45 protein-coding genes (2 of these 45 cut by a window edge) are annotated in these 56,186 nt (G+C 70.3%); 26 read left to right on the top strand and 19 right to left on the bottom strand.

Annotation, left to right across the window (positions count from 1 at the left end; genetic code table 11):
- From EV684_RS08085 to EV684_RS08095, 3 genes are all read left to right on the top strand, one after another.
- Nucleotides 1-1,284 carry the 3' portion of a sensor histidine kinase gene (locus EV684_RS08085; protein WP_132645986.1) on the top strand. The gene continues 177 nt to the left of window position 1, outside the view, so 1,284 of the gene's 1,461 nt are visible here — the last part of the coding sequence; its start codon lies beyond the left edge, outside the window; the stop codon is at nucleotides 1,282-1,284.
- Nucleotides 1,285-1,428: 144 nt separating this feature from the next.
- Nucleotides 1,429-1,740, top strand: a complete 312-nt coding sequence (locus EV684_RS08090; RefSeq protein ID WP_132645988.1) for a hypothetical protein — start codon at nucleotides 1,429-1,431, stop codon at nucleotides 1,738-1,740.
- A gap of 98 nt (nucleotides 1,741-1,838) precedes the next feature.
- Complete coding sequence (locus EV684_RS08095) at nucleotides 1,839-3,248, top strand: hypothetical protein (RefSeq protein WP_132645990.1); 1,410 nt, start codon at nucleotides 1,839-1,841, stop codon at nucleotides 3,246-3,248.
- Nucleotides 3,249-3,433: 185 nt separating this feature from the next.
- Here the strand turns inward: EV684_RS08095 and EV684_RS08100 are convergent, their stop codons facing one another.
- On the bottom strand, nucleotides 3,434-3,658 hold the full coding sequence (locus tag EV684_RS08100; protein ID WP_132645992.1) for a helix-turn-helix transcriptional regulator: 225 nt from the start codon (nucleotides 3,656-3,658) through the stop codon (nucleotides 3,434-3,436).
- Nucleotides 3,659-3,760: 102 nt separating this feature from the next.
- On the bottom strand, nucleotides 3,761-4,945 hold the full coding sequence (locus tag EV684_RS08105) for a tyrosine-type recombinase/integrase (protein ID WP_132645994.1): 1,185 nt from the start codon (nucleotides 4,943-4,945) through the stop codon (nucleotides 3,761-3,763).
- Between the two features lie 420 nt (nucleotides 4,946-5,365).
- On the opposite strand from EV684_RS08105, the gene EV684_RS08115 reads away from it, so the two are divergent.
- Nucleotides 5,366-5,659: a DUF1840 family protein gene (locus EV684_RS08115; RefSeq protein ID WP_132645998.1), complete on the top strand. Its 294-nt coding sequence runs from the start codon at nucleotides 5,366-5,368 to the stop codon at nucleotides 5,657-5,659.
- Nucleotides 5,660-5,736: 77 nt separating this feature from the next.
- Here EV684_RS08115 and EV684_RS08120 read toward each other — a convergent pair whose 3' ends face one another.
- Nucleotides 5,737-7,182 (bottom strand): hybrid sensor histidine kinase/response regulator, encoded by a 1,446-nt coding sequence (locus EV684_RS08120; protein WP_165908429.1) that lies wholly within the window; start codon nucleotides 7,180-7,182, stop codon nucleotides 5,737-5,739.
- A 186-nt stretch (nucleotides 7,183-7,368) separates the two neighbouring features.
- On the opposite strand from EV684_RS08120, the gene EV684_RS08125 reads away from it, so the two are divergent.
- From EV684_RS08125 to EV684_RS08140, 4 genes are all read left to right on the top strand, one after another.
- Nucleotides 7,369-9,912 carry a chemotaxis protein CheB gene (locus EV684_RS08125; protein ID WP_132646002.1) on the top strand — a complete coding sequence of 848 codons (2,544 nt, stop codon included), beginning with the start codon at nucleotides 7,369-7,371 and terminating at the stop codon, nucleotides 9,910-9,912.
- Nucleotides 9,913-9,948: 36 nt separating this feature from the next.
- The gene (locus EV684_RS08130) at nucleotides 9,949-10,575 is read left to right on the top strand and encodes a hypothetical protein (RefSeq protein ID WP_132646004.1); all 627 of its coding nucleotides are present in this window, start codon (nucleotides 9,949-9,951) and stop codon (nucleotides 10,573-10,575) included.
- 310 nt (nucleotides 10,576-10,885) lie between these two features.
- Nucleotides 10,886-11,839 (top strand): transglutaminase-like domain-containing protein, encoded by a 954-nt coding sequence (locus EV684_RS08135; protein WP_132646006.1) that lies wholly within the window; start codon nucleotides 10,886-10,888, stop codon nucleotides 11,837-11,839.
- Between the two features lie 131 nt (nucleotides 11,840-11,970).
- Entirely contained in the window at nucleotides 11,971-12,690 is a 720-nt protein-coding gene (locus EV684_RS08140) for a Crp/Fnr family transcriptional regulator (RefSeq protein ID WP_200222340.1), read from the top strand.
- A 119-nt stretch (nucleotides 12,691-12,809) separates the two neighbouring features.
- Here EV684_RS08140 and EV684_RS08145 read toward each other — a convergent pair whose 3' ends face one another.
- Nucleotides 12,810-21,320: a GH36-type glycosyl hydrolase domain-containing protein gene (locus tag EV684_RS08145; RefSeq protein ID WP_242478521.1), complete on the bottom strand. Its 8,511-nt coding sequence runs from the start codon at nucleotides 21,318-21,320 to the stop codon at nucleotides 12,810-12,812.
- A 344-nt stretch (nucleotides 21,321-21,664) separates the two neighbouring features.
- Between EV684_RS08145 and cobA the strand changes: the two genes are divergently transcribed.
- From cobA to cobJ, 5 genes are all read left to right on the top strand, one after another.
- Nucleotides 21,665-22,450, top strand: a complete 786-nt coding sequence (gene cobA, locus EV684_RS08150) for a uroporphyrinogen-III C-methyltransferase (protein WP_132646008.1) — start codon at nucleotides 21,665-21,667, stop codon at nucleotides 22,448-22,450.
- 114 nt (nucleotides 22,451-22,564) lie between these two features.
- Nucleotides 22,565-23,791, top strand: a complete 1,227-nt coding sequence (locus EV684_RS08155) for an NnrS family protein (RefSeq protein ID WP_132646010.1) — start codon at nucleotides 22,565-22,567, stop codon at nucleotides 23,789-23,791.
- A gap of 13 nt (nucleotides 23,792-23,804) precedes the next feature.
- Nucleotides 23,805-24,434, top strand: coding sequence for a precorrin-8X methylmutase (locus EV684_RS08160; protein ID WP_132646012.1), 630 nt, complete (start codon nucleotides 23,805-23,807; stop codon nucleotides 24,432-24,434).
- A 4-nt stretch (nucleotides 24,435-24,438) separates the two neighbouring features.
- Entirely contained in the window at nucleotides 24,439-25,164 is a 726-nt protein-coding gene (gene cobI, locus EV684_RS08165) for a precorrin-2 C(20)-methyltransferase (protein WP_132646014.1), read from the top strand.
- Nucleotides 25,161-25,892 carry a precorrin-3B C(17)-methyltransferase gene (cobJ, locus tag EV684_RS08170; RefSeq protein ID WP_132646016.1) on the top strand — a complete coding sequence of 244 codons (732 nt, stop codon included), beginning with the start codon at nucleotides 25,161-25,163 and terminating at the stop codon, nucleotides 25,890-25,892. Before cobI ends, cobJ begins: the two co-directional genes overlap by 4 nt.
- On the opposite strand, the gene EV684_RS08175 is transcribed toward cobJ, so the two are convergent.
- Complete coding sequence (locus EV684_RS08175; RefSeq protein ID WP_132646018.1) at nucleotides 25,871-26,614, bottom strand: cobalt-precorrin-6A reductase; 744 nt, start codon at nucleotides 26,612-26,614, stop codon at nucleotides 25,871-25,873. The two genes, cobJ and EV684_RS08175, sit on opposite strands and share 22 nt — an antisense overlap.
- Here EV684_RS08175 and cbiE point away from each other — a divergent pair.
- From cbiE to EV684_RS08200, 5 genes are all read left to right on the top strand, one after another.
- Complete coding sequence (cbiE, locus tag EV684_RS08180; RefSeq protein WP_132646020.1) at nucleotides 26,613-27,794, top strand: precorrin-6y C5,15-methyltransferase (decarboxylating) subunit CbiE; 1,182 nt, start codon at nucleotides 26,613-26,615, stop codon at nucleotides 27,792-27,794. The genes EV684_RS08175 and cbiE overlap by 2 nt on opposite strands.
- Nucleotides 27,791-28,162, top strand: coding sequence for a cobalamin biosynthesis protein (locus EV684_RS08185; RefSeq protein ID WP_132646323.1), 372 nt, complete (start codon nucleotides 27,791-27,793; stop codon nucleotides 28,160-28,162). Before cbiE ends, EV684_RS08185 begins: the two co-directional genes overlap by 4 nt.
- The gene (cobM, locus tag EV684_RS08190; RefSeq protein WP_132646022.1) at nucleotides 28,159-28,941 is read left to right on the top strand and encodes a precorrin-4 C(11)-methyltransferase; all 783 of its coding nucleotides are present in this window, start codon (nucleotides 28,159-28,161) and stop codon (nucleotides 28,939-28,941) included. The genes EV684_RS08185 and cobM overlap by 4 nt, the downstream gene beginning before the upstream one ends.
- Complete coding sequence (locus EV684_RS08195) at nucleotides 28,938-30,263, top strand: cobyrinate a,c-diamide synthase (protein WP_132646024.1); 1,326 nt, start codon at nucleotides 28,938-28,940, stop codon at nucleotides 30,261-30,263. The genes cobM and EV684_RS08195 overlap by 4 nt, the downstream gene beginning before the upstream one ends.
- 182 nt (nucleotides 30,264-30,445) lie before the next feature.
- A complete protein-coding gene (locus EV684_RS08200; RefSeq protein WP_165908430.1) occupies nucleotides 30,446-32,701 on the top strand; it encodes a CHASE3 domain-containing protein in 2,256 nt (751 codons plus the stop codon).
- A gap of 71 nt (nucleotides 32,702-32,772) precedes the next feature.
- On the opposite strand, the gene EV684_RS08205 is transcribed toward EV684_RS08200, so the two are convergent.
- Entirely contained in the window at nucleotides 32,773-33,270 is a 498-nt protein-coding gene (locus EV684_RS08205) for an RNA polymerase sigma factor (protein WP_132646028.1), read from the bottom strand.
- A gap of 9 nt (nucleotides 33,271-33,279) precedes the next feature.
- Entirely contained in the window at nucleotides 33,280-33,879 is a 600-nt protein-coding gene (locus EV684_RS23965) for a transposase (RefSeq protein WP_165908431.1), read from the bottom strand.
- A 139-nt stretch (nucleotides 33,880-34,018) separates the two neighbouring features.
- Here EV684_RS23965 and EV684_RS08220 point away from each other — a divergent pair, with 139 nt between their 5' ends.
- Both EV684_RS08220 and EV684_RS08225 read left to right on the top strand, forming a co-directional pair.
- The gene (locus EV684_RS08220; RefSeq protein ID WP_132646032.1) at nucleotides 34,019-34,318 is read left to right on the top strand and encodes a helix-turn-helix domain-containing protein; all 300 of its coding nucleotides are present in this window, start codon (nucleotides 34,019-34,021) and stop codon (nucleotides 34,316-34,318) included.
- A 430-nt stretch (nucleotides 34,319-34,748) separates the two neighbouring features.
- Nucleotides 34,749-35,744 carry a DUF4365 domain-containing protein gene (locus EV684_RS08225; RefSeq protein WP_165908432.1) on the top strand — a complete coding sequence of 332 codons (996 nt, stop codon included), beginning with the start codon at nucleotides 34,749-34,751 and terminating at the stop codon, nucleotides 35,742-35,744.
- A 590-nt stretch (nucleotides 35,745-36,334) separates the two neighbouring features.
- On the opposite strand, the gene EV684_RS08235 is transcribed toward EV684_RS08225, so the two are convergent.
- Nucleotides 36,335-37,324 carry a S1 family peptidase gene (locus EV684_RS08235; RefSeq protein WP_132646038.1) on the bottom strand — a complete coding sequence of 330 codons (990 nt, stop codon included), beginning with the start codon at nucleotides 37,322-37,324 and terminating at the stop codon, nucleotides 36,335-36,337.
- Between the two features lie 135 nt (nucleotides 37,325-37,459).
- Nucleotides 37,460-39,268, bottom strand: coding sequence for an alpha-amylase family glycosyl hydrolase (locus EV684_RS08240; protein ID WP_132646040.1), 1,809 nt, complete (start codon nucleotides 39,266-39,268; stop codon nucleotides 37,460-37,462).
- 385 nt (nucleotides 39,269-39,653) lie between these two features.
- Between EV684_RS08240 and EV684_RS08245 the strand changes: the two genes are divergently transcribed.
- From EV684_RS08245 to EV684_RS08255, 3 genes are read left to right on the top strand one after another with little or no spacing between them, the layout of a single operon-like run.
- Nucleotides 39,654-41,090: an ABC-three component system protein gene (locus EV684_RS08245; RefSeq protein ID WP_132646042.1), complete on the top strand. Its 1,437-nt coding sequence runs from the start codon at nucleotides 39,654-39,656 to the stop codon at nucleotides 41,088-41,090.
- Entirely contained in the window at nucleotides 41,087-41,566 is a 480-nt protein-coding gene (locus EV684_RS08250; protein ID WP_132646044.1) for a three component ABC system middle component, read from the top strand. The genes EV684_RS08245 and EV684_RS08250 overlap by 4 nt, the downstream gene beginning before the upstream one ends.
- Nucleotides 41,563-43,593 carry a DUF3732 domain-containing protein gene (locus tag EV684_RS08255; RefSeq protein WP_132646046.1) on the top strand — a complete coding sequence of 677 codons (2,031 nt, stop codon included), beginning with the start codon at nucleotides 41,563-41,565 and terminating at the stop codon, nucleotides 43,591-43,593. The genes EV684_RS08250 and EV684_RS08255 overlap by 4 nt, the downstream gene beginning before the upstream one ends.
- Before the next feature lie 336 nt (nucleotides 43,594-43,929).
- Here the strand turns inward: EV684_RS08255 and EV684_RS08260 are convergent, their stop codons facing one another.
- The 7 genes from EV684_RS08260 to EV684_RS08290 form a co-directional block, all read right to left on the bottom strand.
- Nucleotides 43,930-45,084 carry a PIN domain-containing protein gene (locus tag EV684_RS08260; RefSeq protein ID WP_132646048.1) on the bottom strand — a complete coding sequence of 385 codons (1,155 nt, stop codon included), beginning with the start codon at nucleotides 45,082-45,084 and terminating at the stop codon, nucleotides 43,930-43,932.
- Between the two features lie 689 nt (nucleotides 45,085-45,773).
- On the bottom strand, nucleotides 45,774-46,169 hold the full coding sequence (gene rbsD / locus EV684_RS08265; RefSeq protein ID WP_132646050.1) for a D-ribose pyranase: 396 nt from the start codon (nucleotides 46,167-46,169) through the stop codon (nucleotides 45,774-45,776).
- Nucleotides 46,166-47,176, bottom strand: a complete 1,011-nt coding sequence (rbsK, locus tag EV684_RS08270) for a ribokinase (RefSeq protein WP_132646052.1) — start codon at nucleotides 47,174-47,176, stop codon at nucleotides 46,166-46,168. Before rbsK ends, rbsD begins: the two co-directional genes overlap by 4 nt.
- Before the next feature lie 9 nt (nucleotides 47,177-47,185).
- Complete coding sequence (locus EV684_RS08275) at nucleotides 47,186-48,229, bottom strand: LacI family DNA-binding transcriptional regulator (protein ID WP_132646054.1); 1,044 nt, start codon at nucleotides 48,227-48,229, stop codon at nucleotides 47,186-47,188.
- Nucleotides 48,230-48,271: 42 nt separating this feature from the next.
- Entirely contained in the window at nucleotides 48,272-49,264 is a 993-nt protein-coding gene (locus EV684_RS08280; protein WP_132646056.1) for an ABC transporter permease, read from the bottom strand.
- Nucleotides 49,265-49,292: 28 nt separating this feature from the next.
- Nucleotides 49,293-50,846, bottom strand: coding sequence for a sugar ABC transporter ATP-binding protein (locus EV684_RS08285; RefSeq protein ID WP_132646058.1), 1,554 nt, complete (start codon nucleotides 50,844-50,846; stop codon nucleotides 49,293-49,295).
- Between the two features lie 79 nt (nucleotides 50,847-50,925).
- Complete coding sequence (locus tag EV684_RS08290) at nucleotides 50,926-51,882, bottom strand: sugar ABC transporter substrate-binding protein (protein ID WP_132646060.1); 957 nt, start codon at nucleotides 51,880-51,882, stop codon at nucleotides 50,926-50,928.
- An 879-nt stretch (nucleotides 51,883-52,761) separates the two neighbouring features.
- Between EV684_RS08290 and EV684_RS08295 the strand changes: the two genes are divergently transcribed.
- The 3 genes from EV684_RS08295 to EV684_RS08305 are packed head-to-tail and all read left to right on the top strand — an operon-like array spanning nucleotide 52,762 to nucleotide 54,477.
- Nucleotides 52,762-53,319 carry a GNAT family N-acetyltransferase gene (locus EV684_RS08295; RefSeq protein ID WP_132646062.1) on the top strand — a complete coding sequence of 186 codons (558 nt, stop codon included), beginning with the start codon at nucleotides 52,762-52,764 and terminating at the stop codon, nucleotides 53,317-53,319.
- Nucleotides 53,320-53,326: 7 nt separating this feature from the next.
- Nucleotides 53,327-53,863: a GNAT family N-acetyltransferase gene (locus EV684_RS08300; RefSeq protein ID WP_132646064.1), complete on the top strand. Its 537-nt coding sequence runs from the start codon at nucleotides 53,327-53,329 to the stop codon at nucleotides 53,861-53,863.
- Nucleotides 53,860-54,477 carry a pyridoxamine 5'-phosphate oxidase family protein gene (locus tag EV684_RS08305; RefSeq protein WP_132646066.1) on the top strand — a complete coding sequence of 206 codons (618 nt, stop codon included), beginning with the start codon at nucleotides 53,860-53,862 and terminating at the stop codon, nucleotides 54,475-54,477. Before EV684_RS08300 ends, EV684_RS08305 begins: the two co-directional genes overlap by 4 nt.
- 37 nt (nucleotides 54,478-54,514) lie before the next feature.
- Here the strand turns inward: EV684_RS08305 and EV684_RS08310 are convergent, their stop codons facing one another.
- From EV684_RS08310 to EV684_RS08320, 3 genes are all read right to left on the bottom strand, one after another.
- The gene (locus EV684_RS08310) at nucleotides 54,515-54,901 is read right to left on the bottom strand and encodes a hypothetical protein (RefSeq protein WP_132646068.1); all 387 of its coding nucleotides are present in this window, start codon (nucleotides 54,899-54,901) and stop codon (nucleotides 54,515-54,517) included.
- A 123-nt stretch (nucleotides 54,902-55,024) separates the two neighbouring features.
- Nucleotides 55,025-55,564, bottom strand: a complete 540-nt coding sequence (locus EV684_RS08315) for a hypothetical protein (RefSeq protein WP_132646070.1) — start codon at nucleotides 55,562-55,564, stop codon at nucleotides 55,025-55,027.
- A gap of 204 nt (nucleotides 55,565-55,768) precedes the next feature.
- Nucleotides 55,769-56,186 carry the 3' portion of a GNAT family N-acetyltransferase gene (locus tag EV684_RS08320; protein WP_132646072.1) on the bottom strand. 134 nt of this gene lie beyond the right edge of the window, so the window shows 418 of its 552 coding nt (coding positions 135-552); its start codon lies off the right edge, out of view; it ends in the stop codon at nucleotides 55,769-55,771.

The raw sequence follows: 56,186 nt of genomic DNA on the forward strand, positions 1-56,186 counted from the left end.
GAGGCGGTGCAGTACGGCGTCGTCTCGGGGAACACCTCAGCGGTCGAGGCCACGCTGCACGGTGTCGCCGAAGCGGATCCGGTGGTCGCGGCGGCCCGAGTGCTCGACGCGGACCGCCGTCCGGTCGTCGAAGTTCGTTCGCGCGCGGGCCAGGCGGCCGAGTGGCGGTTCGAGGCGCCCATCTCGCTGAAGCCGCTCGACGTGGACCTGTACGACACGGCACCGGGCGCGCGGGGTACGGCCCATTGGCTGGGATGGGTTCAGGTGGACCTGTCGCCACAACCGCTGCTGGCCGGCTCTCGACGTCGCCTGCTGCTGGGCGTCGCCCTCGTGCTGGTGGCGGCGGCCCTGGGGGCTGCGGCCGGGCTGCTGATGGCACGCCGCCTGCGGAGGCCGCTGGAGAACGCCATGGGTGCGCTGCGCTCGATCCGCGATGGCGACTACGCCGTTACCCTGGCACCGCGTGTGTCCGGTGAACTGGGTGAGCTGCAGGACTCGATCGCGACGATGGCCCGCGCCGTGAAGCTCAGCCGCCAGTATCTGGAAGAGCAGGTGAGAGAACGCACCCGGGAACTGCAGCAGGCCGTCGAGCGGCTCACGGCCGCTGACGCCGAGAAGCGCCGCCTGATCGCCCGCGGCAACCGGCTGGTCGAGGAGGAGCGTCGCCGCATCGCAGTGGAGATCCATGACGAACTGAACGCCGCGTTGGTGTCGATTCGCCTCATCGCCTCGTCGTTGGCGGACGACACGCGGGGGCAGGGCATGCACACGGCCGCGGATGCCGCGGAGCGGATCGCCCGCCTCACCGATGACCTGTACGGCAGGGCGCGGGCGATGGTGAAGCAGCTACGACCCGAGGTGCTGGATGCGCTCGGCCTGGCGGGCGCAGTCGAGGAGATGGTCCGGCAGTACGACGAGATCCATCCGCGCTGCGGCTTCCGTCTCAAGGTCGACCGCGACATCGGCCCGCTGTCGTACGACCAGGCCATCGGCGTCTACCGGCTGATCCAGGAGGCGCTCACTAACGTGGTCAAGCATGCCGAGGCGACGCAATGCTCGGTGACGCTTGCGCGGACACAGCAAGGGGCCGGGTTGCGCGTCGTCATCGAGGACAACGGGGTTGGGATGCCGGCGGCTGTCGCTGCGAATTCGGGTCTGGGACTCGTCGGGATGCGAGAGCGTGTCGCCGCGTATTCCGGGGAACTGACGATCGAGCGGGTGCCCGGTGGAGGAACGCGGGTCGAGGCGGTGCTGCCGATAGCCAGCGCGGATGACCACGCGTAGCCGCTCGCAGCTTGGTGACGGCGAGGTGCTTCCTATCGCCCGCGACGCTGGATTTACGTCGGAATCCAGCGCGTCGCCTTGCCGGGTGGTGCCGCAGACTGTTCGTCGGCGGCGCCGACGCGTCGTTCAGAACGGAGCGATGCCATGTGGTTCTTCTTCGTGCGCGGCCCCCGACCCGATCTGCATGTCTGGCCAGGCCGCCGCTGGATCTCGGCCGCCGACGCGCTGGCTTGGCCGATTGCAGCGATGGTGGCAGTCGTCGGAATGGCCGGTGCCGGCGGCCGTTCGTCCGGTCTCATCGTGGCGGCACTCTGCGTGCTGGCGGCCCGGCGTCTCCTGCGGGCCGTCTTGTTCAACCAGCGCTACCGGATGACCACAGTCTGGCTCGCCAAGATCGCCGCCGTTCCGCTCCTGTTGGGAGTTCTGACGAAGCTCACGCAAGGGTTCACGGTGTGAGGTGGGAGCCGGCGTGGTGATCCGCCGGCTCGTGAGTGCGGTAGGCAAAAATGAACCCTTTTCAGCAGCACCGCTGCACTCCGTGTGGCGCCCAACAGATGTACGACGATCAACGACGGCTTGACGACCAGCGACGTCTTGACGAGCAGCGCAGGCAAGACCAGAAGCGTCTTGACGATCAGCGGCGCGAGGCCCAGCGCCGCGACGAAGAGCGCCGTGAGCAGCAGCGCCGTGATGATCAACGCCGAGCAGATGAAAGTCGCGCAGCAGAACGATTGGCCGACGACAGGCGCAAGCAGGACGAGGCGCGCCGCGCCGCAGATGCGGCGGCAGAGAAGCGTCGGCGGGACGAGAAGGCCCACTACGACCAACGCGACCGAGACATCAAAGCCAGCTACGACAAGAAGGACCAGGTTAAACGCGACCACTTCGATCGCCTGGACCAGCAGCGTCAACAAGGCGCAGACGCGGCTGCACGCCAGGAGGCAGCGCAAGCGGTGCGCAGACGAGGGCCTGAGGGCGGATGGCCGTCTGAGCTGACGTCCGGTGTCAGCACCCTGCCCGCCGCCAACAGCGCGAGCGGAGGTAGTGCCCGCCAGTCGCCGATAGCGTCCGCGCTTGCTGGTGCTGGCCGGACTTCCGCAGAGGAAGGAACTCCACCAATTCAACCTCGAGCCCATGTGGGTCCGTTTGGCGCGAGTTCGCCTACCCAGGGAACCTCTAGTACGCGCCATGCAGCGGCAGCACCAGGCAGCTCTGGGGGCGCCACGCCAACCGGCAAGAATCCTCGCACGCGTACACGCATCGCGTATGGATTGATGTGGGTGGGCTTTGCTGTAGGAGTTTGCGTTGTCGGGTACATCGCGTCCGGCGCCCCAACGGAAGCGAGGCTCAGTGCGGTTTCGCAGCCTTCGACACTCGTCGGCGAGGATCAGAGGCGCACCCCGTCGAGCGCCGCGCCCAAGTCAAGCTCCACCGACACGCACATCTCAATGCGCCAGTCGGCCCTTCAACAGGCAGCATTGACTGCGGAGGAACTACGCTCCCGAGGCCCAACGCCCACTGAGATCGAGGCGCTTCCTCGGGCACTGCAGGCAGGCGCACGAACGGCAGCAACGCTGTATACGCTTTTCCCGAAGGGGTCCGAGAAGCCGTTCGACCGCATCGTTGAGATGCTCAATGAAAAGAGGTATATCGACGCCGGCTCGGCGATGACCCGAGACGACACGATGAAGTTGCTGAGGGAGTTGAACGCCCCCGCTTCAACGCAGCGGCTGACGCCCGACCAAGTGGCCGACAGGCTGGCGCAGAACAGAGCGGTGTTTGTCTTCAATCGCGATGGAATTCTGATGCGAATCGTTGCCGCCAATCGAGATGAGGCGGGAGCGGTGGCCACTTTCGACCTCTACGACCCAACAGGCAATACTCCAAGGATCGATGTCGCCAGTGACCGTTCGCAGCAACTGCTTACATCTGGTTTTGTCGTGACTGACGGCGCGCGGAACTGATGCCCGGATTACTGGTCGGTTCGCCTGGGACTTGAACTCGGCGCAGTGCACGCGCCGCGAGTAAATGGGTTGCATGGGCGCCGACCTGTCGGAATTGGTGGGCACCATCGTCACGCGCCTATAGGGGCGGGGACAGATGGTGCGGCTGGACGCTCACGAACGACGCGTGCGGCCGCGCAGCAGCGTCAGCCGTTCACGCTGGGGCGCTCGTTGCTCCAGCGCTCCAGGTCTGCCCGTCGCCAGGCGATGGCGCGCGGGCCCAGGCGGACAGGCTGCGGAAAGCACTGCTCGTCCACCATTCTGTAGATCGTCGTCCGACCGAGTCCGGTGAACCTCACCACCGAAGCCATCCTCATGAAGGCGGGTTCGGTCGCGGCGGCGCTGTTGGGGATCTTGGAGTCTCGGCGCATGGTTTGCTCCTTCGTGGCACGGATGAAGCCACTCTAGGAGGCCGGCGGACGAGGTCGGTTGCTGGATTCCGGCGAAATTCCTGCGTGACAGCCATCTGGCGTTCAGAGCGCCAGGTGGCCCAACGCTGTCTTCGCATGCTCCCGGAGCAGGTGCCCGTAGTTGCGTTCGATCATCAGCAGGCTCGTGCCGGCGAGCTGCGCGACGGTCATCGTGTCGAGCCGGTGCAGCGCGATCAGGTCGGTGATGGCCGAATGGCGCAGCGCGTAGGCGACCGTTCCGGCGGGCAGCTGGGCATCGGCCGCTGCCTGCTTCAACGGCTTCTTCCAGGCGTCCTTGTTCCACGCACTGCCGTCGGCACGCGACACGAGGGGATCGTCCGGCTGCTTGCCCTTTGCCTGCTCCGCGAAGAAGCTCGCGGTGGCCTCGGGGAGGGCGATCTTGCGGTCGCGTCCCGCCTTGTCCTTGCCGATGGTCAACGTTCCGAGGCGAACATCGAAGGCGCCAGCCGTCAGCGCTGCCACGGCACCCGGACGCAGCGGCAGCACGGCAAGCGCGTGCAGAAGCGCCGCCAGGTCCGCGGGCGCCTTGGCGATCAGTGCCTTGCGCTGCGCCGCGTCGAGGTACACGTCACGGCGCCCGTCTGCGTTCCTCGCCGGCCGCAGCGCCACGCGCCAGGCCTGGTCGGTCGCCACGTGTCCGTGCAGCCGCGCCAGGTTCAGCGCCGCGCGCAGGCTGCTCATGTCGCGATTCAGCGCGCTGAGCGACCGGGGCTTCGGTTCCTTGGGCGTTGCCCCCGAAGGGCGGCGAACGGGCGTCTCGGCCAGCCGGGCCCGCCAAGCGGAGAGCGCCCTCGACGAGAGCTTCATGAGGTCGGTCTCGGCCAGCTTCTTGTCCGGATAGATCCAGCGCTTGAATCTCGCCATCGCGTCGTCGGCGGAATCAGGTCGCCGGGTCGCCTTCAGGTGCTTGACGTAGTCGTCGCAGGCATCGGTGACGGTCACGGTCTTCGCGCTGGCGCCGGCGCCGCGGTGCGCAAACCACTTCTCGGCCGCCGCGCAGGCCGCGTCGAACCGGGCCGCCGGCAGCGTGTCGTCGAGGGCACCGAGGCTGTGGACGGCCTGCTTGCCGTGTTCCTCGTCCCGGAAGCGTGCCAGCCAGGCGCCTGCCCCCGTCGCCGAGACCTTGCGGTAGCCCACGTAGCAGCCCTTGCGGACCCGGTGCCAGTACGCGGTGTGTCGCGGCTTCAGACTGTCCCGGCCGCGAACGGTGTCGATCTTGCTGGGCATGGTGGTGTCCAAAAAGTGTCCAAAACCTGATGGCAAATTTTGGTTCCTCTTGGTGCCTCTCACCTATGAAGAAGTGGTCCGGAGATGCCCCAAAAGGGCTGGCAAACCGGCCTTCACACGGCAGGGGTCGCAGGTTCGAACCCTGCACCGCCCACCAAGATTTCCAAGAAAATCAACGACTTGCGCCACCTTCGGGTGGCGTTTTCGTTTGGGGTGTGCCCAAAGTGTCCAGAAGCGGGGCCGCAAAGGTCCGCTCCTTCGCCTCAGGGTGCCCAGGCCCCAGCCCAGCCGCCCAGCCGCAGTACCGCGCAAGCGTCCGATGCCGCATCAGGCCTGCATGCTCATGGCGCCAGGTGTGTTCGCCAGCGTACAGACAGCACCGGCTGAGCTGCCCACGCTGGCGCCCAGGAGGATGCTGCGATGCTGGTTCGTTTCCGCTGCAAGGTCCGGGGTGACGTCGCGATGCTGCCGGCAGACGTTGATCGCCTGCTGGGCGCGATGGGTGTCGCGCCGGCTCCCCAGGGCATCCTGAAGCCCGAAGCCATGGCGGCCGCCCGCCGGAGCATCGAGGCCGCGATCGTGCAGGACGAGGCGGCCCCGGCCGCCGCGCCGGCGGACGACGATGCCGTGTCGCTGCGCCAGCGCGCATGGCCCCTGCTCGAGATGATGAAGGCGGCGCAACAGGAGGGCGAGGCGATCGTCTGGGGTGGCTGATCCTCCTCGCCACCGGCCGCGTCTGTTGGTGCCGGCCGGCGCCGCACGGCGCTGTCCAGCCGGGCCGCGGGCATCCGCTACGCGCTGATCGCGGCCGTCAGTTCGGCCAGGCCTGCAGGCTTGCTCAGGCAGTGATCGAAACCAGCCGCCCGCATCGCCCCGCGGTCGACCTCGCAGGACCCCGACAACGCGATCAGGCGCGGGCACGGCCTCGCCGCGTCGCCTCGGATGCTGCGCGCCACCTCGCGGCCGTCGAGATCGGGCAGCTCGAGGTCCAGGATCACGGTGTCCGGCTGCCAGCGTGCCGACTGCCGCAGCGCGCTGCGGCCGTCGAAGGCGACCGCCACCGCGTGGCCGTCCAGCTGCAGCAGTTGCTGCAGCCCGGCGGCCATGTCGGCGTTGTCCTCGACGACGAGGATGCGTCGCGCCCGCGTCGCCTCCGGCGCCAGCGTGAGCGGGAGCGTCACGTCGAAGCGGCTGCCGGCTCCCGGGCCGTCGCTGTGCGCGACGACGTGGCCGCCGTGCAGTTCGACCAGGCCGCGCACCACCGACAGGCCGATGCCCAGGCCGTCGCGAACGCGTGCCGTCGCGCTGCCGTCCTGGGCGAACAGGTCGAACACCGTGGCCAGGGCCTCGTGGGCGATGCCCACGCCCTCGTCGCACACCGACACCGTGACCTCCTGGGCGTCCTCGGCCGGCTCGACCTTCACGACCACGCGGCCGTCCGCGGCACTGAACTTGGCGGCGTTGTGCAGAAGGTTGTTGAACACCTGCGCCAGGCGCGCCGGGTCGCCACGCACCCAGCATTCCGTCGGCGGCGCAACGAGCTTGAGGGTCAGCTGGCGAGCCTCGACCTCGGCGCGCAGATCCTCGATGGCGTCCTGCAGCAGGCTGTGCAGCCCGACCGTCTGCAGTCTCAGATGCGCCTTGCGGTGGGTCAGGCGGGTGGACTCGCCGAGGTCGTCGACGAGGCGCGCCAGATGCTGCACCTGGCGCTCGATGACCCTGGCCGGCTCCGCCAGGTTCCCCGCCAGGGCTGCGCTGGCCGCACGCAGGCACTGCAGCGGCGTGCGCAGCTCGTGCACGAGGACGGCCAGGAACTCGTCCTTGCGGCGGTCCGCGTCCTGCAGTTCCCGCAGCGCGCGCCGGCATCCGGCGATGTCGCCCGAGATCCCGTGCGACCCCGGCAGGTTGCCGGCAGCCCGGCCGCCCAGGCGCGTGTCTTCGGCGATCCAGCGACTGCTGCCCTGGGCGTCGACGCCCCGGTACTCGATCGTGCAGGGGGCGCCATGGGCCAGGTCGCGCAACGCGGCCCGCAGCAGCGTGCGGTCGTCGGCACGAGCGCGGCCCAGCCAGCGCTGTGGCGGCGCACGGGGCACCTGCCCGCGCAGGACCCAGCGCTGTCGGAACGCAGGGTCCACGAAGAAGAAACGCTCGGCCCGCGGGTCGTAGAGCCAGCAGCCGTCCGGGCGGGTCTCCTGCGGACCCGCCGAGGCGCAGGGATCGAGCCTCGAGGGCCGCATCCGGGTCGCAGTGCAACGTTGCGCTGCGCGGCGAAAGGTTGTCGAACGGGGATGCATGGCAGGCTTTCGTCGCGTGGCAGACGCAGGGGCAGGGAAGACCCGCATCGTCGTCTGCGGCGCGCGCGGCATCTGTGCGCCGCCGCACACTGGGAGATCCGTCCTCCCGGCTGCGCTCATACTGGAACCATGTCCGACGCCCCCCCGCCTTCCCCCAGCGAGCCTGCGCAGACCCTCGAGGTCGTCGGCCTGGGCGCTTCGGCCGGCGGTCTGGAGCCGCTGGAGCAGTTCCTGGCCGCGGTGCCCGCGGACAGCGGCCTGGCCTACCTCGTCGTGCAGCACCTGGACCCGACGCGCGAGACGCTGCTGCACGAGCTGCTGCAGCGCGCCTGCGCGATGCCCGTGCTGCCGGCCTTCGACGCCCAGCGCATCGAGGCCGACACGGTCTACGTCATCCCGCCCGATGCCGAGCTGACCGTGCAGGCCGGCGCGCTGCGCGTCGTCCGGCCGGCCGAGCCGCGCGGCCACCGCTGGCCGATCGACGCGCTGTTGCGCTCGCTGGCGCGGTCCTACGGCGAACGCGCCGTCGGCGTCGTGCTCTCGGGCATGGGCTCCGACGGTGCGCAGGGCCTGCAGGCGATCCAGGCCCAGGGCGGGCTGACGCTGGCGCAGTCGCCGGAGTCGGCCGCTTTCGACGCCATGCCCAAGAGCGCGATCGCCGCCGGCGGCGTGGACATCGTCGCCCTGCCGGCCGAGATGCCCGGGCGCATCGTCGCCGCCGCGGGCCCGGCGACCCCCGGGGCCGGGCCCCTCGCGGACGACGCGGCGCTGCGCCGCATCCTCGCGCTGCTGCGCGAGCACACCCGGCACGACCTGACGCAGTACAAGCCGAACACGCTGATGCGGCGCGTGGCCCGGCGCGTCGCCGTGCACGGCCTGGTCTCGATGTCGGCCTACGCCGAGTTCCTGCGCGCCAACGGCCAGGAGCTGGACCTGCTGTTCAAGGAGCTGCTGATCGGCGTCACCGCCTTCTTCCGCGACCCGGAGGTCTGGCAGGTGCTGCAGCAGCGCGTGCTGCCCGAGCTGATCGCCCGGCAGGCGGCGCTGGGCGGCCCGCTGCGCGCCTGGGTCGCGGGCTGCTCGACGGGCGAGGAGGCCTACACGCTGGCGATGGCCTTCACCGAGGTCGTCGAGGCGCTGCCGCCGGCCTCGCGCTGCGAGTTGCAGGTCTTCGCCACCGACCTCAACGCCGACGCCATCGCCGCGGCGCGTGCCGGCTGCTACCCCGCGGCCGTCGCGCGCGACCTCGGGCCGCAGCGGCTGGCGCGCTTCTTCGCCGAACGCCCCGGCGGCGGCTACCGCGTCGACCAGCGCCTGCGCGACCGCGTGCTGTTCGCCCAGCACGACCTGACGCAGGACCCGCCGTTCACGCGCCTGGACCTCGTGTCCTGCCGCAACCTGCTGATCTACTTCGACGCCGCGCTGCAGAAGCGGCTGATCCCGCTGCTGCACTTCGCCATGCGCCCCGGCGGCGTGCTGCTGCTGGGCAGCTCGGAGACCGTGGGCCGCGTGCCGGCGCTGTTCCGGCCGCTGGAGCCCAAGTCCCGGCTGTACCGCCGCGGCGACAATGGCGCCAGCCCCGGCCCGGTGGTCTTCCCGACCGCGCGGCGGCCGGCGGCCCGAGCCACCCCCTGGGAGACGACCCTGCCGCCAACCGACGCCTCGCCGGCCAACCTCCAGCCGCTGGCCGACCAGCTGCTGCTGCAGACCTTCGCGCCGCCCGCGGTGCTGGTCAACGAGGCCGGCGACATCCTCTACATCAGCGGGCGCACCGGGCGCTATCTGGAGCCGGCCGCGGGCAAGGCCAACTGGAACGTGCACGTGATGGCGCAGCCCTCGCTGCGCACCGAGCTGGGCGTGGCGCTGCGCCAGGCCCTTCAGGCGAAGACCACGCTGGAGCTGCGTGGTCTGCCGCTGGACGAAGAGGCCGCGGCGCTGGTGGACGTCACGGTGCAGCCCGTGCTGCGGCCCAAGGCGCTCGAGGGCCTGGCGATGATCGTCTTTCGCGACGTGCCGGCCGCCGCGCCGCGCCGGCGGCGGCGGGCCAGGCCCTCCGAGACGCCGGACCCGGCGGTGGCCGAGGAGCTGCTGCGCTCGCGCCAGGAGATGCAGTCGCTGCGCCACGCGATGCGCGTGTCGCAGGAGGAGCTGCAGGCGGCCAACGAGGAGCTGCAGTCGACCAACGAGGAACTGCAGGCCGCCAACGAGGAGCTGATGACCTCCAAGGAGGAGGCGCAGTCGATGATCGAGGAGCTGCAGACGATCAACGGCGAGCTGCAGTCCAAGCTCGACGACCTGGCGCTGGCGCAAAGCGACATGCAGAACCTGCTCAACAGCACCGACATCGCCACGCTGTTCCTGGACAACGACGGCAACGTGCGCCGCTACACCGAGCAGATCGCGCGTGTCATCCACCTGCGCGAGAGCGACATCGGCCGCCCCTTGAGCGAGCTGGCCAGCACGCTGCTGTACCCGGAGCTGCACGCGGACGTGAAGGAGACGCTGCGCACGCTGGCCTTCAGCGAGAAGCAGATCGCCACCCGCGACGGCCGCTGGTTCACCGTGCGCATCATGCCGTACCGCACCCTGAGCAACGTGATTCAGGGGGTGGTGATCACCTTTGTGGACATCACCATTGCCAAGGAACTCGAGGCCCGCTTGCGTCAGGCGTAGAGTGGGTGGCACCGCCACGTGTCGCCCGAGGTGAGAATGCCCGACCTGAACGAACGCCCCCCCAGCGCGGCGGACATCCTGCGGCTGGCCGAGTTGCGCCGACGGGCGGCCGTTCGCCTGCGGGGCGGTGCCGGCGGTCAGGGTGCCTACGGCGGCGCGGCCGAGGCGCTGGACGTGCTGCATTCGATGGCCTCGTCACCGGGTACGGCGGAACAGGCATTGGCGCTGCTGCATGAGTTGCAGGTCTACCAGGTGGAGCTCGAGCTGCAGGCGCAGGAGCTGCGCGACGCGCGCACCGAACTGGAGGAGGCGCTGAGCCGGCAGGCCGATCGCCATGACCACCTGCCGGCGGGCTGCCTGGTGCTCGACGCCGGGTTGCTCGTGAGCGACCTGAACCTGACCGCGGCGCGCCTGCTCGGCGCCGCCCCCGGCGAGGCCCTGGCCCTTGCGCCCGAGGTCTGGCTCGATGGCGAGTCCGCGCGCAGCCTGAGGGCGGCGGCCGCGCGCGTCGACGCCGGCGTGCGGCGGGCGGCCTGCCCGCTGGTGCTGCGCTCCCGCAGCGCAGACGCGCTTGCCGTCATCGGCCAGCTCGCGGCCGATCCGCAGTCGTCAGGCTACCTGCTCGTTCTGACCGACGACCGCGACGAAGCCCGGCCCGCCTGAGCGGGCGCCGCGGCGCTGTGTGCGCCAGCGCACCGACGCGGCGGGGCACGGCCCCCAGGCTTGCGGGTGCAGGTCCGGAAGGCCGCGGCGGTCGCGGTGGTCGCGAGCCTCTGGAGATCGACATGGTTGCCCCCCGCCCCGCCAAGAGCGACGTCCGTGCCGGCACACAGCCCGCGGGGTCGCCGTCGCATTCGCCGTCGCATTCGCGCCCGGCCCAGGCGCTTCCCGTGCAGCCACCGCCGATGGCCCTGCCGCCCGCGGGCCCGGTCCTGCGCCGCTTCAGGCGCGGCCGCTGGACGCTCACGCCGGCGTGATCCGCATCGATCTGGCCGTCGAGCTCTGCTACGAGGTGGAGGGCGCCGGCGGCGCCGACTTCGTCTTCAACATCCAGGCGGCGCAGACGCCGTGCCAGGTCGTCGACCACGAGCGCCTGCGGCTGAGCCAGGCGATCACGCCTGCGCAGGCCACCGATCCGGCCACCGCGTCGCGTTTCGTGCGTCTGCACGCGGGTCCGGGCGAGTTGCGTGTGAACTACGAGGCCGTGGTCGAGATCCGCCACCACCTCGCCGAGCCCGACGCCCTGCAGGAAGTGCCGGTGCGCGACCTGCCGCTGGAGGTGATGCCCTACCTGTATCCCAGCCGCTACTGCCAGTCCGACCGCCTGCTCGCGCTCGCGGCGCACGAGTTCGGCGGCCTGGTGCCCGGCTACAGCCGTGTGCTCGCCGTGCAGCACTGGGTGCAGAAGCAGGTGCGCTTCGTCGCCAACTCGAGCGACTCGACGACCTCGGCGGTCGACACCCTGATCGAACGCGTCGGCGTGTGCCGCGACTTCGCCCACCTGATGATCGCGCTGTGCCGCGCGCTGAACATGCCCGCGCGCGTGGTGTCGGGCACCGACTTCGGCGCCGACCCCGCGCTCGGGCCGCATGACTTCCACGCCTACGCCGAGGTCTACCTCGGCGACCGCTGGTACCTGTTCGATCCGTCGGGCACCGGCGTGCCGATGGGATTCGTGCGGCTGGGCACCGGCCGCGATGCGGCCGATGTGGCGTTCGCGACGCTGTTTGGCCGCGTGCGGGCGAGCGCGCCGCGGATCGTCGCCCAGGCCCGGACGGACGAAGGTGCGCAGGCGCCCCGCCACTGCCGGGAGGCGCTCTCGAGCACCGGCCCGACGCCGGTGGCCGCCGACGGCCGCATCGCCTTCGGCACGAGCGTCCGCGGGCTGGCCGACGAGGCGACGCCGCGTCGCTGCCTGCCGCGGTGAGCCCGTTCGCCGTGGCGGGCCGCGCGCAGACCGCCTTGCACCTGAGCACGGCGACGGTCTGCGGCGGTGGCGTCCTCAGCTGTACGGCTGGCGACGTTCGGGGTACCGTCGGCCCGCCGCTCAACACCCTCATGCCCTTTCCCCACGATCCCCGCACCAACCGCCTGCTGGCTTCCCTGCCGGATGCCGAATGGCAGCGCTGGCGGCCGCTTCTGGAGAGCGTGGACCTGCCGTTGGGCAAGGTGCTTCACGAGCCGGGAGTGGCGTCGGCCTACGTGTACTTCCCCACCTCGGCCATCGTGTCGATGCTGTACGTGCTGGCCGACGGGGCCTCGGCCGAGATCGCCGTCATCGGCCGCGAGGGCCTGGTCGGCGTCACGCTCTTCATGGGCGGCGGCAGCACGCCGAGCCGGACGGTGGTCCAGAGCGCCGGGCAGGGCTTTCGCCTGCCGGCGCCGGCGATGCTGGAGGAGTTCCAGCGGGCCGGCCCCGTCATGCACCTGCTGCTGCGATACACGCAGGCCCTGATCACGCAGATGGCGCAGACCGCGGTCTGCAACCGCCACCACTCGCTGGACCAGCAGCTGTGCCGCTGGCTGCTGCTCAGCCGCGACCGCCTGCCGAGCGACGAGCTGGTGATGACGCAGGAGCTGATCGGCAACATGCTCGGCGTCCGGCGCGAAGGTGTGACCGAGGCGGCGGGCCGGCTGCAGGCGGCCGGCCTGATCCGCTACGCGCGCGGCCGCATCACGCTGCTCGACCGGGCCGGTCTCGAGGCCCGCACCTGCGAGTGCTACCGCGTGGTGAAGTGCGAGTACGACCGCCTGCTGCCCGACGTGCCCGCCACCTGAAGGGCGGTGGCGCGCCACGCACTTCGATCCGAGGCCTGCGCAGCATCAGGCCCGGTGCCGCGCCGCTCTGTGCGCCAGGCCGCGCCCCCGGCCGCCGCCGGGCGCGGCGTCTCCCCGGTTCAGGCGGCCAGCGTCAGCACCACCTCATGCCCCAGGCCGTCGTCGGCCAGCGGCAGGGACGCGCCTTCCAGCGCCTGCCCGTCGAGCGTCAGCCCGGGCTGGCGGCCTCGCGTCACCTCGATCCGGTAGCGCGTCTCGTGGCGGCGGTAGTCCACCGTGAAGCCGGGCCATGACGCCGGGATGCACGGGCGCAGGTCCAGCCGCGCGCCGCGCTCGTCGACCTGCAGCGTCAGCCCGAGCAGCGACTCGAGCACCAGCCGGTACATCCAGCCGGCCGACCCGGTGTACCAGGTCCAGCCGCCGCGGCCGCCGTGCGGCGCGATGCTGTAGACGTCGGCCGCCATCACGTAGGGCTCGACCTTGTAGACCGCCACCTGGCCGGCGTCGCCGGTGTGGTGCAGCGGGTTGACGAGGTCGACGATGGCCCAGGCGCGCTCGGCCTCGCCCAGCGCCGCCCAGGCCATCGCCACCCAGACCGCGCCGTGGGTGTACTGGCCGCCGTTCTCGCGCACGCCGGGCAGGTAGCCGGCGATGTAGCCCGGGTTCGGCCCGCGCCGGTCGAACGGCGGGTCCAGCAGCTGGACCAGGCCGGCGTCCGCGCGCACCAGGTGCGTCTGCACGGCCTCCATCGCCTGGTGCGCACGCGCCGGGCCGGCGACGCCCGAGAGCACCGCCCAGCTCTGCGAGATCGAGTCGATGCGGCACTCCACGCCCTCGTGCGTGCCCAGCGGCGTGCCGTCGTCGAAGTAGGCGCGGCGGTACCAGCCGCCGTCCCAGCCGGCCTCCTCGAGTCTTGCCGCGAGCGCGTCACGCTCGGCCTCGCAGCGCGCGGCGAAGTCCGCGTCGCCCCGCCGCCGTGCCAGCGGCGCGAAGGCGCGCAGCACCTCGCAGAGGAAGAAGCCGAGCCAGACGCTCTCGCCGCGGCCGTGTTCGCCGACGCGGTTCATGCCGTCGTTCCAGTCGCCCACGCCCATCAAGGGCAGCCCGTGTTCGCCGAAGGACAACCCGTGTTCGACGGCGCGCCGCGCGTGCTCGTAGACGCTGGCGACGCCCGCTGCGCGCCCGGGCAGGTCGTAGCGCGACTCGTCCGGCGGCAGCACCGGCGGCGCGTCGAGAAAGCCGACCTCCTCCTCCAGCACGCCGCTGTCGTGCGTCGCGCCGACGTAGCGCGCCAGCGCCAGCGGCAGCCACAGGTAGTCGTCGGAGATCCGCGTGCGCACGCCGCGGCCGGCCGGCGGGTGCCACCAGTGCTGCACGTCACCCTCGGCGAACTGGCGGCCGGCGCAGCGCAGCAGCTGCTCGCGCAGCAGTTCGGGCCGCGCGTGCACCGTGGCCATCGCGTCCTGCAGCTGGTCGCGAAAGCCGTAGGCGCCGCCGGACTGGTAGAAGCCGCTGCGCGCCCACAGCCGGCAGGCCACCGTCTGGTACAGCAGCCAGCCGTTGGCCAGCAGGTCCAGCGTCGGTGACGGCGTGTGCAGCTGCACCGTGCCGAGCAGTTCGCCCCACTGCGCGCGCACGGCCTCCAGCACCGCGGCGGCGCGCGCGTTGCCGCGGTTGGCGAGCACCAGCCGGTCGGCCTCGTCGGTGCTGCGGCCCATCCCGAGCCGGAACACCACCTCCCGCGTCTGCCCCGGCGCGAGGTCCACGCGCACCTGGATCGCGCCGCAGGGGTCGAGCCCGGCGCCGCAGCGTCCCGACAGCGTCGTCCGGCGCAGGGCCTCCGGGCGCCGCAGCGACTGGTTGCGGCCGATGAACTCGGCGCGGTCGCCGGTGACCGAGCCGCCGACGCGTTCGGCCGGGTCGACGTCGAGAAAGCCGACCCAGTCGCCGAAGTCGCTGCCGTAGCGGTTGCGCGCGTACAGCGCGCCGTGCTCGGCCGAGATCTCGGTCGCCACGTGCGGCGCGGTCTTCTCGCGCTGGTCGCCCAGCACCCACTCGACGTAGCAGGTGACCGACAGCCGGCGCGTGCGGCGGCCCTCGTTGCGCAGCACGATGCGCGAGAACTTCAGCGCCTCGTCCGGCGCGACGAAGACCGTCAGCGTGCTGTGGACCGCGCTGCGCCGGTGCTCGAACGCGCTGTAGCCGAAGCCATGGCGTGCGCGGTAGGGCGGGGCGCCGGGAGGCTCGCCGCCGAGCGCCGGTGCCGGCTCGCACAGCGGCGACCAGACCTGGCCGCTCTCCTCGTCGCGCAGGTAGAACGCCTCGCCGCACGGGTCGGTGACCGGGTCGTTGTGCCACGGCGTGAGCCGCAGCTCGTGGGCGTTCTCGCACCAGGTGTAGGCGCTGCCGGTCTCCGAGACGACGGTGCCGAAGCGCGGGTTGGCGATCACGTTGACCCACGGCGCCGGCGGCCGCTGCAGGCCGCAGGTGACGACGACGTACTCGCGCCCGTCCGCCGAGAAGCCGCCGCTGCCGTTGAACCGCACGAGCCCGGTGCGGGCCGCGGCGAGTTCGCCCGCCAGGGCCGCCGGCGACGGCGCGTCGGCGGCGCGTGGCGCCACCGGCAGCGCCGGCGGCAGCGCCCGCGGGCGGGGATCCTCCAGCTGCTGCTCCAGCGAACCGCGGCGGTCGCTGATCACCGCCCGCGCGACCGCCTGCAGCAGCACGCGGTCCTCGACGGCGATCTGCTCGGCATGGCGCACGAAGATGCCGCCCGGACGGTCGACGACCGGCGACTCGACGCTGCTGGCGATCAGGCCGACGATCTGCTCCTGCAGCTGCTGGCGGTAGACGTCGCGCTCCTCGTTCCAGATGACGAGGTCGACGGCCAGCCCCTTCATCCGCCACCAGGCGTGGGCCTGGACGAGCCGGCGCACGAGATCCATGTTCGCGGCGTCGCCGATCTGCAGCAGCACGATCGGCAGGTCGCCGGAGATCGCGTAGCCCCACAGCCCCGACTGGCCGCGGCGGTTCTGCAGCAGCGTCGCGCCTTCGGGCCGCCAGCTCGGCTGCGAGAACACCACCGCGTTGGCCAGCCGGGCGTAGGTCTGCGCCGAGGCCTCGCTGGTGTTGATCTGCCGCAGCAGCACCTGGCTGTGGGTCCACGCCAGCTCGAACACGCGGTCGGCCAGGCGCCGGTCGGTCGCCTTGCGGGCCAGCGCGACGCAGGCGTCGCGGCTGTCGGCGGCGCCGTAGACGATGTCGACGACCGTGGTCTGCCCGGGCTCCAGCGTGACGACGCGGCGCGTCGCCACGACCGGGTCGAGCACCGCGCCGGCGGTGCCCGACAGCGGGCCGTGGGCCTGCAGCGCGGCCGGGGCCTGCAGGCTGCGGCCGCGGCCGATGAAGCGCGCGCGGTCGGTCTCGTGCGAGACCTCGCCGTGGCCCGCGCCGTGCACCGTCACGAGGTGGAACATCGACGGCGGGCGTTCCTCGGCCGAGCGGGGCCGGCGCGTGCAGACGATGGCCGGCGGCTGCTCGAGCAGCTCGGTCTGCACGAACAGCTTGCCGAACGCCGGGTGCGCGGCGTCGGCCGCCGCCGGGGCCAGCGCGACCTCGCTGAAGGTCGTCAGCTCGATCGAGCGCCGGCCGCGGCTGCGGTTGGACAGGCGCATGCGGCGCAGCTCGAAGTCGTCCTCCGGCGAGACGACGATCTCGGTGTGCACGTCGATGCCCTGGTCACGGCGGCGGAACTCGGCCCGGCCCTCGCTGAACACCGCCTCGAAGCTCTCCGGCGTCCAGCGTGTCGGCTGCGGCGTCGCCGACCAGACGATGCCGGTCTCGGTGTCGCGCAGGTAGCAGAAGCTGCCCCAGGCGTCGGTCGTGCCGTCCTCGCGCCAGCGCGTCAGCGCGGTGCCGTTCCAGCGGCTGTAGCCGCCGCCGGCGTGGGTCAGCATCACGTGGTAGCGGCCGTTGGACAGCAGCTGCACCTCGGGGTGCGGCGTCTGCGCGCTGGTGAAGACGCGCGCCGGCAGCTGCTCCTCGGGCTCGCCGGCGCGGGATTCGGGCGGCTCGGCCACCGGCGGCACCACCGGCCCGGCGCGCGGCACGCGCTCCTGCAGCAGCAGCAGCGTCGCCTGCAGCGCCGGGTCGGACGCGAAGCGCCGCTGCATCGGCTGGTCCAGCAGCGCGTGGGCCAGCGCCAGCAGCGACATGCCCTGGTGGTGCGCCATGTACGAGCGCACGACGGCGCGGCGCTCGCCGGGCGGCAGCCGCGACGGCGTGTAGTCCACCGCCTCGTGCAGCCCGAACACGCCGGCCAGCCCTTCCGTGGCCAGGTGCCGGATGTTCTGCAGCGCCGCGCGCGGGTCGACCATCACCGCCATCACGCTCGCGTACGGCGCGACGACGAGGTCCGCACCCAGCCCGCGCCTCAGCCCGAGCCCGGGCACGCCGAACGCGCGGTACTGGTAGTTCAGCCGGGCGTCGGTGGCGTTGTAGCCCGACTCGGAGATCCCCCAGGGCACGCCGCGCTGGCGGCCGTGGCGGATCTGGCGCTCGACCGCGCCGAGCATCGTCTGGCCGAGCAGCGTGTCGTCGTAGTTCGGCATCACCAGCATCGGCATCAGGTACTCGAACATCGACCCGCTCCACGACAGCAGCACGCCGCGCCCGCCCAGCCGCGACACCTGCCGCCCGAGCGCGAACCAGGCGCGCTGCGGCAGCTCGCCGAGTGCGATCGCGACGAAGGCGCCCAGCCGCGCCTCCGAGGCCAGCAGGTCGTAGTAGCCGGCGTCGCGGCGGCCGTCGTCGACGTTGAAGCCGATCGTCAGCAGGTCGCGCTCGGCGTCGTAGAGGAAGCGGAAGTCCATCGCCGCCATCGCCTCGACACGGTCGGCCAGCTGCCGCGCGTCGCCGCTCCAGTCGCTGGCGGGCGCGTCGATCTCCTCCAGTGCCGCGGTGCACTGGCGCTGCAGCGCGCGCGCCCAGCGCTCGGCCTCGTCGGGCGGCGACCAGACGTCCAGCAGCGCGTCGTCGGCCGCGTCCGGCGGCGAAGCGTCGGCCAGCGCCCGCGCCATGGCGGCCAGCTCGGCCAGCGGCTCGCGCAGCGCCTGGCCCTGCGCGGCCTGCGCCACCGCCGCGGCCCACCGCGCCGCAAAACGCTCGACCTGCGCCTGCTGCGGCGTGTCGTCGGCGGCCTGCTGCAGCAGCCGCAGCGGGTCGGCCAGCCCGAGCAGCAGCCGCCGCGGCTGCGGCGGCGCGGCCGCCAGCTCCAGCAGCCCGGCGCGCAGCGTCAGCAGGTGGCCGGCGAGGTTGCCGCTGTCGACGGTCGAGACGTAGGCCGGGCGCAGCGGCTGCAGCGTCTCGGTGTCGTACCAGTTCAGCCAGTGGCCGCGGTGGCGCTCCATCCGGTCCAGCGTGTCCAGCGTCGCCGCGGTGCGCTCGAGCAGCTCGGCGCCGCCGAGCCAGCCGAAGTCGTGCGCCGCCAGCGTCGCCAGCAGCGACAGGCCGATGTTCGTCGGCGAGGTGCGGTGCGCCAGCCGGGCCACCGGCTGCAGCTGGACGTTGTCCGGCGGCAGGTGATGGTCGGCCGGCCCGACGTAGGTCTCGAAGAACGCCCAGGTCCGGCGCGCCAGCAGCCGCAGCTCGCGGCGCTCGGCGTCGTCGAGCGCGGCGACGCGCCGCGGCAGCGGCTGGTCGATCCACCAGACGACGAACGGCGAGAGCAGCCAGGCCAGCAGCAGCGGCGTCGCCAGCGGCAGCACCTCGGGCCGCCAGACGGCGAGGGCCTGATGCACGAGCACCGCCAGCAGCGGGCCCGCGGCCAGCCGCAGCGCCGTCTGCGCCAGGGCCGGCAGCGCGCCGGCGGCCCGCGTGCGGCCGAGCTCCGACGACGGCTGCCACTCGAGCAGCCGCCGCCGCGAGACGTGCAGCCGCCACAGCGTGCGCGCCACGGCGTCGAGGCTGTAGTGCGCCTCGTGCGGCAGCACCACCAGCGTCAACGCCGCCTGCTGCAGGTGGCGCCAGGCCGATTCCGCGGCGGTGCCGGCCTGTGCGCGCAGCCCCGCCGGCCCCGGCCGGCGCAGCAGGTCGCCCAGCAGGCCGAGCACCGTCGGCGCGACCAGCACGGCCGCCACCGCCGCCGTCCACAGCGCCGGCAGCGGCAGCAGCAGCCAGCCGAGCAGCAGCAGCGCGAGCAGCGCCGGCGCGACCAGGCTGCGGCGCAGGTTGTCGGCGATCTTGGCGCGCGAGAGCATCGACAGCGGGTTCGCCGCGCGCCGCGTGCGCCCGGCGCGGCCGGCCCGGGTGTCGGGCACCGGCACCCACGGCAGCGCCCAGGCGGCGATCTGCCAGTCGCCGCGGATCCAGCGGTGCCGGCGCCGGGCGTCGACGTCGTAGCGCGCGGGCGGCGCCTCCGACAGCTCGACGTCGCTCAGCAGCCCGCTGCGCGCGTAGCCGCCTTCGAGCAGGTCGTGGCTGAGCACGCGGTTGTCGGGCAGCCGGCCGGCGAGCACGGCCTCGACCGCGTCGACGTCGTAGATGCCCTTGCCGATGAACGAGCCTTCGCCGAACAGGTCCTGGTAGACGTCGCTGACCGCGCCGGTGTAGGGGTCGATGCCGGGCTCGCCGCCGAACAGCCGGCCGTAGCGCGTCTGCCCGGCGCCGACCAGCGTCGTGCCGACGCGCGGCTGCAGGATGCCGTGGCCGGCGACGACGCGCTGGGCGCCGGGGCGGCCGCCGAGCCGCGGCCGGTTCAGCGGGTGCGCCATCGTCGCGACGAACTGGCGCGCGGCGTCGCGCGGCAGCTGCGTGTCGGTGTCCAGCGTGACGACGTAACGCACGCCGGGCAGCTTCCCGGCATCGCCGACGACGAGCGAGAAGCTGTCCGCGGCGCCGCCGCGCAGCAGCTGGTTCAGGTCGGCGAGCTTGCCGCGTTTGCGTTCGCGGCCGATCCACGCGCCTTCGCGTGGGTTCCAGCATCGCGGCCGGTGCAGCAGCAGGAAGGGTGCGCCGGGGTGGCGCAGGTTCAGCGCCTCGATGCCGCGCCGCGTGTGCGCCAGCAGCGCCTCGTCGCCGGGCAGCCGCTCCTGGGCCGCGTCGACGAAGTCGGTCAGCAGCGCGAACAGCAGCTGCGGGTCGCGGTTGGCGAGGTGGCGCACCTCCAGCGCTTCGAGCAGCGCGTCGGCGCCGGCCGTGTCGCCCAGCAGCGTCGGGACCACCACCAGGGTGCGGTCGGCCGGCGGTATGCCGTCGGTGTAGTCCAGCCGCGGCAGCGCGTCCGGTGCCGCGCCGCGCATCGCGACCGCGTTGACCACCGTCACCGCGAACTGGCTGGCCGCCAGCAGCAGCGCCAGCACCGTCGCCGCGGTCCAGGCCGCGCCGGCGGGCGCGACCGCGAAGGCCTGGGTCGCGGCGGCCAGCACCGCGGCTGCGGCCGCCAGGCTCACCGTCGCGACGCCGCCGCCGTACGCCGCCAGCGGGTGGCGGGCGAGCGCGTGCCGGGCGCGTTCCGCCCACGGCGTGCGCATCGCCACCGCGCGTTCCAGCGCCGGGCGGCCGGCGTCGACCAGCCACCAGCCGACGTGCGACTGCGGCAGCTGCGCCGCCGCCCCCGCCAGGCGCAGCGCCGCCTCGGCCACCTGCTGCTCGCTGGCCGGGGCGTGGCGCGCGATGCGCTCGACGGCATGGCGGTAGCGGTCGCGCGTGGCGAAGTCCATCCGGCGGTAGACGCCGGGCGGGTCGGCGTGCAGCGTGCGCTCGACGACCGACTGCGCCTCGACGAAGTCGCGCCAGTCGGTCGAGCCCAGCAGGCGCAGCCCGGCGATGCTGTTGCTGACGGCCACCTGCGCCGCAGCCTGGCCCTGCGCCTCGGCCTGGACCAGGGTGTCGACGGTGGCGCCGTGCTCGGCCAGCCGCTGCTCGACCCAGCTCAGCGCCAGTGCCAGCGCCGGCCCGGTGCCCTGCAGCCGGCGCGACAGCTCGGCGACGAACGGCGGCGTCAGCGGCGGCTTCGAGCGCGCCATGTCGGCGACGACGAGGATCAGGTCGCCCGGCTCGCGCCGGGCGACCTCGGTCATGCGGTCGGCCCAGCGGCCGGCGATCTCGCGCTCGTTCAGGCTGCGCGCGACGCCGGCGGCGACGCGGCGCAGGTTCTCGATCAGCGCCAGCCGCAGCATGATCGGCACCGCCCACAGCTCGCCCAGCTGCAGCGGCTGCAGCGTCTGGTACGAGGCGACGAAGCGCACCAGCACGCCGCGGTCCAGCCGCCCGTCGGTGTGGGCGACGGCCAGCAGCGACAGCGCGTAGACGCGCGGCCTGCCCTGCTGCGGGCCGTCGAGCAGGCGCGGCAGCTCGCGGCTGTAGCCCGGCGGCAGGTGGCGCCGCGCGGTGAGGATCTCCTCGCCGATCAGGTACCAGTTGTCCAGCAGCCACTCGCCGGCCGGCGTCGCGCGCTGGGCGGCGTCGGCGCGGCCGGCCAGGAGCGCGCAGGTGCTTGCCAGCGCGTCCTCGTTGTCGGCCAGGCGGGCCAGCAGTTCGTCGCGTCCGGGCGTGGCCCCGACGCGGTGCTCCGATGCCAGCTGCAGGCCGAGCTGCTCCATCTGGTCGGCCGTCAGCAGGTCGGCGCGCATGGGCGCGTCTTCGCCCGCCGCCGCCGCGGCGGCCGGCCGCACGCGCCAGGCCCGCCCGGGCATCCGCCAGCGGGTGGCTCGCCAGCGTGCGAACGGGGTCAGCGGTGTCGGCATCGGGTCCTGGCCCCGGGGCAATCGGGGTGCCCGGGGCGCGGCCGGTGGGCCGCCCGGGGCGGCTCCGCTATGATCCGGGCGTCCCAGGACACCCCTCAATGCGTTTGAAACCCGCCCTTGCACGGCGGAGGCCGCAGGCCCGAAGCCTGCGCAGCCCATCAGGACATCGACGCAACGCCACCCACGGGTGGCGTTGTCGTTTCCGGTCCGCGGCCCAACGAATCTCGACGATGCAGCGTGACATCCAAGCCGGCCCCGCCTGCGGCCACGTGACCCTGCTGGGCGCCGGCCCCGGCGACCCCGAACTGCTGACGCTCAAGGGCCTGAAGGCGCTGCAGGGCGCTTCGCTGCTGCTCTACGACGCGCTGGTCAGCGACGAGATCCTGGCGCTGGCGCCGGCCTCGGCCGAGCGGCTGTACGTCGGCAAGCAGGCGTCGCGGCACGCGCTGCCGCAGGACGAGATCATCGCCCTGATGCTGCGCCTGGCGCGCGAGGGCCGCTCGCTGGTGCGGCTCAAGGGCGGTGACGGCTACATCTTCGGCCGCGGCGGCGAGGAGGCGATCGCGCTGGCCGAAGCCGGCGTGCCCTTCGACGTCATCCCGGGGCTGAGCGCCGCGCAGGGCGCGGCGGCAAGCGCCGGCATCCCGCTGACGCACCGCGACCACGCCGCGGCGCTGGTCTTCGCCACCGGCCACCTGCGCGCCGACGGCCAGGGCATCGACCTGGACTGGGCGGCGCTGGCGCGGCCGCGGCAGACGCTCGTCATCTACATGGGCGTCGGCACGCTGGCGCTGATCTGCCGCGAACTGGTCGCCCACGGCCTGCCGGCCGACACGCCGGCGGCCGTCGTCGAACGTGCGACGCTGCCCGACGAACGCTGCATCACCGGCACCGTGACGACGCTGCCGCAGCTGGCGCTGGAGCAGCGTGTGCGCACGCCGGCGCTGATCGTCGTCGGCGGCGTCGTCGGGCTGCGGCCGCTGCTGCGGCGCGAAATCCCGGACGCCGCCCCATAAAATCCGGCGCTCGCCTCGCCCAGGGTGTCGTGCCCTGACGACCGCTGGCGCCCCGCAGGCCGTCGTGCCGGGGCCCGCTATTCGATCGGTTGGCTGCGGCTGCCGTACTAGCCGATGGCTCGAACCACAGAACAACCCGCCCCGTCCCCGCTGTCCGCCCTCTGGCTCGCGCCGCACCGGCCGCTGTTCCTGATGGCCGGGCTGTGGGCGCTGGCCGCGCTGTCGTGGTGGCAGTGGGGCTGGTGGTGGTGGCCCGGGCTCGGCCTGCCGACGCTGGGCACGCCGGCCGTCTGGCACGTGCACGAGATGGTGTTCGGCTTCGGCGGCGCCTCGGTCGCGGCCTACTTCCTCACCGCGGTGACGAGCTGGACCTCGCGGCCGATGATCGCCGGCCGGCCGCTGATGCTGCTCGTCGCCTTCTGGGTCGCCGCGCGGCTGGTGATGCTGCAGGCCGCGCATCTGCCGCTGGCATTGCTGCTGGCGCCTGGCGCGCTGTACTTCGGCATGGTGACCTTCTGGCTGCTGCGCGACATCGCCGCCGCGCGGGTCTGGAACAAGCTGGGTTTCCCGGGCGCGATCCTGGCGCTGGGCCTCGTCGACGCGCTGCTGGTCGTCGCCGCGCGCGAAGCCTGGCCGCTGGACGTGCTGGCGCTCAAGCGCGCCGCGGTGATGTTCTTCGCGATGAAGGTCGCGATCATCGCCGGCGGCATGATCCCGGCGTTCACCGCCAACTGGCTGCGCCAGAGCGGCTCGGCCACGCCAGCGCCGCGCGAGAACCGGCTCGCCAACCGCCTGGGCCTGGTCACGCTGTACCTCGCGCTGGGGCTGACGCTGGCCGGCGCCGAGACCGCCAGCGGCTGGGCGCTGATCCTGGCCGCGGCGGTGCAGGCCTGGCGCTTCTCGGGCTGGCGCTCGCATGCGGTGGGCGGCAACACGCTGCTGGTGATGATGCACACCACCTTCTGCTCGCTGATCGTCGGGCTGGTCATCGTCGGCGTCTCGCGCCTGGCGCCGGAGTTCTGGCCCGAACGCGACGCGGTGCACGCGCTGACGATGGGCGCGATGGCCGGCATGGTGCTCTCGATCGCCTCGCGCGCGGCGGCGCGGCGTGGTGACGGCGGTGCACTCGACGCCGGCCGGCTGCTGCCCACCGCGTATGCGCTGGTCTGGCTGGGCGCCTGGCTGCGCACGACCGCACCTTTCCTCTACGGCTGGCTAGACAACCCGGTGGCGCTGGCGGCGCAGCTCTGGTGTGCCGGCTGGCTGGTCTTCCTCGCCGCCTTCGTCCCGACCCTCCTCGGCCCGCTGCTGCGCCCCGTCTTCAGCGGCGCCAAGGCCTGAACCTCCGTCCCCCATGCCCCACGTCTACGAAACCGACGGCGCCGCGATCTACCGCCGCTCCTTCGCCACCATCCGCGCCGAAGCCGATCTCGCGCGTTTCGACGCCGACGAGGAGCCGGTCGTCGTGCGCATGATCCACGCCGCCGGCATGGTGGGGCTGGAGCGCCAGGTGCGCTTCACGCCCGGCATGGCGGCCGTGGCGCGTGCCGCGCTGGCCGCCGGCGCACCCATCCTCTGCGACGCACGCATGGTCAGCGAAGGCATCACGCGCGCCCGGCTGCCGGCCGACAACCGCATCGTCTGCACGCTGGACGCGCCCGAAGTGCCGGCGCTGGCCGCGAAGATGGGCAACACCCGTTCGGCCGCGGCGCTGGAGCTGTGGCGCCCGATGCTCGCCGGCGCGGTGGTCGCGATCGGCAACGCGCCGACGGCGCTGTTCCACCTGCTCAACATGCTGGAAGACCCGGCCTGCCCGCGGCCGGCGGCGATCATCGGCTGCCCGGTCGGGTTCGTCGGCGCCGCCGAATCCAAGGCCGCGCTGATCGAGGCGCCGCCGGTGCCGGCGGTGGTCGTCGAAGGACGGCTCGGCGGCTCGGCGATCACGGTGGCGGCGATCAACGCGCTGGCCAGCCGCAAGGAGTAGCGCGTTGGCCAAAGTGATCTGCGCCGGGCTGGGCCCCGGAGACCCCGACCTCGTGAGCCTGCGCGCCGCGCGTGTCATCGGCGCCGCCCGCCAGGTGGCCTACTTCCGCAAGGCCGGCCGCCCGGGCCAGGCGCGGCGCATCGCCGCCGAACTGCTGCACCCCGAGGCCGTCGAGCTGGCGATGGAGTACCCGGTGACGACCGAACTCCCGGTCGACGGCGACGAGTACAACGACGCGCTCGCCGGCTTCTACGACGACTGGGCCGGGCGCCTGGCCGCGCTGCCCGGCGAGGTGGTCGTGCTCTGCGAAGGCGACCCGTTCTTCTACGGCTCGTTCATGCACCTGTACGTGCGCCTGCGCGGGCGGGTCGAGCTGGAGGTCATCCCCGGCATCCCCGGCATGGCCGGCTGCTGGAACGCCACCGGCGAGCCCATCACCTGGGGCGACGACGTGATGACGGTGCTGCCCGGCACGATGCCCGAGGCCGAACTCGTCGAACGCATGCGCGCCGCCGACGCGCTGGTGGTGATGAAGACCGGCCGCAATCTCCCCAAGGTGCGGCGCGCGCTGGCCGCCGCCGGCCGGCTGGACGCCGCCTGGCTGGTCGAACGCGGCACGATGCCCGGCGAGCGGGTGCTGCGCCTGGCCGAGGCCGACCCCGAGGACTGCCCGTACTTCGCGATCGTGCTGGTGCACGGCCACGGGCGGCGGCCGGAGGTTCGGGCATGAGCGGTTGGATCGCTGTTGCCGGGCTCGGCCCGGGCGCCGAGACGCTGGTCACGCCCGAAGTCAGCGTCGCGCTGGCCGAGGCCACCGACATCGTCGGCTACATCCCCTACGTCGCGCGTGTCGCCGCCCGCCCCGGGCTGCGCCTGCACGCCAGCGACAACCGCGTCGAGGTCGAGCGGGCGCGCCACGCGCTGGAGCTGGCGGCAGCCGGCGCGCGGGTCGTCATCGTCTCCTCCGGCGACCCCGGCGTGTTCGCGATGGCCTCGGCGCTGTTCGAGGCGCTGGAAGCCGCGCCCGAACACCAGCAGCTCGACATCCGCGTGCTGCCCGGCATCACCGCGATGCTGGCCGCCGCCGCGCGTGCCGGGGCGCCGCTGGGCCACGACTTCTGCGCCATCAACCTGTCGGACAACCTGAAGCCCTGGGCGCTGATCGAGGCCCGGCTGCGCGCCGCGGCCCAGGCCGACTTCGCGATGGCCTTTTACAACCCGCGCTCGCGCAGCCGCCCCGAAGGCTTCGCGCGCGTGTTGGAGCTGCTGCGCGAAGCCTGCGGCGGCGAGCGCCTGATCACCTTCGCCCGCGCCGTGTCGACGCCCGAGGAGCAGCTCGTCACCGTCACGCTGGCCGAAGCGACGCCCGAGATGGCCGACATGCGTACCGTCGTGCTGGTCGGCAACTCGGCGACGCGCCGCGTCGGCCGCTGGGTCTACACGCCGCGTTCGGCATGAAGCCAGGCCAGCACCTCGGCGACGGTCTCGACGCTCGCGCGCGGCGGCAGCGCCGGGCGGTCGACGACGATCACCGGCAGGCCCAGCGTGCGCGCCGCGTCGAGCTTGGCGCGTGCGCCTTCGCCGCCGGCGTTCTTGGTCACGAGGCGCGTGATGCGGCGCGAGCGCAGCAGTTCCAGGTCGTCGTCGTAGCCGAAGGGGCCGCGCGAGATCACCGCTTCGGCGTCGGGCAGCGGCAGCGCACCTTCGGGCGGGTCGACCAGGCGCAGCAGGTAGTGGTGCTGCGGCTTCGCCGCGAAGGCCGCCAGGTGCTGGCGGCCGATCGCGAGGAAGACACGTTCGGGCGTCTCGGGCAAGGCCGCGGCCGCAGTCTCGATGTCGGCCACGTGCGTCCAGTCGTCGCCCGGGGCTGCTGCCCAGGGGCGGCGCTCCAGCGCGATCAGCGCCGTGCCGGTGGCGGCGCAGGCGGCCACCGCGTTGCGGCTCATCTGCGCCGCGAACGGGTGTGTCGCGTCGACGACGTGGCTGATGCCTTCGGCGCGCAGCCAGGCCGCCAGGCCTTCGGCGCCGCCGAAGCCGCCGACCCGGATCGGCAGCGGCTGGGCCACCGGCGCCGCGGTGCGGCCGGCGTAGGAAAACACCGCCTCGACGCCGTCGCGCGCGAACGCGGCGGCCAGACGGCTGGCTTCGGTGGTGCCTCCCAACAAGAGGACGCGTGTCATGTCTGAACCCTGGCTCTCGATCATCGGTCTCGGCGAGGACGGCCTCGCCGGCCTCGGCACGAACGCGCGGGAAGCGCTCGGCGCGGCCGAGATTGTCTTCGGTGGCGCCCGCCACCTCGCGCTGGCCGACGTCGGCGCGCGTGGCCGCGAGTGGCCGCTGCCCTTCGACGTCGCGCCGGTGCTGGCCTTGCGCGGCCGGCCGGTCGCCGTGCTGGCCTCGGGCGACCCGTTCTGGCACGGTGCCGGCGGCACGCTGACGGCGCGGCTGGCGGCGGGTGAATGGCGCGCCTATCCGGCGGCCGGCTGCGTGTCGCTGGCCGCGGCGCACCTGGGCTGGCGGCTGGAAGAGACGGCCTGCCTGGGCCTGCACGCCGCGCCCTTCGAGCGCCTGCTGCCGCATCTGGCGCCCGGCGCGCGTGCGCTGTGCCTGCTGCGCGACGGCGCCGCCGGTGCGGCGCTGGCCGCCTGGCTGGCCGAACACGGCTGGGGCGCCAGCCGCGTCTGGCTGATGGAGGCGCTGGGCGGCCCGAACGAACGCGTGCGCGAGACCACCGCTGCGGCCTACGCGCTGCACGACGCCGCTTCGCCTGCGCTGCTGGCCGTCGAGGCCGCCGGCGGCCGCCCGCTGCCACGCTGCGCCGGCCTGCCCGAGGCGCTGTTCGCGCATGACGGCCAGATCACCAAGTCGCCGGTGCGTGCGCTGACGCTGGCCGCGCTGGCGCCGCGCCCGGGCGAGCTGCTCTGGGACGTCGGCGCCGGCTCCGGCTCTGTTTCGATCGAGTTCTGCCTCGCCGGCGGCCGTGCGCTGGCCGTCGAGACGCGTGCCGAACGGGTTGCCAACATCGAAGCCAACGTGCGCCGCTTCGGCCTGCAGGACAGGCTGACGGTCGTCGAAGGCCACGCGCCGCAGGCGCTGGAAGCGCTGCCGGCGCCCGACGCGGTGTTCGTCGGCGGCGGCCTGGACAACGCCGTGTTCGAGGCGATCTGGGCGCGCCTGGCGCCCGGCGCGCGCCTGGTGGCCAACGGCGTGACGCTGGAGACCGAGGCGCTGCTGGCGACGCTGCACGCCCGCCACGGCGGCGAGCTGCTGCGCATCGAACTGGCGCGTGCCGCGCCGCTGGGACGTTTGCGTGGCTGGCAGCCGGCGCGTCCCGTGGTCCAGTGGACGGTCTGCAAATGATCGTCGCCGGCCTCGGCTTTCGCAGCAGCGCCGGCGTCGAGTCGCTGCGCGCGGCGCTGGCCGCCGCGGGCGGGCAGGGCGCCGACGCGCTGGCGACCAGTGAGCGCAAGGCCGGCGCGCCGGCGATGCAGGCGCTGGCCGCCGAGACCGGCCTGCCGGTGCTGGCGCTGCCCGAAGCGCTGCTGGCGACGCAAGGCACCCTCACCGAGTCGGCGCGTGTGCGCCGCCTCACCGGCGCCGGCAGCCTGGCCGAAGCCGCCGCGCTGGCCGGCGCCGGCCCCGGCGCGCGGCTGCTGGGCGCGCGCGCCGTGTCGGCCGACGGTCTGGCGACCGCGGCCCTGGCCCAATCCGCGAAGGACGAACGATGACGGTCCATTTCATCGGCGCCGGCCCCGGCGCCGCCGACCTGCTGACGCTGCGTGGCCGCGACCTGATCGCCGCCAGCCCCGTCTGCCTGTACGCCGGTTCGCTGGTGCCCGAAGGCGTGCTCGCGCACTGCCCGCCGGGCTGCCACATCGTCAACACCGCGCCGCTGAGCCTGGACCAGATCGTCGACGAGATCGCCGCCGCCCACGCGCGCGGCCAGGACGTCGCGCGCCTGCATTCCGGCGACCTGTCGATCTGGTCGGCGATGGGCGAGCAGCTGCGCCGGCTGCGCGCGCTGGGCATCCCCTACGACGTGACGCCCGGCGTGCCCTCGTTCGCCGCCGCTGCCGCCGCGCTGGGCGCCGAGCTGACGCTGCCCGGCGTCGCCCAGTCGCTGGTGCTGACACGCACCTCGGGCCGCGCCAGCGCGATGCCCGAGGGCGAGAACCTCGCCGCCTTTGCCGCCACCGGCGCCACGCTGGCCATCCACCTGTCGGTGCACGTGCTCGCCCAGGTCGTTGCCGAGCTGCGCCCGCACTACGGCGACGACTGCCCGGTGGCCGTGGTCTGGCGCGCCAGCTGGCCCGACCAGCGCGTCGTGCGCGCGACGCTGGCGACGCTGGACGCGGCCGTCGGCGCCGAGATGGAGCGCACGGCGCTGATCCTCGTCGGCCGCACGCTGGGCACCGAAGACTTCGACGAGAGCCGGCTCTACGCCGTCGACTACGACCGGCGCTACCGGCCGACGGGCGCCTCGCCGCGTTTCCCCGAGACCCGATGATCCCGCCCGGGCTGCTGGTCGCAGCGCCCGCCTCGGGCTGCGGCAAGACGACGGTGACGCTGGGCCTGCTGGCCGCCTGGCGCGCCGCCGGGCTGGCCGTGCAGCCGTTCAAGAACGGCCCCGACTACCTCGACCCGGCTTTCCACACCGCGGCCGCCGGCCGCGCCTCGTTCAACCTCGACAGCTGGGCGATGGGCCGCGAGCGCGTCGCCGGCCTGCTGGGCGCGGCCGAGGGCTGCGACCTGCTGCTGGCCGAAGCGTCGGTGGGCCTGTTCGATGGTGCCGTGACACCCGGCGAATGGGGCCGCGGCGCCGGTGCCGACCTGGCCGAAGCCTTCGGCTGGCCGGTGCTGCTGGTGCTGGACGTGCGCGGCCAGGCGCAGTCGGCCGCCGCGGTGGCGCTGGGTTTCGCGAGTCTGCGCCCGGGCCTGAAGCTCGCCGGCGTGCTGCTGAACCGCGTCGGCAGCACGCGCCACGAGGCCACCGTGCGCAGCGCGGTCGAAGCCGCCGGTTTCCGCGTCTTCGGCGCGCTGCCGCGCGACGCTGCCGTGGCGCTGCCCGAACGCCACCTGGGCCTGGTGCAGGCCGAGGAACTGCCCGAACGCGCCGCGACGCTGGCCGCGCTCGGCCGTCTGGTCGCCGACCACGTGGACCTGAACGCGCTGCGCGCCGCCGCCGCCGGCGCCTGCGAGCCCACGCCGGCGTTGCCGCTGCCACCGCCGGGCGCCCGCATCGCGCTGGCGCGCGACGCTGCCTTCTCCTTCGTCTACCCGCACCTGCTGGACGCCTGGCATGCGGCCGGCGCGGCGCTGCTGCCGTTCTCGCCGCTGGCGGACGAAGCGCCCGACGACAGCGCCGACGCCTGCTGGCTGCCCGGCGGCTACCCCGAGCTGCACGCCGGCCGTCTGGCCGCCGCCACCCGCTGGCGCGACGGCCTGCGCGCCTTCGCGCAAACGCGGCCGGTGCACGGCGAATGCGGCGGCTACATGGCGCTGGGCTCGGTGCTCGAAGACGCCGACGGCACGCGCCATCCGATGGCCGGGCTGCTGGGTCTGGAGACCTCGTTCCGCCAGCGCCGCCTGCACCTGGGCTACCGCCTGGCCGAGCTGCAGGCGCCGCTGCCCGGCTACGCCGCCGGCACGCGGCTGCGTGGCCACGAGTTCCACTACGCCAGCGTGTCCGCCCAGCCCGACGCGCCGCTGGCGCGCATCGTCGACGCCGACGGGCGCGAGGTGGCCGAGACCGGCTCCTGGCGTGTGCTGGACGGCGGCGGGCGCGTCAGCGGCAGCTTTTTCCACCTCGTCGCGCCGGCGGGCGGCTGAAGCCGGCGGCGCGACGGCGCGGCGCTCGTTCGATCAGGGGACGCCATGCCCCTGCCAAGGGCTTATGCCGCTGGCAGCCGGCCGCCGCGGCGCATACGGTCGTGGCGGGTTCGGGGCTTGCCTCGGGCGCTGGCGTCGACAACCTGCAACGGCTCTGCCGGAGGGTCCACATGGCGCGTCGAATGGACCGGGCATCGCCCGACGCCCCGTTGCTGCGCGGGCGTGTTGCGGTGGCGACGGTCTTCGTCATCGCCATCGCCGTCGCGCTGGCGGTGCTGGCCGTTACCAGCATCGGCAAGCTGCGCAGCGACGCCCGACAGGTCGCCCACACCAGCGAGGTGCTGGCGGCGCTGGGCCAGGCGCTGGAACGCACGGTCGACGCCGAGACCGCCGAACGCGGCTTCGTGCTGACCTCCGACCCCGAGTACCTGCAGCCCTACCGCCGTGCCGCGCGGTCCAGCCTGCTCGAGCTGGACCGGCTGCAGCGCCTGGTGGCCGACAACCCCGTGCAGACGGCCCGCCTGGCAACGCTGCGCGAGATGACCGAGAAGCGCCTGGACCTGATCGACCAGGTCGTCGACCTGCGCACCGTGAAGGGCTTCGAAGCCGCACGGGCGCTCATCGCCAGCGGCGAAGGCAAGCGCCTGCAGGACCGCATCCGCGCCGCCGTCGAGCAGATGCGCGCCGAGGAGCGTGCCCTGCTGGCCGAGCGCGAACGCCGCTCCGCGCGCAGCGCGATGGCGGCGCAGGTGCTGATCAGCGGCGCCGCGGCCGTGATGCTGGCGGTGGTGCTGTGGGCCTGGGCCCGGCTGGAGCAGCGCAACGAGCAGCTGGCGCAGGCGAACGCGGTGAAGTCGGACTTCGTCGCCAGCATGAGCCACGAGATCCGCACGCCGATGAACGCCATCATCGGCCTGACGCAGCTGCTGGAACGCGAGCCGCTCGCGCGCGAGCAGGCCGAGATGGTGCTGCGCATCCGCAGCGCCGGGCGCTCGCTGATGGCCATCATCAACGACATCCTGGACCTGAGCCGCATCGAGGCCGGCCGCATGCGCCTGGACAGCCGCAGCTTCGTGCTCGGCCAGCTGCTGGCCCAGATCGACAGCCTGCTGGCGCCGATGGCACGCGACAAGAGCCTGTCGCTGCGCATCGAGTCCGCCCAGGCCGCGTCGCTGCAGCACAGCCTGATCGGCGACCCGCAGCGCCTGGAGCAGGTGCTGGTCAACCTGGTGGGCAACGCGATCAAGTTCACCGAGCACGGCGAGATCGTCGTGCGCACGCGTGTCCTCGAGCAGGACGGGACGCAGGTGCGGCTGCGCTTCGAGGTGCAGGACACCGGCATCGGCATCCGGCCGGACCAGATCCGCGAGCTGTTCGAGCCTTTTGCGCAGGCCGACTCGGGCCTGGCGCGGCGCCAGGGCGGCACCGGGCTGGGGCTGTCGATCAGCAAGCGGCTGGTGGAGCTGATGGGCGGGCAGATCGGCGCCGACAGCGCGCAGGGCGTGGGCAGCACCTTCTGGTTCGAGCTGCGCCTGGCGCTGGGCAACGGGCACGATGCCCAGCACCCGGTCTACGCCCGCGCCCCGATGGCGCCCGAGGGCCCGCGGCTGCGGGGCATGCGGCTGCTGGCGGTGGACGACAACGACACCAACCTCGACCTGCTGGGCCGCGCGCTGCGGCTCGAAGGCGCCGAAGCCACGCCGGCGCGCGACGGCCAGCAGGCCGTCGTCATGCTGCGCAGCCAGCCCGGCGCCTTCGACGCCGTGCTGATGGACCTGCAGATGCCGGTGATGGACGGCTACGAGGCCACGCGCGTCATCCGCGAGCAGCTGCGCCTGAACGAGGTGCCGATCATCATCTTCTCGGCGGCGGTGCTGGTGGAGGAGCAGCAGCGCGCGATGCAGGTGGGTGCGACGCAGTTCCTGTCCAAGCCGGTGGACATCGAGGAGCTGGTGGCGGTGCTGTCGCGCCATGTGCGGCCCGGCGCCACGGCACCCCAGGCCGCGCCCCTGCCGCCGCTGTCGGCCGAGGCGCCTTTGGCGCCGGCGCCCGCCGCCGTGGCCGTCGGCGAGGACTGGCCGGTCATCGACGGCGTCGACGTCGCGCGCGTGCACCGGCTGCTCAAGGGTGACTTCGCCCGTTTCGTGAAGCTGTGCGTGAAGCTGCTGGAGCAGGGCGACGGCGCCGTCGCCAGCGTGCGCGCCGGGCTGGCCGAGGGCGACAGCAAACGTGCGCTGGAGGCGCTGCACAGCCTGCGCGGCGCCGCGCTGACCGTGGGCGCTGCGGACCTGGCCGCCACCGTGGCCGCGCTGGAGGCCGCCGTGCGCGCCGGCAACCTGTCGCCCGACCCGGCGCAGCGGCTGGCCGAGGCGCTGCAGACGCTGCAGCGCAGCGTCGCGCCGTGGCGGCATCTGGCGAAGGACGGGACGGCGGCTTGAAAGGGTAGGGCCGGGGGGCTCTCGCGTTCAGTGCCGGTCTTCTTCGCGCTGGTGCGTGCTCTGCCAACCGGCTACCACCCCTCCATCCAGGTCGTCAGCTGCAGCAACGCCTTGGCGATGTGATGCTCCACCGTGCTGGTGCTGATCTGGTAGCGCCGGGCGATCTCGTGATGGCTGAGGCCTTCGATGCGCTGCGCCAGGAAGACCTCGCGTGAGCGCGGGCTCAGCCGCGCCAGGCACACGCTGAGGCGGGCGAAGCGTTGGCGAGCGAGCAGCACCTCCTCGGCGGTGGGCGACATGTCGACGAGCACCACGTCGTCGAGCAGCACTTCGGTGCCGTGCGCCAGGCGCGAGCGGTAGGCGTCGATGGAGAGGTTCATGGCCGCCCGCATCAGAAAGGCCTCGGGCTTGTCGACCGGCTGCTCGCGTGCGTAGCAGGCGAGGCGCACCCAGGCCTCTTGCAGCAGGTCTTCGGCGTCGTGCTCGGTGCGGCCGCGGCGCATCAGCGCGGCCTTGACCCGGGCCAGCACCGCCCGCAGGTCGTCGGCCATCGTGGTCGTGAGGTCCATGGCCCCGCCTCAACGGCCCGGCGCAGCACTGGCCGCTGCCGTGCCGGCCGGGCGGCGGGCAGTACGCGCGGCGTGCTCGGCGTCGAGGCGGCGTTCCAGCCGCCGCCAATGACGCTGCAGGCTGGCGAACGCCGACTCGGCGCTGTCGAAGCGGCCGCCTTGGCGACGCGCCGCGCGCAGCATGGCGGCGTGCAGGCGCTGGGCGACGTCGTCGGACTTGGCCAGCAGGCGTTTCGTACGAGGCGGCAACACCGGCACCGGCGTGGAAGCGTCGTGCCAGTGCACGACCTTCGTGAGCTCGGCATCTGCGGTGGCGGCCGGTGGGGCGCCGCCCGGCACGACGGCCCATTCGATGCGTTCGGCACCGCGCGTCCACAACTCGGCCAGCAACTCGGGCCAGGCGATGTCGCCGTCACGCGGGACGCACCAGGCGCCGAGCAGCGCGTGGTGGCCGTCGGCGTGGGTGGCGACGGCCCAAGTCAGCGCCGTGGATGCGGCGGCTGCGTCGTCGCCGATGGCGCCAAGGGAGGCGAAGCGCGCAACGAGGTAACGACAACACAGAGCATCAGCAAGCGGCTCAGTTGACCGATCGCCTTCAGGTCTGCTCATGGCCGGCTCCTTGTCGTCATGGAGTGGTCGCCAGCACAGCTGGCGCGTTCGGCGCGTGACCGCGCCTCTCATGGCTCGCCGTACACTATACGGCATATATGCCGTGGCCAACTAGCGGCGAGTTCACGAGCCTCAGGACGTGGTCCAAGCCCGTCCTGCCTCCAAGAGTTCCGTCCGCCCCCGGGTCTCCCGCTCCGATTCGTTCGACCCGGCGGTCGCCATTGCCTGTGGCGTCGTGCTGAGGGAGCTGCGGCTTCAGCGCGGCGTCGCGCAAGACGCATTCGCCTTGCTGGCCGGCGTCGACCGCTCTTACTACGGGAAGCTGGAGAGGGGAGAGCGCCAGCCTTCGCTTGCCGTGCTGTTGAAGTGCGCTGCTGCCTTGGGTCAACCGGCGGCCACGCTGGTGGCGGCGATTGAAGGTCAGCTCAAGGGCAAGTAGATTGTGGCTGACTATGGGTGGTCATTCAGTGGCCGCTACGCAGCAAGTGCAGTCGGCCACGGGGATGGAGTCAGGTGGCGGTGTCGGCTCCGTTCCGGTCGTTGAGTCGTCGTGCTCAATACGGCATAAAAGACCGGTGCCCGAGGTGTTCCCGACTTTGAACGTATCAATGCTGGTCAGGCGCGGTTTCAGCCAGGCCCGTGACCGCTCTCCCAAGCGGCTGCAGTCACGTACACGACCCCTTGCAGCGCTTCGCCTAGTGCGTACGTAAGGCTTCTGGTCGGTCGCAAGCGGTCACTCATCACAATACCTAGCACGATCCTCGATCGGTATGGATGACGGATACGCTGGAGGCTACGGAGGTGTTAGCCTGCTCCGCCAAAGATTGGGCGCATCAACGGACTATCGATCCACGCATTTGAAGGAGCACATGAGCACTAGCAACCGCGTTAAGGGGCGGATCGGTGTCAATACCGTCGCGGCGATCGTCGAGAACCTCTGGGAGAGCGGCTGGCAGGAGTACGGTGCCTCCAACGACGACGCCATCGATGGCGTTATCCTCATGCGCAAGGGCTCGGCAAAGCCTGCGGATACGGGTGGCATCGTGTTTGTGCAGGTGAAGTGCGGCGGGGAAGGCTATCGCCAGGATCAAAAGCAACACCCAGAACACATCGGCGTTGCACTGGGACCGGCGTACATCGCGAAGCACCGCAGCCGATGGCAACGAGTGCCGGGTCCCGCTGTCCTAGTCTTCGTTGACGACACCAAGGACAAGCTCGCGCCTCCGGCATGGTGGGTGGATCTCAGAGACCCCGCGTCCTACTCGACGACCAACGCGGGAATGATTCTGATACCGAAGTCGCAACGGTTCTCGCATCATTCGAAGGGCGACTTCCACCGGCTGTGTGGTGCGCGCACTCACGACCGCCTTTTGGAGACGTTCTCACTGGAGCGGAGCGATACGCTGCTGCCGGTCCTCGGAAAGAACGAGTCACTGCGCAACGACGCATGGGGGTACTACAAGGCTTGGCGCGACGACTCTGCGGCGAGGAAAAGCCCGGTGCTGGGAGAGATCCTCGTCAATCGTGAGGGCTGGAAGCACATCACGCGCCGCGGTCGGCTACCTGAACGGATCGTCCAGTCCTGGATGCTTCTCGGCGCCGCCAAGACGTTGGTTACCAAATCCCGGCAGGTCTTCAACCTGGGACGCGCAAGGGTCACGAAGTTTGCGGATGGCAACTCGGTCACCGAAGATTATCTTGGGTTGCGCGGGATCATCAGCTTCCCGTACCGCCATCAATCGGTGGTGCAGGTCGTCTTGAAGCGAAATAGGCTTGTATCGCCGAGCGACCCAAGGAGGGAGCGCGAGAAGATCTGGTTCTACTCGGTGTACGAACTGCGCCGAGGAACGTTGCAGGGGGTGTGAGGTGCGCGACCGCCTACCACGGCCGGAATAGACTTGAGCGAAAAATCGGTTGAGAAGCCCGATACGCCATTACTCTTCAATAGCAATGGGGCTAGTCGCGCAACTCGATTCTAGCGAGGTTGCGCTGAAACCAGGGCCCGCACTAGTCGCAAGCGACAGTTTGGTGGCGGACCTGTGGCGCCGCTCGCACATGGCGCGTGTCAGAGCGTCAGTCGCCTTCTCGGGAGAACGAATGGGCATGGCCTAGGGGTCAGTTGACTGATCTCCACCTCTCGCGGTCGTGGGAGTCGGTCCGACTGACCGACGAGGTGCGTTCCAGGGCGAAGGCGTTCGCGGTGGAACCGTTCGGATAAGGCCACCTGCGCGCCGCGTCGCTCGAAACGCTGGCCGGCGGCGCTGTCGGCGGCACCGGCCAGGTAGACCTTGCAGCAGAGACCCTCAGACATCGCTGGGCGCGATCAGGCCGGCCGGCTGCCGGCATCGAACTTTGCGTGCGCCGTTGCACGTCGATCGCCGCGGCGGGGACCTCCAGGCGCACTAGCGCGCTCACCGCGGTGCCCGCCCACGGTACGACGCTGCCCCTTCAGCTCTCAGAGCCAGCCGCCGCCCGCCCCCATCCCCATCAAGCTCCCCCGCACCCCCACGTGCACCCGCGGCGTCCCCCCGTACTCGAACGCATTGCGCGGCCCGTTGCCCGCCACGCGCGAGAACACCCCGATCACCTCGCCATGGGCATCGAACACCGGTGACCCGCTGCTGCCCATCGACCCGTCCAGGTCGCTGACGAAGCTGTCGTCGTCGCCCAGCGCGGTGACCTGGCCGTGCGAGACGCGCAGCGAGCCGTCGGCGTCGTCGTAGTCCAGCGCGGCGCGTGTGGCGGCCGGGCGGGCGCTGCGCAAGGGGAAGCCGGCCATCCAGACCGGCTCGCCGACGACGGCCGGGCGGGCCGCCAGCGTCAGCGCGGCCTGCGGCGACGGCTCCACGCGCAGCAGCGCCCAGTCTTCGCGCAGCTCGCCGCGGCCGTTGCCCAGGTCTTGGATCGCGCGTGAGGCCGGCGGGTTGGAGACCAGCCAGACACGCTCGGCCGGCAGCAGCGCCCAGCGACCGTCGGCGCCCAGGCGGGCGACTTCGGCGCGCACGCCCAGGCAGGGCTGCTCGACGCCGAGCACGCCGGCCTGGCGCCCCAGGCGCTCGATCTCGCCGGCGACGAGGTGGTAGTTCGTCAGCACGTGGCCGGCCGCGTCGATGCAGAAGCCGCCGCCTCCGCCGACCAGCGGCACCTCGACCGGGAAACACGCTCCGGCGCGCACGGCCAGCGCGAACTCGTGCTGCACCATCGCCATCGCGAACACCGGGTCGTCGGCGCGTGCCAGATCCTCGTGCGTGAAGGCGCGGTGCCAGACCTCGGTGCCGTCGGCCCGCGTCTCGTTGCGCGCGGCGGCGAAGGCGGCCTCGCGGCTGTCGGCCAGACTCAGCCGCAAACGGGTCGTCGGCAGCACACGCACGAGGGCGGCGCTCAGGCGGTCGGCGGGTACGCCGGGGACGGCCAGGCGGGCAGGGGAGAAGAGACCTTCGGGCATCGGCGGCAGCAGGAACTGCCGACGACGATAGCGGCGCCCGTCATGGCGGCCCGGCCTGCCACCGCCCGGGCCTCCGTTGCCGGACCGAGGCTCGGGCGGATGGACGGGCCGTGATGCCGCGGGGCCGCGGGCCGCTCACTCCAGCGCGTAGATCAGCACCGAGTAGGCCCCGACGTTCACCACCGCGCTGGCGCCGAAGCCGTCGTAGGGCTCGTCCTCCGCGACCACCGACTGCGCCGTCTGGCCGTCGAAGTCGGCGCCGTAGACCGGCGCATCGGAGTTCAGCAGCAGCGTCCAGCGGCCGCCGGTGGGCATGCCGATGCGGTAGTCGCTGCGCGCCTCGTGGCTCAGGTTGACGACCACGACGACGTCGTCGCCGGGGCCGTGGTCCTGCCAGCGCTGGAAGGCCAGCACGTTGGCGTCGTTGTTCAGGTGGTAGACGTGGATGTGCTGGCCCTGCAGCCCACGCGTCCTGCCGGCCAGGTTGCGGCGCAGCGCGATCAGGTCGCGGTACAGGCGCAGGATGCCGCGGAACTGCTGGCTGTGGTCCCAGTCCAGCGGCACGTCGTCGCGGAACCAGCCGCCCTGCAGGAACTCCTGGCCCTGGAAGATCATCGGGATGCCCGGTGCCGTGAACACCAGCGCGGCGGCCGCGGTGGAACGCTTCTGCGCGTGCCAGCCGGTCGGGTCGTCGGGGTGGATGTCGGCCGGCACCCGGGCACGGCCGTTGGCCACCTCGTCGTGCGACTCGGTGTAGATGACGCGCTGGAAGGCGTCGCCGTTGTAGCGGGTCTGCAGCGCGTCGCGCACGCGGTGCAGGTCGCGGTGTTCGTCGTGGGCGACGATGGCGGCTTCGCGGATCGGGTGCACGAAGGCCCCGTCCCATTGCGCGTGGAAGGCGGCGCCGTGCTCGCCCACCTGCGAGATCTCGGGCAGGTGCTGCATGTCCTCGGCGATCAGGATGCGGCCCGGGAACTGCTCGCGCACCGAGGTGTTGATCCAGCGCATCAGGCTCCAGCCGTCGGGGATGTCGTGGCCGTTGCCGCCCACGCTGCGCATGTAGGGCGTCATGTCGTAGCGCAGCCCGTCGAGGTGGAAGTCGCGCAGCCACGAGATCGCGTTGTCGTGGATGAAGCGGCGCACCGCCTCGCGGCCGTAGTCGGGGCGCGTGTCGCCCCAGGGCGTGGCCGAACGATCGTCGTTGTAGAAGTAGATGCCGCCCTTGTCGTTCTCGCTCCAGCCGTCGAAGCGCCACAGGTCCAGGTCGGACGGGCCGAAGTGGTTGTAGACCACGTCCAGCACCACCGCCAGGCCGCGCTGGTGGCAGGCCTTGACGAAGGTCTTGAAGGCGTCGGGGCCGCCGTAGGCCGACTCGACGGCGAAGACGTGCGCCGGGTTGTAGCCCCAGGAGTAGTCGCCGGCGAACTCGGCCACCGGCATCACCTGCACGACGTTGACGCCCAGCTTGACGAGGTGGTCGAGCTTGGCCAGCGCCAGCTCGAAGCTGCCCGGCCGGCCTTCGCCCTCGCGCACGAAGAACGAGCCGACGTGCAGCTCGTAGATCACCAGCTCGTTGTGGCCGCGGATCTGCGGCTGGTCGTCGCCCCAGTCGAAGGCGGCGTGGTCGTAGATGACGCCGTTGCCGACCGAGGAGGTGACCTGGCGCGCGTACGGATCGATGCGGAAGAACTGCTGGCCCGCGTGGTGGAGCACGTACTTGTACTGCTGGCCCGCGCGGGCCTCCTCGACGAAGCCGTACCAGTAGCCGTCGGCCTCGGGCTGCAGCGCATGGGCGTCGGGCGCGAAGCCGTTGAAGTCGCCCGCGACGAAAACCGCCTCGGCATGCGGCGCCCAGACCCGGAAGGCGCAGCCCTCGGGCGTCGGCAAGGCGCCCATGCCCTCGACGACGGGGCGGACGGACGAAGCGGTGTGGCGGACGTTCATGCGGCGGTCTTCTTTCGTGCGAAAGAGCGGGCTCCGGGGCTGCGGCTGGGGCAGGCTCCGGGACGGAGTGCGGGAGGCGCATGCCTGTCATGTGCATGACGGCGTTCGCCGGGGACACGGGCCGCGGTCAGATCTGTCGGACCGTGGCGGGCGGCAGGCGGATGCTCAAGGCCGAGGCGCGCGATGCGGGTCGGACAAGGTCGCGGTCGAAGGCAGGACGGGGCCGCGTGGGGGCTCTTGTCGACGTCAGAGGATCGTTGGAACGGGCGGAGTTCGGGGGATGAGGGGCGGGTTTGCAGCGGGTGCTGTCGTTCGGCGGTCGGAGCTGAATGACAGCTTCTTGTACGGGGCAGTCATCGATTCACCCAGTCGGCCACTGGCATACATGAGATCTCAAGATCTCAACGGCGGATCTGTCATCCAGCCGGCGGGCGCACACTTGGTGGAAATCAAAGCGCTCGGAGTGGTCGCACCTGATGGTTCAGCTACGCTTCGAAGGGCGTTACAGTTTGCGAAAGCGCCTCAACCGCCCCACGCGTTGGATCGGTCAGGGGAAGATGGCCGCGGCCAACCAGCGGAGATTCAGGGGGACGACGTGAGTTCTACGACTACGGCCGCAGTAGATGATCACTCCGCCATCGATGCAGCGCTGGGGTTTTATTATCAATCGCTATACGGACTGCTGGCCATTCTCAAAGCCGTTGAAGACGACGCCACGGTATGTCTGGAGCGCCTAGACGATGTGGAGATCGCCCTCAACGGCCGGTCGCTGCTTGTTCAGCTGAAGCACTCCCTTAGCAAGAAGCCGGCGGGAGTAAGCCTGGCGTCAGCGGCCCTCTGGAAGACACTCAGGGCATGGATCGATGTGCTGCCAAAGGTGAGCCTTGACGATACGCGCTTCCAACTCGTCACCGTGGCTCCGTTGCCGCCTGGCAGCGTTTTGGCGCCTCTCCTTGATGAAAAGGCGTCGCGCACCGGTCTCTTGAAGCTCTTGGAAGCGGAGGCTCAGCGCGTAGTGGATGAGCACGCTGAGGCCAAGAAGAATGGCAAGAGCCCCTTGCCGCACGCCGAGCGACTGCTCGGTTGTTCTGCCTATATCGCTCTCCCGGAGGTAACCCGGGAAAAACTCCTGTCCAGAGTGAAGATTCAACCTGCCGCGAACAATATCAACGAAATTCAACGCGGCATCACGAATGCGCTCCATAACTTTCCTCCTGACCAGCGTGAAGCGATTTCGCAGCGACTCATGGAATGGTGGGATTTGCAGATTGTTTACTCGTTCTGCACAAAGAGAGAGCGGTTCATCACTAGACTTGAGGTTCAGCAGCAATTGCTCGAGATGGCCGGCGAGCTGGCGCGCGACGAGCTGCTCGCCGACTTCCAGTTCGAGACCCCACCCGACGACCACAATCCGCCGTCGATGATCGCCACGCAGCTAAAGCTCGTAAACTGCACCAACTCCGAGATTCATTCGGCGCAAAGCGAAGAATGGAGGGCAAGGTCCCAGCGCCACAAGTGGATGACCGAGCGAGCGGACATGGCTGTACGTATCGATCGATACGACAGGTATCTGGTGCGGGAATGGAGATTCCGGCACGAGCCGATGGTCGAGCAACATCGGTCAGCCGCGGAAGATGTGAAGCGGGCTGCAGGGTTGGATGTATTTCGGTGGTCGTTCAGCCAAGCCCACAAGGAAGTCGATGTCTTCGCAAAAAATTGGAGTGCTTCCTACTACGTGCGTGGCAGCTATCAGGTTTTAGCGGCTGAGCAAACCGTCGGCTGGCACCCTGATTATTTGACCCTGTTGAAGGGGTGTCAATGATTGCCGCGCGTGACGTCTTCGCCGAGACCAATCCGGCGTTCTGCGGCGCGGTGCTCGCACAGTTCTGTTCAGCCTACGAGGTGACACGGCTTGGAGTCTGCCCGGCGGCGGCGTTGGTATACCTAGTCGTGCCCCTCGCGATCTCGGAAGACCTGGCGTCGACCTTTGATGGCTGCAATCGGGAGACCGGCTTGACGCTGTGGATGAGTCGACACCCGAAGGTGTCAGTCGACTTGGCAAAGAAGGTCAACTCGACGCTTGAAATCACGACGACTGCCATTCGCTTTGGCTGCATCGCCGGAATATTCAAGCTCACAGCAGACGGCGGCATCCAGAGCACCCGGAAGACGCAACCGGCAGCGGTGGCGACCGGCGTGACTGGTGCGGCCTTGAAGCGGTCCCGCCTGCTTGGGATCTGGATGGCCGGGATGGGCTCGCCTAGGTCCGTGCTGGAAGCATTAGGAGTTTCTGTATGAAGCGATGGAACATCGCAAGCGTCTTCTTAATTGGCGAGGAAGGAGCCTTCCGCATCATCGAACTGGACGCTGATCGTGTGAATATCATCACCGGCGCATCGGGCACAGGTAAGTCGGCGGTTATCAAGGCATTGGATTACTGCCTGGGGTCGTCGAAGTGCCAGCTTCCTGTCTATGTGAGACGCCGGTGCGTCGCCGTCGGAGTCAAGTGGGTAAGGGGTGTTGATGAACTGATCTCGTGCCGCCAGGTCCCGCTTGTCGGCAAGGCGCCCAATTCCTACATGTATGTAACTACGGGGAGAAACTTGAAGGTTCCTCGCTCCGTGGAAGAGTTTGAAGGCAGAGGGCCTGTGGCAGTCAGTAAGGCCAGGTTGGGCGAAGCGTTCGGGATCGAGGCTATGCCTATAGCAGATTCCGATCAGCTCGAAAGAGACGCGCTGGACAGACCGTCGATTCGCCAGTTCACGCCATACGTATTCGTCACCAAGGAGGTTATCGACAGCGAGACGGTCCTGCTGCACGGTCTTGACGATGCTCGCAAAGCGGCCACCATCATCTCGACGATGCCTTACTTCCTAGGCGTTGTTAATGGGTCAACGGCGGCGGCCGAGCGACGCCTTCGACAGGCGCGCAGAGCTTTGGAAATCGACGCCGCTCGTGAGGAGGCCCGTGTCGCAAAAGACAGCTTGCTAAAGCAAAGGTGTCGGGTTCTGCTTGGTGAGGCTCAGCAGCTTGGACTTGTAGAGCGACCAACCGAAGAAGTTGACGAAGCCTTCCTCGTCGGCATGTTGCGCAGGGCTGTGTCGCCAACAGCTCGTCCGCTGCAGTACCCAAGTGCTGACCATCTTGACGCCTTGCAGCAGCGCCGACAAGCCACACTCAAGGAGTTGAACCAAACCAAGCGCAAGCTTCGAGCGCTGGCCGTGACGGAACAGGATTCGTTGGAATACGAAGCTGCGGTCAGTACCCAACAGCAGAAACTCCAGATCGCCGAGCACCTTAACCTGCTGGAGGTGCCCACTAAGTGCCCAGTTTGTGAATCTGAAACTTCCGCTGGCGCAGAAATCGCAATCGCTATGAGGCGATCGCTCGAAACCATTCGCGCAGAGACGAGCGCAGTTGGACGCCTTCGGCCAAAAATCGCCGAAGCGCAAGAGCAGTTGAACAAGCGGGTTGAAGAGCTCAGCGGCCTTCTGAGGGAGCTCGATGCAGCAGTCGCATCCGCACTGAGCCAGATTGCCGAGGCCAAGCACTTCGCCGATCTTGCTCAGCTCCAGTCTTTCTTCCGTGGTAGGGCGACATACTTTCTTGAAACCATCGACGACCAGCTTCTAAAGCCCGCCAAAGACCTGACTAAACAGCGCGACGAAATTGCGGAGCTAGAGGCGAAGGTCGACGCTGACAACCGACGTGTCCGCATGCGCCGTGCGGAAACCACTGTCTCACGGTACGCCTCTGAAGCGTTCTCAAAGTTGCCAAAGGTTGAGCCCTGCGTTGATGCAGAGCTAATGTTTTCGGCACGGGAGCCGTCGGTCTCTATCATTGAGGCCGGGACCGATGGTGCGGTGCTCTCGATGGCGGATCTTGGTTCCGATCAGAACTGGCTGGCAGTCCATGTAGCACTGGCGTTTGGACTGCAAAGGCATTTCGAAGAAGAGCGCAGGCCTGTACCTGGCGTCATCGTCCTCGACCAACTCAGCCGTCCTTACTTCCCCAATCAGAGTAGGGACGTCGATGAAGCGGAGGATGAAGGCGACGAGGACGTCGCCGAGGTCGAACCTGAAGTGGATGAGGCCCGGCCGGACGAGATTTCGATTTCCGACGACGAGGACTATGTGGCAATGCGACAGCACATCGACTTTCTCTTCAAAGAGGTGGAGGCGCGCAGCGGCTTGCAAGTACTCCTGCTGGAGCATGCCTATTTTCCATCGGACCCTCGCTACGTTTCAGCTACGAAAGAGCGCTGGACCAAGGCGTCGGGTCAGGGCCTTATTCCTCGGAACTGGAGGCGACGGTCTAAAAATTAACTGTCGAGGGGTGCGTCTCTGCACCGCATGCAGACTGATGTCTGGCGCCGAATTGGCAACCGGCGACTAGGTCAATCTAGCCGGACAGCCGGGAGTGAACCTACTGGCAAGTCATCTTGAAGCTGACCACGTGGTACCAAGGAGGTGGCCGAGTGACGATCGCCCGAGACGCACCCTAGCAGTTCTGCCGTAGAACTCAAAACCGACTGCGCTTAGCGCTACAGCCAGACGGTAGCGTGATTCTGCAAATTGTGCGGCAGCATCACATCGGGCAAGCCGGAGATATAGTTCATCACCGAACTCTCAAGCTCCCTTGTTCTAATGTTGGTTGCTGCGTCAGTAGTCGTCACCTGAGAGGTCGAGTTCAACTTCAGCGGCTTCTAAGCTGTACTTTCCTGAGCCGACCTCCACCTCGGTTTCCCAGGTATCAGGGTCCGCATCTAGCTTCACCGCATAGCATGTGAGGTAAACCTCGACCTCAACTTCCTCTGAAAAGGTGTGTTGCTGGCCGCCAATCGCGAGTTCCTCTCGGTCGATGGAGTCCCACAAAAAGAACCGGACATCGACTGACACGTCAACCTGCACGGTCGCGGTCAGCTCTACCACCCATGCGCCGGGCTCATCATCCACCTTCCAAATGTTGAGCGACTCGGTATCAATCGAGTATCCCGCCAACTCAGCCGAAGAAGCCTCGGCCTCGAAACGGTGGCTGGCACTGTACAGTTCTTCCATGCCCCATTCGGCATTTGAAAGGTGTACTCGAAGCAATTCCGAAACCTGAGTCCGAACGGCGGAGCTCTCATCCGAAACCACCGCTTCAATCTTCGCTCTGACCGCCTGCGCATGTTCGTCCGTTGCGGAGAAGAGAGAGGTCAGCTCGTCAAGCGATGCAACGCAGTAGATGCGCTCCGATTGCTCTGCAAACGCCTTCCACCCGCCGTCCTTCGAGGCGACGATGGCCTTCGTGTTTAAACCCTTAGCTCGTTCCTCAAGCAGTTGCAGCGCCGCTGCGTCTGGAAACTCGGACTTCTTCTCTGCTTTCACTCCGAATGGCGGACTCGTTGCAAAGTAGCCATCGAAAAGTTGCCCGGAATTGACATCCGCCAGCTTAAGGACCTCGCCTCGGCACTGTCCGACGTAGTGTCGAACGTCGTCCTCAAACCGTTTCGTCGCAGAGGCAATCACATCAAGCTGTTCAAAGTGCTGGCTCGCAGGCGCAAAGTCCATCGCCGTCAATCGAACCAGTGCCTGCGTGGCGGCGAGGAACTTCTCTGATGCCTCTTTGACCGGAACCATGCGGTGCCCAACGACTTCTCGCAGGACAACTTCAGTCAGCTTCAATGACATGGATTGAGGCAACTGCCGAGGGAGTTGGTTGAGCGCGCCCTTCTCGAAGTTGTATCCCGCACCCTGAATCACGTCCGTATCCAAGGAGAAGAATGTAACCTCGCCATCGACGAGTTCCTGGGGAGTCGGAGTTCCATTTGGCATGAAGAAGATTATCTACGGGATAGCGTCAGGCGATCAAGCCGCCCGTGAGTTGATCGGTCATGCTCCTCGCAGGTAAAGACCCGTTGTCATAATCTCCTGGCGTCACGCGGCTGTAGAAGCTATCGGACCAAAATGATCGGCGTTTCGTGCGGCAGTTGCGGGTCGATCTGAGCAGATCGCGGTGATCGAGAACTGCAATTGACCAACCGAGCTTGCGAGGGATACGAAATGACGACTGCCGGTCTCGGCGAAGTCGGTTCGCGCTTGGGATGTTGAATGGCAGGTTTCGGCAGCCACTTCCATTGGCTGCCGAATCGCGAATGACCGAGCCCAGTCTTAAGCAGTCCTCCCCGCTGTTGATCGCCCCCACGCGAAGTTCCACCTGAACCGTACCCACGCGCGTCATCCACGCGACGCCCAGCACGCTGGAATCGTGAGCGAGGACGCCCCCTTTCCAGCCCCGAGGCCCGCAAAGATCCGCCCGTAGGCCCCGACCTGGAGTCCTCCAGCGCCCGCCGCATGTTCTCGGCGTCATGCCGCACGAAGCAACTGCGGTGACCACAGCAGCGTCGCCGCTCGGACACGGGATGTGATCCCCGTCCGATCACGGGCCGGCGCCCTCTCGCGTGCGGGCGCCGCTCAGGCGAGCGTGGGCGCGGCGGCCCCCGGACAAGACGAGCGCGACGCCGTCAGAACGTCACGCCGGCCACCAGGATGACGTTGGCGTAGGGCGTGCACTCTCCCGTGCGCACGATGACCCGGGCCTGCTGCGTGAGGCGCTTGAACTCTTCGTGCGTCAGGGTGCGGGGCGTCAGCGCCAGGTGGCGCGTGTACCAGCCCGGGCAGGCGCCGCCGGCGCGGTCCAGCGTTTCCTGGGCCAGCCACGCCGACTCGACCTGCATCTCGCCGAGCACCGCGGCCAGCACGTCTTCCAGCCCCGGCAGGCCGGCGCGCACGGCGAGGTCGATGCGTTGCGGGCCGGGCGGCACCGGCAGGCCGGCGTCGGCGATCACGACCATGTCTCCGTGGCCGAGGGCGGCGATGCAGCGCGCCAGCTCCGGGTGCAGCAGGCCGTTCTTCTTCATGCTTGGCTCCAGGTTGCGGGGGCGGCGCCGCCGGGCAGCGGCACGGCGGGCGGGGGTTCTGCGCAGGCCAGCGCGCTGTCGCGGCGCGGGATGCTGGGCTGCGCGCCGGCCGTCTGCACGCACAGCGACGCGGCGCGCGAGCCGGTGCGGGCCGCCGTGTCGAGGTCGCGGCCGGCCATCAGCTCGGCCACGACGGCGCCCAGGAAGGTGTCTCCGGCGCCGGTGGTGTCGACCACCTGCGCCACCGGCACGGCCGGGTGCAGGCGTTCGCCGCGGGCGTCGCTGACGACCACGCCGTGCTCGCCCAGCGTGACCAGCACCTCCGCGCAGCCGCGCTCGCGCAGCGTGCGCGCGGCCTGCGCCGCAGCCGCGGTGTCGGCCACCGGCATGCCGGTGTAGGCCTCGGCCTCGCTCTCGTTGACGATCAGCAGCGAAACCAGCGGCCACCAGCTCTCGTCCAGCGGCAGGCTGGGCGACGGGTTCAGCACCACGCGCAGGCCGCGCCGCTGTGCCGTCTCGGCCACCTGGCGGGCCGTGGTCAGCGGCGTTTCGAGCTGCATCACCACGGCGGCGCAGCCGTCCAGGGCCTGTTCGCAGGCGCTGTCGTTCTCGAAGGCCAGCGTGGCGTTGGCGCCAGCGTGCACGACGATGCGGTTCTGGCCGCTGGCCTCGACGACGACGACGGCGGTGCCGGTCGACGCCTGCGCGTCGCGGCGCAGCCAGCGCACGTCGATGCCTTCGGCGCGCAGGCCGTCGGCGAGCCGCTCGCCCGGCGCGTCGGCGCCGACGCAGCCGATCATGCGCACCGGCGCGCCCATGCGCGCGCAGGCGACCGCCTGGTTGGCGCCCTTGCCGCCGTTGACTTGCTGCAGGCCGTCGGCCTGCACCGTCTGCCCGGCTTCAGGCGCGTGCTGCACGCGCAGCACGAGGTCGAGGTTCAGGCTGCCGACGACGGCGACGGTGGGGCTGCCGGCGGACGGGCTGGGGGGCGGGGTGGAGGCTGGCATGGCGTTGTCCTAGAGGGCAGGTGCGGCGGCGGCCACGCGCGGGGCGGCGCTCGACGCGCGCACGACGAGGCTGGGCGCCAGCGCGCGCGTCTGCGCCTCGTGCCGCCGGCGCTCGATGCGTTCGATCAGCAGATCGACCGCCAGGCGGCTCATCTGCTGCTTGGGTTGGGCGACGGTGGTGAGTGCCGGATGCACCCAGTGCGCCAGGTCGACGTCGTCATAACCGACGATCGACACGTCCGCCGGCGCGGCCAGGCCGGCCTGGGCCAGCGCGCCGAGGGCGCCGATCGCCATCGCGTCGTTGCAGGCGAAGACCGCCGTCGGCGGCTGCGGCTGCTGCAGCAGGCGCTGCATGGCATCGAAGCCGCCTTGCGCGGTGAAGTGGCCGTACTGCACCTCGGGCGCCTGATCCGCCAGCCCGGCCTCGGCCAGGACCTCGCGCCAGCCGGCTTCGCGCTCGCAGCTGACGGCCGTCGCCGGGCTGTCGCCGATGCAGCCGATGCGCCGGTGGCCCAGGCCGACGAGGTGCTGCACGGCCAGGCGCGCACCGGCGCGGTTGTCGTTGCAGACGGCGTCGAAGCGCATGCCGGCCAGCGGCCGGTCCAGCAGCACCACCGGCATTCGCAGGCCGTCCAGCTGGGCCAGCACCGTGGCGTCGTCGCCGGTGGGCACCAGCACCAGGCCGTCGATGCGGCGCTCGGCCAGCACCTGCAGATAGGCGCTCTGGCGGCGCGGGTCGTCGTTGGAGTTGCACAGCACGACGTGGTAGCCGGCGCCGAAGCCATGGTCCTCGACGTACTGCACGATCTCGGCGAAGTACGGGTTCGACGAGTTCGGCGTCATCATGCCGATGGTGTGGGTCTGCCGCTGCTTCAGGCTGCGCGCGATGGCGCTGGGCACGAAATCGAGATCGCGCATGGCGGCCTCGACACGCGCGCGCAGCGCGTCGCTGACGTGGCGCGTGCCGTTGAGCACGTGCGAGACGGTGGCCACCGACACCCCGGCGCGTTCGGCCACGGTGCGGATGGTGCTGGGGGACGATTTCGAGGTCACGGCGAGCCGGGGTCCGGGTAACGCTGGTGCCGACCTGACGCCTCAATGGCGCGCCGCCTGGCTGCGCTGGCGCAGCGTGTCGGCGATGACGGCGGCGACGATGACGAAGCCGGTGATGATGCGCTTGCTCGGGTCCGACGCCCCGATCTGCGCCAGCCCGGCGTCGAGCACCGCGATGATCAGCACGCCGAACAGCGTCGTCACGACCGAGCCGCGCCCGCCCATCAGGCTGGTGCCGCCGATGACCACCGCGGCGATCACCTGCAGCTCGATGCCGGTGCCGGTGTTCGGGTCGGCGGCTTCCAGCCGTGCCGACTGCATCAGCCCCGCCAGCCCGGCCAGCAGCCCGGTCACCGCGAAGACGGCGATGCGCACCGGCCGCGGGTCGATGCCGGCCAGGCGCATGGCCTCCTCGTTGGTGCCGATGCCGATGATGTAGCGGCCGTAGGTGGTGCGCGTCAGCACGAGCTGGCCCACGACGACCAGCGCCAGCGCGATCAGGAACGCGACCGACATGCCGCCCCACACCGGCGCGGCCAGCGCGGCCATGGACTGGCCGACGTACTGGGTGCGCGAGTCGGTCACCAGGTAGGCGCCGCCGCGCAGCGCTTCGAGCATGCCCAGCGAGACGATGAACGACGGCAGCCGCCAGGCCACCGACACCGCGCCCGTCACGGCCCCGCAGGCCAGGCCCACGCCCAGCCCCAGCAGCGAGGCCAGCCAGGGCGCGGTGCTCCAGTTCAGCATCGCGCTGGCGGCCACCGCCGCCGACAGCGCCATCACCGAGCCCACCGACAGGTCGATGCCGGCCAGGATCAGCACGAAGGTCATGCCGACGGCCATCACCGTCAGCGCCGGGATCTCGTTGACGATCGACAGCAGCGTGTCGCGGGTGAAGAAGTACTCGCTGAGGCTGGAGAACAGCAGCACCATGCCGACCAGCACCGCCGTCAGCGCCAGATAGGTGCCGGCCTGGCCGCGCAGGGCCGACCAGGCGCCGGCGGGCGTTGCGCGGGTATCGGGGGCTGCGTTCATCGTCGTTCTGTCCTGCATGGGGAGGTGTTCAGTGGGCGGCCACGGGTGCGGGCTTGGAGGCCGCGGCGCCGCCGGTTTCGCTGAAGGCGGCTTCGAGCAGGCCCTGCTGGGTCCATTCGCCGCGCTTGAAGGTGGCCACCAGGCGGCCGCCGCTCATGACGCCGATGCGGTCGCTCAGCGCCATCAGCTCGCGCAGGTCGCTGGAGACGACGAGCAGCGCCTTGCCGGCGGCGGCCATCGCGTCGAGCTGGGCGTAGAGGTCGGCGCGTGCGCCGACGTCGACGCCGCGTGTCGGCTCGTCGAGCAGCAGCGCCTGGCAGTCGCGGCGCAGCCAGCGCGCGAACACCACCTTCTGCTGGTTGCCGCCCGACAGCGTGCCCACCGGCTGCTCGGGCCCGGTGCAGCGAACGCGCAGCGTGTCGACCCAGCGGCCGGCTTCGCTGCGTTCGGCGCGCTGGCGCAGCCAGCCCAGCCCGGCGGTGAAGGCGCGCAGGTCGCCCAGCGTGGTGTTCACGCGCACCGACTGCGGCAGCAGCAGGCCTTGCGACTTGCGGTCCTCGGTGACGAGGCCCAGCCCGGCGGCGATGGCCTGCTGCGGCGAGCGCCAGCCGCAGCCTTCGTAAGCCACGCGCTCGCCGTCGTACAACGTCAGCCGGCCGCGGTCGGCGCGGTCGGCGCCGAACAGCAGCCGCAGCGCCTCGGTGCGCCCCGAGCCGACGAGCCCGGCCAGGCCCAGCACCTCGCCGGCGTGCAGCGTGAAGTCGAGGTCGCGCACGGCCTGCCCGCGGCCCAGCCCCTGGGCGCGCAGCACGGCGGCGCCGGCCGGGCGCGCCGGGCGTTCGGCGTGGTCGTCGACCTCGTGGCCGACCATGGCCTGCACGATGTCGGTCTCCGCCACGCCGCGCATCGGCCGCAGGCTGACCAGCGCACCGTCGCGCAGCACGGCCAGCGTGCCGGCGATGCGCAGCACCTCGTCGAGCCGGTGCGAGATGTAGATGACGGCCACGCCGCGGGCCTTCATCTGCTCGATCTCGCGGAACAGCTGCTCGATCTCGCGCGGCGTCAGCATCGCCGTCGGTTCGTCGAGGATCAGCACGCGCGTACCGTCCTGCAGGTTGCGCGCGATCTCCACCATCTGCTGCTGGCCGATGCCCAGCGCGGACACCGGCAGCATCGGGTCGATCTGCGTCAGGCCGACGCGTGCCAGCTGCGCGCGCGCCTGCGCGGCCAGCGCGCCGCGGTCGACCCAGCTGGCGCGGTTGGGCAGGCGGTCGATCAGCAGGTTCTCGGCCACCGTCAGGGTCGGGATCAGGCCCAGCTCCTGCAGCACCATGCGCACGCCGGCGCGCTCGGCCTGCGTGCGGCTGCGCGGTGCATGCGCCACGCCGGCCAGCGACATGGCGCCGCCGCTGGGCTGCTCGAGCCCGCAGATGATCTTCGACAGCGTGCTCTTGCCGGCGCCGTTCTCGCCCGTCAGCGCCAGCACCTCGCCGGCGTGCAGCTCGAAGGACACGTCGGTCAGCACACGCGCCGCACCGAAGGACTTGGCGATGCGGTCGACCCGCAGCACGACTTCGCTCACGTCGTTGGGACTCCGTTGAAACGTTGGCGGCCGGCGCGATGACGGGCGTCAGCCCATCCACCGCGCCCGGCCGGGGCGATTACTTGCCGCCCTTGGTCACCAGCACGACGTCGGTCTTGACCTGCGCCGGCATGTCGGCCTGCTTCTGCTTGGCCTGCAGCGCCTTGAGCGCGGTCTCGATGCCGAACACGGCCTGCTTGGCGCCGTACTGGTCGGCCGTGGCCAGCATGCGGCCGTCGGCCAGCATCGGCTTGACGGCCGAGATGTTGTCGTAGCCGACGACCAGCACCTTGCCCGTCTTGTTGGCCGCCTTCACGGCCGCCACCGCGCCGATCGCCATGCTGTCGTTGCCGGCCAGCAGGGCCCGCAGATCCGGGTGCTCGCGCATCATGCCGGCGGCGACGGTGTTGCCCTTGTCGATCTCCCAGTCGGCCGACTGCACGCCGACGACGGTGATGCCGGCGGCCTTCATCGCGTCCTGGAAGCCCAGGGTGCGCTGCTGGGCGTTGAAGGTCGTCGAGACGCCTTCGAGGATGCCGACCTTGTCGCCGGCCTTGAGCGACTTGGCGAGATAGTCACCGACCAGGCGTGCGCCGACGCGGTTGTCGGGGCCGACGAACGGCACCTTGAACTGCTTGTCGGCCAGCGCGGCGGCGTCGAGCTGGTTGTCGATGTTGACGATCAGCACGCCCTTGTCGGCGGCGGCCTTGAGCGCCGGCACCAGCGCCTTGGAGTCGGCCGGCGCGATGACGATGGCATCGACGCGCTGCGCCACCATCTGCTCGACCATCTTGATCTGCGCGGCGGTGTCGGTCTCGTTCTTGATGCCGTTGGCGATCAGGGTGTAGGTCTTGGCGTTGGCCTTCTGGTGCGCCTTGGCGCCGTCTTCCATCGTGCGGAAGAACTCGTTGGCGAGCGACTTCATCACCAGGCCGACCTTGGCCGGGGCGGGGTCGGCGGCGTAGGCCGGAAGGCTGACCAGGCCGCCGAGGGCCAAGGCGGCGGTGACGAGCGTCAAGCGACGAGTGATGTCCATCAACGATCTCCTCTGGATAGGTTGTAGGCCGGCGGCCGCCGGCGAATCGCGCTGAAGCGGGCCCCTGACGACGCCACCCGACGCTTCGGCGATGCTCCGTCGGCACTGCCGAAGCGTTGGGATGAGACCTGCTGAACACGATTTGGACACCAAAAAAACGTTTACGCAATCGGTTTTCTGCACCCCAAATCCAGGGTTTTCCCTTGGTTCTGACGGCGATGGGGCACGACGATCGTGTCGACGACACGGGGCGCGCTGCATGGTCCGGCGCCGGCGGCCGTTGGCGCAAACGAGTGTCCGCCCAGGTGGAGCGGATGAGGACGACCTGCGGCGCTCCGGCGCGGCGCTGACTGGCGGACGGCTGGCGATCGAGGCAGCAGGCCGCGGTGCCGGTCAGTCGGGGATCGGGGCTTGGGCCTGCGTCGGCGAGCCGGCCATCGCAGCGCGCGAACATGACTGCCATGCAGCGAGGGCGAACTGTCGTTGGAAGCTGCTGAGTGACTGCAGGCGGCCAGGAGCAGAACTTCGCCAAGGTCCGCCTTGTGGCGTCTGGCGGCGGACAGCGCGTCCAAAGGACAGCAGTGGCGGCAGCGGGCCTGCGTCTGCCTGGGCCGGCCGCAGGCGCCTGCGTGCTGGCGCCAACGCGTCAAGTGGTGGCAGCATACCGTCCTCCTGAGTTCCGGCGAGGCGCAGAAGTCGTTGCAACAAGCTGCCGGACTTGCGGGCCAAGTTGGTGCTGTATTCACATACAGTAAACAGGCGGAAAGTTGCAGTGCAGCAAGCACTTGGGTTCGCTGACCCGTCCGTCGTTATGCGGCACGCGTCGATTTTAGGGCGCGGCGTCTGTCTCTCTACAACACGTTGAACACAAGCTGCATCATGCACATCCGCCCCTTTCGCATTGGTGATGAAAGTGATTTGTTCGCAGTCTTTCATTCGTCAATCCATGGCCTCGCGGCCAGAGATTATTCGGCTGATCAAATCAATGCGTGGGCGCCAGATAATCTAGATCAAGATGTGTGGCGAGAGCGGATGCAAGGCATCTCACCTTTCGTGGTTGAGCATGATGCACAGATCGTTGGTTACGCAGATATACAACCTGACGGCTATATTGATCACTTCTTTGTTTCTGCGAAGTTCGCTCGGATGGGCGTTGGAAGAATGCTAATGCAGCACTTGCATGTCGTCGCAGCCGAACGCTCGATTGCTACTCTCTGTTCTGACGTAAGCCGTACCGCACAGCCGTTCTTCGAGCGCTTTGGTTTCTTGGTGGTAGAGCAAAGAGCGCCAATCATTCGGGGGGTTGTTGTTCCCAATTTGCTCATGCACAAGACGCTTGTGTCTGACACTACAGTCGAGGGAATCGCCACAAGCTGCGCTTGTGTTTCCTCCGCGCTGCGCGCTGCGCGCTCCGGCGCCCCCTCGCTTCCACGTTAGGCGTCACATGCTGCATGATCTGTCAATCGAACTGGCGAAGCCCGAAGAGAAGATGCTTCTGTCTCGTCTTTTGCAGCTGTACTTCTTTGACTCGACACACTGGAGCGGTGAAGACATCCAAGAGGACGGCAGGTACGACTGCAATGACGACAACCTGCTCGACTACAGCGACTCTGCCAGCACCTATCGTGCATACATTCTCAGAGTCGACGGAAAACCTGCTGGTTTCGCTCTTGTTGAAGACGTCGAGTTTGAGGGGAATCGAATATCAGAATTCGCGGATCTTTTTGTCTTGCCGAAATATCGCAGGCTTGGTCTTGCATCGGCAGCTACGACAAAAATCGTTATCAACAGTGAGCGGACATGGCTCTTCGCGGTCTTCCGAAAGGATGAGCAAGCCTTGCGCCACTGGCAGTCCTCATTCAAAAGACTGCCCTTCAGAAGCGTGCGCGCCGTCGAGGATCAAGAAGACGACCGCTTTCATTTGTTCGTCATTAACGAGGTCGCAGCAGCGGGTGACGCCCAACCATTCGCTCCAGAATGAACACAGATCAATGCGCTTCGCTTGCCAAACATGATCCGTTCTCTGAGCTGATGCGGCACCAACGAGCGGCCATCGAGGCCGCGGATTCGAGTGCGTGGTTCGCAGTGGTGGCTACCGTGGGTAGCGATGGCTATCCTTGCTGTAGGACCTTGACGATACGCTCCATTGGTGAGGGAGAAATCACTTTTCATGTAAGCGAACATAGCCCGAAGATTCGTCACCTTGAACAGAACGGGAAGATCGAGCTACTCTTTCTTTGGGCGAAGACACTTCGCCAGGTAAGAGTTCGTGGCCGGGCGAGTTGGCGGCAGGACGAGCAACTTAGGAACGCATGGCGCAACAAGCCCGCAGGCAGCAAAGTGGCGGACTTGATGCATGCGCACCAATTGCGGCAAAGCAGTGTCATTTCAGGCCGGAATGAGTTGCTCTCGGAACGAGCCTGCGCTGCGGACCGGCTTCGTCCGGACAGCCAAGTTCCTGCAACGGTCGTGACCATGCGCGTTGAACCCGACTTCTTCGAGTTCTGGGTCGCATCGCCGGAGGACAGGATGCACGATCGACGTAGATACTCGTGTCAGGGCTCAGATTGGATTCTTGAGCATCTGGTGCCGTAGGTGCGGCCTAACTCGAACGCTGAGCGACAGTCATCCACTACAGCGCGGGCGCATCCGACCGAGCGACCGGCGTCCGGCGTGCCGCGGCCAGTTCGTCCTCGAAGTTGCAGCTGGGCACGCTGCGCAGGCCCTGCGCATCGAGGCGGTTCAGCAGCCCGGCCAGCGCCGTGATGAATGCGGGCTGGGCCATGTCCGCGTCCATCGGCTCGACCTCCAGGCAGACCGGCCAGCGCACGAAGTCGTCGTCGGCATCGGTGGCCTTCCAGCCGGGCTGGCCGTTGTCGAAGACCTCGACCCTCAACCCGGCCACCTGCGCGCCGCGTCGCTCGAACCGCTGGCCGGTGGCGGCGCTGATCGCGGCCTTCGCGGCGGCGCTGTCGGCGGCACCGGCCAGGTAGACCTTGCAGTAGAGATCGTCAGACATCGGTGGGCGTGGCCAGGTGCCGGCCGGCTGCCGGCATCGAACATTGTGTGCGCCGTTGCGCGTCGAATGCCGCGCCAACCCCCAGGCCACCATCGCGCCGGCCACCGGCACCACGCTGCCCCCTCAACCCTCGGAGTCGGTCGCCGCCCGCCCCATCGCCGTCACGACGCTCCGCACCCCCACGTGCACCCGCGGCGTCCCCCCGTACTCGAACGCATTGCGCGGCCCGTTGCCCGCCACCCGCGAGAACACCCCGATCACCCCGCTCTGGGTGTCGAACACCGGCGAGCCGCTGCTGCCCATCGAGCCGTCGTGGTCGCTGACGAAGCTGTCGTGCTCGCCGCCACCGCCGACGAGCGGCAGCTCGACCGGCAAACGCGCCCCGGCGCGCACGGCCAGCGCGAACTCGTGCTGCACCATCGCCATGGCGAACACCGGGTCGTCGGCACGCGCCAGATCCTCGTGCGTGAAGGCGCGGTGCCAGACCTCGGTGCCGTCGGCCAGCGTCTCGTTGCGCGCGGCGGCGAAGGCGGCTTCACGGCTGTCGGCCAGCGACAGCCGCAGACGGGTGGTCGGCAGCACGCGCACGAGGGTGGCGCTGAGGCGGTCGACGGGAACGCCGGGGATGGGCAGGCGGGCAGGGGAGAAGAGGCCTTCGGACATGGGCGGCAACCGGAGCTGCCGTCAACCATACCGGCGCTTGCGGGGCCCGGACGGCCGGCCCCGCCACGGCTTCCCTTGCTGGAGCGAGACGGTGGCGCATCAACGCTGCCGTGGCCCTCCCGCGCTCGGCCCCGGGACGTCGAGCAGGACGCCGAGATCGTGCCGATGGGGTGAACAGCCCGCGGCGCACCGCTGCGCGGCCGCTCAGCCTGCCTTTCGCGCCATGGCCACGCGGTTCTTCAGGCCCCGGGTGCGCTCACGGGCCAGGGCCGCGCTCAGGTGCTCGAAGCCGCCGCCCGCCGCCAGGGGCCGAAAGCCGTGCCGGCCGTAGAACGGCGCATTCCACGGCAGGTGGCGGAAGGTGGTGAGCGTGACGACATCGAGCGTGTCGGCGCCTTCGGCGTGGTCGATCGCCTGCCGCAGCAGCGCCGAGCCGATGCCCCGTCGGGCGGCACCGGGCACGACGTCCATCTCGGCGACGTGCAGCGCGCGGCCGACCGTCTCGCAGGCGACGAAGCCGAGCGCCGCCCCGTGCTCGTCTTGTGCCACCCAGACCAGCCCACCGGCGACGAGCCGCTCCAGCTCGGCAGCGTCCATCGGCTGCGCGAGTGCGGGTGGCAGA

Source organism: Rubrivivax gelatinosus (genome assembly GCF_004340905.1).
GTDB classification, from domain to species: Bacteria; Pseudomonadota; Gammaproteobacteria; order Burkholderiales; family Burkholderiaceae_C; genus Rubrivivax; species Rubrivivax gelatinosus.

Excerpts from the sequence above, each read along its gene's own strand:
- EV684_RS08105 (WP_132645994.1), bottom strand. The coding sequence starts at position 4,945 with ATGCCCAGCAAGATCGACACCGTTCGCGGCCGGGACAGTCTGAAGCCG.
- EV684_RS08100 (WP_132645992.1), bottom strand. The coding sequence starts at position 3,658 with ATGCGCCGAGACTCCAAGATCCCCAACAGCGCCGCCGCGACCGAACCC.
- EV684_RS08305 (WP_132646066.1), top strand. The coding sequence starts at position 53,860 with ATGAACACAGATCAATGCGCTTCGCTTGCCAAACATGATCCGTTCTCT.
- EV684_RS08295 (WP_132646062.1), top strand. The coding sequence starts at position 52,762 with ATGCACATCCGCCCCTTTCGCATTGGTGATGAAAGTGATTTGTTCGCA.
- EV684_RS08125 (WP_132646002.1), top strand. The coding sequence starts at position 7,369 with ATGTCCGACGCCCCCCCGCCTTCCCCCAGCGAGCCTGCGCAGACCCTC.
- EV684_RS08235 (WP_132646038.1), bottom strand. The coding sequence starts at position 37,324 with ATGCCCGAAGGTCTCTTCTCCCCTGCCCGCCTGGCCGTCCCCGGCGTA.
- EV684_RS08205 (WP_132646028.1), bottom strand. The coding sequence starts at position 33,270 with ATGGACCTCACGACCACGATGGCCGACGACCTGCGGGCGGTGCTGGCC.
- EV684_RS08245 (WP_132646042.1), top strand. The coding sequence starts at position 39,654 with ATGAGATCTCAAGATCTCAACGGCGGATCTGTCATCCAGCCGGCGGGC.
- EV684_RS08310 (WP_132646068.1), bottom strand. The coding sequence starts at position 54,901 with ATGTCTGACGATCTCTACTGCAAGGTCTACCTGGCCGGTGCCGCCGAC.
- EV684_RS08200 (WP_165908430.1), top strand. The coding sequence starts at position 30,446 with ATGGACCGGGCATCGCCCGACGCCCCGTTGCTGCGCGGGCGTGTTGCG.
- EV684_RS08240 (WP_132646040.1), bottom strand. The coding sequence starts at position 39,268 with ATGAACGTCCGCCACACCGCTTCGTCCGTCCGCCCCGTCGTCGAGGGC.
- EV684_RS08300 (WP_132646064.1), top strand. The coding sequence starts at position 53,327 with ATGCTGCATGATCTGTCAATCGAACTGGCGAAGCCCGAAGAGAAGATG.
- cbiE (WP_132646020.1), top strand. The coding sequence starts at position 26,613 with ATGTCTGAACCCTGGCTCTCGATCATCGGTCTCGGCGAGGACGGCCTC.
- EV684_RS08260 (WP_132646048.1), bottom strand. The coding sequence starts at position 45,084 with ATGCCAAATGGAACTCCGACTCCCCAGGAACTCGTCGATGGCGAGGTT.
- rbsD (WP_132646050.1), bottom strand. The coding sequence starts at position 46,169 with ATGAAGAAGAACGGCCTGCTGCACCCGGAGCTGGCGCGCTGCATCGCC.
- EV684_RS08090 (WP_132645988.1), top strand. The coding sequence starts at position 1,429 with ATGTGGTTCTTCTTCGTGCGCGGCCCCCGACCCGATCTGCATGTCTGG.
- EV684_RS08225 (WP_165908432.1), top strand. The coding sequence starts at position 34,749 with ATGAGCACTAGCAACCGCGTTAAGGGGCGGATCGGTGTCAATACCGTC.
- EV684_RS08140 (WP_200222340.1), top strand. The coding sequence starts at position 11,971 with ATGCCCTTTCCCCACGATCCCCGCACCAACCGCCTGCTGGCTTCCCTG.
- EV684_RS08255 (WP_132646046.1), top strand. The coding sequence starts at position 41,563 with ATGAAGCGATGGAACATCGCAAGCGTCTTCTTAATTGGCGAGGAAGGA.
- EV684_RS08280 (WP_132646056.1), bottom strand. The coding sequence starts at position 49,264 with ATGAACGCAGCCCCCGATACCCGCGCAACGCCCGCCGGCGCCTGGTCG.
- EV684_RS08115 (WP_132645998.1), top strand. The coding sequence starts at position 5,366 with ATGCTGGTTCGTTTCCGCTGCAAGGTCCGGGGTGACGTCGCGATGCTG.
- rbsK (WP_132646052.1), bottom strand. The coding sequence starts at position 47,176 with ATGCCAGCCTCCACCCCGCCCCCCAGCCCGTCCGCCGGCAGCCCCACC.
- EV684_RS23965 (WP_165908431.1), bottom strand. The coding sequence starts at position 33,879 with ATGAGCAGACCTGAAGGCGATCGGTCAACTGAGCCGCTTGCTGATGCT.
- cobM (WP_132646022.1), top strand. The coding sequence starts at position 28,159 with ATGACGGTCCATTTCATCGGCGCCGGCCCCGGCGCCGCCGACCTGCTG.
- EV684_RS08120 (WP_165908429.1), bottom strand. The coding sequence starts at position 7,182 with ATGCGGCCCTCGAGGCTCGATCCCTGCGCCTCGGCGGGTCCGCAGGAG.
- EV684_RS08095 (WP_132645990.1), top strand. The coding sequence starts at position 1,839 with ATGTACGACGATCAACGACGGCTTGACGACCAGCGACGTCTTGACGAG.
- EV684_RS08155 (WP_132646010.1), top strand. The coding sequence starts at position 22,565 with ATGGCTCGAACCACAGAACAACCCGCCCCGTCCCCGCTGTCCGCCCTC.
- EV684_RS08145 (WP_242478521.1), bottom strand. The coding sequence starts at position 21,320 with ATGCGCGCCGACCTGCTGACGGCCGACCAGATGGAGCAGCTCGGCCTG.
- cobJ (WP_132646016.1), top strand. The coding sequence starts at position 25,161 with ATGAGCGGTTGGATCGCTGTTGCCGGGCTCGGCCCGGGCGCCGAGACG.
- EV684_RS08290 (WP_132646060.1), bottom strand. The coding sequence starts at position 51,882 with ATGGACATCACTCGTCGCTTGACGCTCGTCACCGCCGCCTTGGCCCTC.
- EV684_RS08160 (WP_132646012.1), top strand. The coding sequence starts at position 23,805 with ATGCCCCACGTCTACGAAACCGACGGCGCCGCGATCTACCGCCGCTCC.
- EV684_RS08185 (WP_132646323.1), top strand. The coding sequence starts at position 27,791 with ATGATCGTCGCCGGCCTCGGCTTTCGCAGCAGCGCCGGCGTCGAGTCG.
- EV684_RS08130 (WP_132646004.1), top strand. The coding sequence starts at position 9,949 with ATGCCCGACCTGAACGAACGCCCCCCCAGCGCGGCGGACATCCTGCGG.
- EV684_RS08195 (WP_132646024.1), top strand. The coding sequence starts at position 28,938 with ATGATCCCGCCCGGGCTGCTGGTCGCAGCGCCCGCCTCGGGCTGCGGC.
- EV684_RS08315 (WP_132646070.1), bottom strand. The coding sequence starts at position 55,564 with ATGTCCGAAGGCCTCTTCTCCCCTGCCCGCCTGCCCATCCCCGGCGTT.
- EV684_RS08175 (WP_132646018.1), bottom strand. The coding sequence starts at position 26,614 with ATGACACGCGTCCTCTTGTTGGGAGGCACCACCGAAGCCAGCCGTCTG.
- EV684_RS08250 (WP_132646044.1), top strand. The coding sequence starts at position 41,087 with ATGATTGCCGCGCGTGACGTCTTCGCCGAGACCAATCCGGCGTTCTGC.
- cobA (WP_132646008.1), top strand. The coding sequence starts at position 21,665 with ATGCAGCGTGACATCCAAGCCGGCCCCGCCTGCGGCCACGTGACCCTG.